We start from the raw sequence: 57,671 nt of genomic DNA, 5'->3' as shown, positions 1-57,671 counted from the left end.
TTGAAAAAGCAAAAGCTGAAGGTGGAAACGTATTGGTTGAAGGTGGTGTGTTAGAAGGCGAAGGCTATGAGTCTGGATGCTACGTAAAACCGGCTATTATTGAAGCTGAAAATCATTTTGAAATTGTTCAGCATGAAACATTTGCTCCAATTTTATATCTGATGAAATACTCAGGAGACGTTGAAAATGCTATTGAAAAACAAAATGGTGTAGCGCAAGGGTTATCCTCTGCAATTATGACAAATGAAATGAAAGAAGCAGAAAAATTCTTGTCTTATGCTGGTTCTGATTGTGGAATTGCTAATGTCAACATCGGAACATCTGGTGCTGAAATTGGTGGTGCTTTTGGTGGAGAAAAAGAAACTGGAGGAGGACGCGAGTCTGGTTCTGATGCTTGGAAAGTTTATATGCGTCGTCAAACAAATACAGTAAACTATTCTGATGAATTGCCTTTAGCACAAGGCATTAAATTTGATTTATAAATTTAAAAAGCAATACATAAAATACAAAAGCCGTTTCTGTTAGAAATGGCTTTTTTTATGAAGTACAAATACCCTTTATTATTACTGTTTGTCAGTTTTTTATTAACCAATATAATAGCGTTTTTAGATGAAGGCATTCGAACCTTTGAGTATTTAAATCGTGCAGGTGATTGGGTAGCACTGATCATTTACTCTATTTTGTTTTTGATCATTCCGTTATTGATATTTTTCCTGATGAAAAAAACTCTTAAAGAGAGGTTTTTGTTTTCTCTTTTAGGTTTTATACCAGCTGTTTTCCTGATTTTATTGCAATTAAGATAGCTTGCATAAAAACAAAAACCTCATTTCTGTTATCGGAAACCGATAGAAACAAGGTAGTTTGAAATTGATTAATAGCACTTCAAAAATCGTAAAAAAAGGAATTGCTTTACAAAAAAAACTATGAGTGGTAAAAAAAACTGTATGAATGGTATGTATTGCTATTGTCCTAGTTTGAAAAGAATTTTTTTTATAGAATTTCTGGTAAAAAATAATCCTGTAAAAAAACAAAAACCTTATTTCTCAATCGATAAGTCGACATTGAAATAAGGTTATATGTAATTGATTAATAGCAAGACAAATCTCGTTAAAAGTAAAGTTCAATTAGAATTAATTCTACAATTAGCACAAAAAAATGGTTGAATGACAATTAGTGCTAAATTTCTTCGATTAACTGTATTTAACTTTCCTTAAAATCCGCATGACTTCCTGATACGAAGTATAAACAGATTCACTATATCGTCTTAAATAAGGTTTAGCTTCAGTTAATTTATCTATAGCTTCATGAAATAAGTTGAGATAACAAATAAGGTATGTTGCGGGAAGATTTCTTAAATCTAACATGTCGTTTTTTGTTAAAGAAAGCCCTTTCTTAAGCTTTTCTACTAAAGCGTTATTAGAATTATAAATATGATGTAGAACTTTTTTATCAAACTGTGGAGGTTCAAACAAGAGTTTGGTTTCTATGTTATAATGTGCATTATCTTCAAAATGAATAATGGTTTCTTCTAATTCATAATATTTAAACGAGTTTTGAAGTCCGAGACTCACATACTCAACAATTTTAAACGAGTTCTCATTAAACATTATGGTGACTTCATCTAATGTTGAAAAAAACAAACGAACTTGTTCATTAATCAATTCAATATCTACTCTGGAGTAGTAAATTTTATTTTTAACTGTTTTTTTCTGCCCAGACCAGCATAACACAAAATATTCTTTAAATACTTTATACTGCGGATTAAAATCTTTACGCTTATTCATAAAATCAAAAACACCATCAAGCGTGTATTCAATGTTGTTTTGGGCGTGTGATTCAATTTCAGAAACAATTTTTGAGTTGACATCTTTAATTTCAATATCAAACACTTTAGGCATACTCATACTTCCATCTCTAAAAAAAACAGAGCCACCATAATATTTCCAAATATTTTTTCGAAGTGATGTAATTTTATCAATTGGTCTGATGGTCACAAGACCTACAACTTTATTGTCTGGTAAATGTGGAAATGGAATATTCTCATACTGAACAATTGGAGGATGCGTTAAATAAGCATTGATGAGATTTTGAATTTTACTATCATCAAAAAAGTTAACACCAATAATTTTGTTGTCTTCATCTTCAACACCAATGACAATATAAGAGTTGTTTTTTGGATTGCTGTTTGAAAGTGCACAGATGTGTTTTAAAAACTTCGCTTTACCTTCTTTATGTGTGATGTCAATCTTTCGTTTTTTATCATAAAAACTGTTCTCATCATTATGAGCAAGTAAGTTTTTAATTAAAAGACGTTTGTTAATCATTGTTTTATGTCTTGAAAACAGATTACTTTTTTAAAGTAATTCAATTTCCTTTTTTAAATTCTCTCTGGCTTGTTTTTCATATAAATTTCTAAAATATTCAGAAAAATATAAGGTGTCTCTTTGAAGAAAATGAGCTATTACTTTTTGTCTTCCAGGTTTATACATGAAATCGGGATAAATAGCATACTCTTTTCTTATATTATTAAGGTATTTTTTATAGGTTTCCCAATTTGAGCCCAGAATTGATAAGTCCAAATCGAGTATATAAGCATTATCATTATTTTTAGTTATAATCAATTCATGTTTTTTCGTTGATTTTATTAGTTTTTCAACTGTTTTTAATTGTTTTTCATCAAAATTGAATGCTTTTAATCGTTTTTTAGCAAATTCGGCACTTTTTTCTTCATTATTCTTTTTGGTAGATTTATAAATAATATCGTGATACCAAATAGCGAACTTACATAGGTCTAAATCTGTAATTAAACTTTTAACATCTTCAATTTGAATTAACATATTATAGAGATGTGACACATTATGATAATATCTGGATTTTGAATTATAATGCTTGTTAATTTCATTCCAGTAGGACGAAATGAGTTGCTTATCTTCAGAATATTTTGAAGCTAAAATATTCCATTCTGTCTTTAGCCAATCAATCATAAATCTTTATTCACAATAGTAGAATTTGCCTGAGCAGTACAAAACATCAACACATCAGCTATATTAACGTGAGCAGGCCGTGAGATAGCAAACTGAATCATTTCAGCAACATCTTCTGCCTGTAAGGCTTTGTAGCCCTTGTAAACAGTATCAGCAATAGCGTCGCCTTTAAAACGAATTTTTGAAAATTCAGTTTCTACCAAACCTGGATTAATGGCTGTAACTTTTATTCCGAAAGGATTTAAATCAATTCGCATACCTTCAGTAATTGCTAAAACAGCATGTTTGCTTCCGCAATACACATTACCTTTTGCATAGACTTCTTTTCCTGCCGAGGAACCAATGTTAATGATGTGTCCAGATTTGCGTTCGGTCATTTGAGGAATAATGGCTTTACTCACATAAAGTAATCCTTTTACATTTATATCCATCATGGCATCCCAGTCGTCTAAATCACCAGTTTGTATTGGGTCTAATCCATGAGCGTTTCCTGCATTATTGATTAATATGTCAATAGTTTTAAAAGTGTCTGGCAGAGATGCAATTGCATTTTGAGTTGCTACTTTATCTCTTACATCAAAATTAAGAGTATGAACGTCGATTTGTTTGCTTAAAGCTTTCTCAATAGTATCCAATCGCTCCTGACGTCTTCCGCAGAGTATTAATTGAATACCATGTTTTGCAAATTCATGAGCTGTTGCTCTACCAATTCCGCTTGTAGCTCCTGTGATTAGGGCTGTTTTTTTCATAGTTTTATCGTTTTTGAAATGGCAATAATATTTTTATGATGTGTTTAAGTAGACCACTGCAAACTTTTTTAAGGGACTTTATGGCCTTGTGAAGCTACTAATATTTTAAACCAGTCTTCAAGTGTTAGGTCAATATGTTCTGCGTTTTTAGCATCTGTAATTCTGTGTTTAGTTGTTGTGCCAATCACTGGATGAATATTGGCAGGATGTTTTAAAATCCATGCTAATAATAATTGATCTTCAGTAGCATTATAAACAGCCCTAAGTTCTCCAAGTTGTTTGTGGATGCGTCTTGTTTGTTCATTATCTTCTCTAAATACACTTCCTAATGGAGACCATGCCATTGGTGTGATATGTTTAAGCAGCATTTGATCCAGAGAGCCATTATGCATTGCTGAATCTTGCGTCAAAGAAAATTCAATTTGATTTACTGAAATATCGACCGCATTAGAAACTAATTCAACTTGTGAAGGCGTAAAGTTAGATACACCGAAATCTTTGATTTTTCCGTGTTGTTTTAAAGTTGTAATCGCTTCTGATATTTCATCAGGATGCATTAACGGACTGGGTCTGTGAAGCAATAAAAGATCTAAATAATCAGTTTTTAAGTGTTTTAAAGACGTTTCCGCAGACCATATAATGTAGTCTTTGCTATAATCGTAATGCTTGACACTGTTTTTTCTGGTATCACTTAGATATTGAATACCGCATTTTGAAATGAGTTGAATATGTTCTCTTTTGATACCACTTTCTGCAAATGCATTTCCGAAGTCGTTTTCTGTAGTGTAGCTCCCATAAATATCTGCATGATCAAATGTTGTAATAGAATTTTCTAGACAATGATGCATTAATGAAATCATGTCTTTTATTTTCAACTGCTTTCCCCAGCTTCCCCAAGTCATGGTACCTGCAATTAATCGAGAATATTTCACTTTTTTTTCAGTTTATATGGTTTTTTCTGCAATTCATGTATAAAAATAGTCAAATCTTAGGTAATGAGGTATCATTGTTTAGTAATTATTAAATGACCCAAATCATGACGTTTTTCAACAATTCGAAAACTTTATTTATTAGTTTATTAGCTGTAATACTACTTACTAGCTGTACCAAAGAAGAGGAGTCTACTCCACTTGAAAACAGTTTAGTTAATGTTAAACTCGCTGGCACACAAACACAATTAAACAGATTAAATCTTGAAATATTAGATGTACAATTAAGAGTTTTGGAAGACGAAACAGACCCAAAAGCTTGGATAAGTTTAAACACAATTAATACAGGTATTCATGATTTGACAGATTTTACTGGAAATCAAGTTATTACTTTGGTGGATTTTGAACAAGTGCCTGCTGAATTTATTTACAACATAAAATTAGTTTTAGGCGATGAGAATTCTGTGGTTAAAAACAATGTTGAATATATCGTTGATATAGAGTCTGAATATGGCAATGCTTCAGTTAATATCCTTGAAAAACAATTAGTTGAAAACAAACTTTATGAATTTACTATCGAATTGAATATTGATGAATCTGTGAATTTTTCTTCGAATAATGAAGTCCAATTCATTCCAAAGATGAATACATTAATGCGACTTTATAATTTGTTTTAAACAGCTTAAAAATCTCATATAAATAAAGAGCAGTGCTATTGGTACTGCTCTTTATTTTTTAACCAATTCTTAACAGCAAACAAAGAAAAATTTTAACAATTTGCGGTACTAAATAAGTTTGACATAATTATTCTTTTTAAAATATACAGATAATGGAAGAAACAGGTGCAATTGATATTAAATCGATTAATGAGAAAATTGAAAAAGAAAGTGCTTTTGTTGATTTGCTAATCATGGAAATGAATAAGGTAATTGTTGGTCAAAAACACATGGTCGAACGATTACTAATTGGCTTATTAGGGCAAGGTCATATTTTACTAGAAGGTGTTCCTGGACTTGCAAAAACATTAGCTATTAATACCTTGTCACAAGCCGTTGATGGTAGTTTTAGCAGAATTCAGTTCACACCAGATTTACTTCCTGCAGATGTTGTTGGAACCCTTATTTATAATATGAAACTCAATGATTTCTCTATTAAAAAAGGACCTATTTTTGCCAACTTTGTTTTAGCAGACGAAATCAACAGAGCACCTGCAAAAGTACAATCGGCTTTATTAGAAGCCATGCAAGAAAAACAAGTGACGATTGGTGATGAGACTTTTATTTTAGATAAGCCATTTTTAGTCATGGCAACTCAAAACCCAGTTGAGCAAGAAGGAACATATCCTTTACCAGAAGCTCAAGTAGACCGTTTTATGCTTAAAACGGTTATTGATTATCCAAAGCAAGATGAAGAGCAACTCATTATGAGAGCTAATCTTAAAGGAAGTTGGGAAAAGGTAAATCCTATAGTGTCTGTTACACAAATCCTGAATGCACAAAAAGCAGTTAGAGAGGTGTATATGGATGAGAAAATAGAAAAGTACATTCTTGATATTATTTTCGCAACCCGTTATCCTGAAAAGTACAGACTTGCCGATTTAAAACCATTAATTTCATTTGGAGCTTCACCACGTGGTAGTATCAATTTAGCTACTGCTGCAAAATGTTATGCTTTTATAAAACGTCGTGGTTATGTAATTCCAGAAGATGTTCGTGCCATTGTTCACGATGTATTACGTCATAGAATAGGAATCACTTACGAGGCTGAAGCTGAAAACATAACCTCAGAAGATATCATCAATAAAATTGTAAACGAAATCGAAGTACCATAGTAGATGCTAGGCATCAGTAAAAAGTGTAACGTGATTAGTGTCTTACTAATAACTTTATACTTTACACTAACTACTAATGAGCGAAAGCGAATATAAATGGATACTAAGGAATTACTAAAAAAAGTACGAAAAATAGAGATTAAGACAAGGCGATTGTCTGATCATATTTTTGGAGGCGAATACCATTCGACTTTCAAAGGTCGTGGGATGACGTTTTCTGAAGTGAGACAGTACCAGTTTGGTGATGATGTAAGAAATATAGACTGGAATGTTACAGCTCGCTATAATGAGCCTTATGTGAAAGTTTTTGAAGAGGAACGAGAACTCACTATGATGCTTATGGTAGATATTTCTGGATCAAAATTGTTTGGTACAGCAGAACAGTTTAAAAATGATGTCGCTACCGAAATAGCGGCAACTTTGGCGTTTTCAGCTACTCAAAACAATGACAAGATTGGATTAATTTTGTTTTCAGATGAGATTGAACTTTACATTCCACCCAAAAAAGGACGTTCTCATGTATTGCGCATCATTCGTGAACTTATAGAATTTGAACCTAAAAGTAAACTTACCAATATTTCTGAAGCGTTAAAGTTTTTATCTAATGTGATGAAAAAGAAAGCGATTGTTTTTGTGTTGAGTGATTTTATAGCAGATGACTATAAACAAACGCTCAAAATTGCCGCTAATAAACATGATATTACTGGAATTAGAATATATGACAAGCATGAAGAAAGTATTCCAAACTTAGGCATGGTTCAAATGGAAGATGAAGAAACAGGTGAGTTGCTTTTGGTTGACACGATGTCTAAAAAAGCACGAACTAATTACAGCAAATACTACTATGAAAAAGTAGAGTATTATAAAGATACTTTTACAAAATCTGGAGCAGGAACCATTGATTGCCGTGTTGACGAGAGTTACGTTAAAAAGTTATTAGGCTATTTTAAAAGAAGATAATATTTAAGCAATAAGTAAAAAGTGATTAGTAGAAAATTAGCATATATGATGAATTTCAAAACGAATAAGATGTCCATCTGTTTCGCTTATGTCTTATGCTTTATTTCGGCAACCTTATCTGCTCAAGTCACATCATCAATAGATTCTACTAAAATAAAAATTGGTCAGCAAATCACATTTAAAGTTGAGGTCGAAGCAGATACAACCGATTTAGTTGTATTTCCTGAAGGACAAACATTTTCGCCTTTAGAGATGATTGAATCTTACAAGGTAGATACCACTAAAAATAACGCCAAATACCAGTTAATAAAACGATACGGCTTAACGCAGTTTGATTCAGGTTCTTATACCATTCCTAAACAGAAAATCATCATTGGCACTAATACCTTTTTCACAGATTCGTTACAGGTAGAAGTCTCAAATATTGAAGTTGATACCACTAAACAAGGATTGTACGATATTAAACCTTTTATAGAAGTTGAAAAGAGCACGAGTAACCGATGGTTAATCATTTTAGGAATTATACTGGCTGTAGCACTTGTAGCATTTTTAGTGTATTGGTTCATTTGGAGAAAGAAGCCTTTAACTGAAGAAGCTAAAATTGCATTACTTCCACCTTATGACAGAGCCAAATTAGCGTTAAAACAATTAGATGAAAGTACTTATCTGGAGAACGCAGAATTAAAAGATTACTATTCAGAATTAACCTTTATCATCAGAAAATATCTCGATGAGAAAGTCTATGATAAAGCTTTAGAAAGCACTACAGATGAATTAATTTCAAGATTAAACCTTCTTAAAGATGCTAATCAGATTGAATTGAGTAAAGATGATATCCGAAACCTTGAAACCATTCTAAAACGTGCCGATTTAGTAAAATTTGCTAAATCTGCTCCAGATGTTGAAATAGACCACGTTAAAGAAGCTTTACCAGAACCAACAGAAGAAGAAAAACTATTAAACCAGCAATACAAAGACGAACAAGAACGTAAAAAGAAACGTAAAAAAATAGTCATTACAGTGTTTATATCTGCGTTTCTAATAATAGCAACCTTTGTTGGATTTGGGATTAAATACGGATTTGCTTACGTAAAAGATACTCTTGTTGGTCATGAAAGTAAAGAACTTTTAGAAGGTCAATGGGTAAGAAGTGAATATGGTGTGCCTCCTATAACCATAAGTACTCCTGAGGTTTTAAAACGGGAAAATGTAGAAGTACCTGAAGAGTTCAAAGACAAGTTAACCAATACAACATTTCGATATGCATCTGCTAATTCCGGAATTGACATTCAGGTAAGTACAACTGTATTTAACTATTCTGAAGAAGAGAAAAAACAACTCGCTACCGATGAAGGGAAAGCACAAGAGTTATTATCAGCTTCAGAAAAATTTATTGAACGATTAGAGTCTCAAGGCGCTAAAGATATTACTGTAAAAAGAGAGCAGTTTATTACACCAAATGCAGCAGAAGGGTTAAAAACTTATGGGACAATGAGTTTAGATATCGGAAATACTCTTGAACCAGCCCATTATATCATTATTTTGTTTAAAGCTGAAAATGTAAGGCAACAAATTATCTTACAATGGAGAGAAAATGACGATTATGCTAATGAAATGGTAGAACGTATTTTAAATTCAATAGAACTTAAAAAAGCGGAGGAGTAATGTTAGAAGGAATAGAATTTTTACATAAACAAATGTTCTGGTTGCTATTATTGCTACCATTAGCAATTGTCTGGTATTTGTTTACCATGAAAAAGCAAACAGCAGAACTTAAAATATCGAGTGTTAAAGGGTTTAAAATCACCAAGTCGTGGTTATCAAGTCTCAGACCAGTTTTATTTGTTTTCAGGCTGCTGGCATTAGGATTGTTAATCACAGCATTGGCAAGACCCAGAACAGTTGATGTGTCTTCAAAAACTAAAACTACCAGAGGTATCGATATTGTTATGGCTATCGATGTTTCGGCAAGTATGTTAGCAAAAGATTTATTGCCAAACAGATTAGAAGCCTTAAAAAAAGTAGCTTCTCAGTTTATTCAAGGCAGGCCTAATGATCGCATTGGACTCGTTGAGTATGCAGGAGAAAGTTATACAAAAACACCAATAACTAGTGATAAATCAATTGTTTTACGATCGCTAAGAGATATTAAATACAACACAATTATTGAAGGTGGTACTGCTATAGGAATGGGTTTAGCGACATCTGTAAATAGGCTAAAAGATAGCAAAGCAAAAAGTAAAGTCATTATTTTATTGACAGATGGTGTTAACAATTCTGGATTTATAGATCCTAAAATTGCTAGCGAACTCGCTGTTGAATATGGTATTAAAACTTATACCATAGGCCTGGGAACTAACGGAATGGCATTATCTCCAATTGCAATGAAATCTAATGGATCATTTCAATACGGAAGAGTTCAAGTTGAAATTGATGAAGAATTATTAAAAGAAATAGCAGAAGTCACTGGAGGAAAGTATTTTAGAGCAACGAATAATAAAAAGCTTGAAGAAATATATGGCGAAATTAACAAATTAGAAAAAACTGAAGTAGAAGAGTTTAAATTCTATAATTATGAAGAGAAATATCGTCCGCTAGTCTTGTTAGCAGGATTGTTATTGTTATTAGAATTGCTCTTGCGCTATACGATTTTTAGGAGTTTTATTTAAAGAATACTGAATACGAAACATGTATCAATTAGAAGAAAAAATATGGTTTTGGGTTTTAATGGTGATTCCAGTAATTATCATGCTTTTTGCTGTGCTTCAAATTTGGAAGTATAAGACGCAAAAACGTTTTGCTAGTGCTTCACTCCTTAAGCGTCTAAGTCCTAATCAATCCTTGTTTAAATCTGTTTTAAAGACCATTGTGTTGTGTTTAGCTTTTGCATGTTTGTCAATTGCCTTAGTCAACCCAAAAATTGGAACAAAACTAGAAACAGTAAAACGAGAAGGAGTTGATATTGTGTTTGCAGTAGATGTTTCAAAAAGTATGTTGGCAGAAGATATTGCGCCTAACCGATTAGAAAAATCAAAACAATTAGTCACCCAAATCATCAACAACCTAGCAAGTGATCGTGTAGGAATTATTGCGTATGCTGGCAAAGCATTTCCGCAGTTACCAATCACAACAGATTATGCATCTGCAAAAATGTTTTTACAAAACATGAATACAGACATGCTCTCTTCTCAAGGGACAGCAATTAGTGAAGCCATTGAGTTATCTAAAACCTATTTTGATAATGAAGAACAAACCAATAGAGTTCTAATTATTATTTCAGATGGTGAAGATCATACAGATGAAGCAGCAAGCGTGGCAGAAGAGGCTAGTAATGAAGGTATTCGAATTTTCACTATTGGTGTAGGAGATTTAAAAGGTGGACCAATTCCAATTAAACGAAACGGAATTGTTTTAAATTATAAAAAGGATAATAATGGCGAAACCGTTATTACCAGATTAAATGAAGATACACTAAAAGATATCGCTGAGGAAGCCAATGGATCTTACATCAATGGAAGTAATACAATAGAAGTGGTTGATACCATAAGAGATATTCTTAATAAAATGGATAAAACAGAATTTGAAGCTAAAGAATTTGCCGATTTTAAAGACCAGTTTCAATGGTTTTTAGCATTAGCCATCTTTTTCTTATTCATAGATATTTTCTTTTTAGAGCGAAAAACAGGATGGTTAAAACGATTGAACCTGTTCAACGAGAATTTTTAACCTTTAAAATAGTATTAAAATATTTTATAAAATCTTTAACTATAACAAGTCGTACAGTTTTTTATATTGCTGTTTGCATAACATGAAAGTCAACACGTTAACATATTATTCTAGTTTTAAACTAAATCAGAAAATGAAATATTTATATATCGTTTGTTTGATTTTGGGATCTACAGCTTCTTTTGCACAGGATAAAGAGAAGGAACGAGAACTTCAGCTTCAAAAGTCTAATAACTATGTTTATGAAGGCAATGAGCTTGTTGACTCTGAGGATTATATTTCAGCAGAAATGGAATATAGAAAAGCCATCTCAGAACAACCAACGAATGTTGCAGGAACCTACAACTTAGGAAATTCCTACTATCAAAAAGGACAATTTGATGAAGCTTTATTTCGTCATACACAAGCCGCAGAAAACGCAACGTCTAAAGTAGAAAAGCACAAGGCTTATCATAATATTGGTAATATTCTCATGCAACATAAAAAATGTAAAGAAGCTGTTGAAGCGTTTAAAAACGCATTGAGAAATGATCCTAGTGACGATGAAACACGTTATAATTTCGCTTTAGCAAAAGAATGTGCAGAACAGCAACAGGACGATCAGGACGAAAACGACCAACAGGAAAAAGAGCAAGAAAAAGAAGGCGATAACGAGGAAAAAGATAAAGGCGAAAACGAAGAAAAAGAAGACAATCAAGATCAAAAAGACGAAGGCGACCAAGATAAAAAAGAAGGTGACGATCAAAAGGATGATCAGGGAAAACCTAAAGATGACAAAGATGACAAAGAGAGTAAAGAAGGTGAAAACAAAGATCAAAAAGGCCAGCCTCAACCAAAACAAGGTCAGTTATCTCCTCAGCAAATAAAGAACCTGTTAGAAGCTATGAATAACCAAGAGCAAAAGGTTCAAGAAAAAATGAATGCAGAAAAACAAAAAGGAGCAAAAGTAAAAACTGAAAAAGACTGGTAGAGATTCAATGACAGTATTGAGTTTTAATTTGAACCTCTAAGGTCATACAAAGTGCAGTCAAAGCATCTTATAAAACAGAAATGAAGTTTATAAAACACATATCAATCTTATTCTTAGTGCTTACTACAAGCCTAGCTTCAGCACAAATTAAATTTGAAGCTAAAGTAAGTAAGACCAAATTAGGAATAAATGAACGTTTACGTATCGATTTTGAAATGAATAAAGATGGTGATAATTTCACTCCACCAGACTTTAATGGCTTCACTGTGGTTGGTGGACCAAATACTTCTGTAAGTCAATCTTGGTTAAACGGCAAGCGTTCTTACAAAAAAACCTACAGCTATTTTCTGGCTCCTAAAAAGAGAGGATCACTTAAAATCAATCAGGCAACTATAGAAATTGATGGCGAAGTTTATAAAACTCAAGTGGTTGCCGTTAATGTTACTGCTGCAGTAAAACGGCCAAATGATCCAGATAACGCTGAAAATGTAGCATCAGAAAACATTCATTTAGTCGCCGAAGTTTCAAAAGCAAATCCTTATCTAAATGAAGCCATAACCGTAGTTTATAAATTATATGTATCTCAAACGACAGGTGTCAGTAACTGGAGAGAAATAGACAATCCAAGGTACAATGATTTTTGGAGTCAGAACATTAACATAAAAGGTTTAAAAATTCAGAATGGGAGTTTTAATGGTGATGACAACTACAGATATGTTGTGCTTAGGAAAACAGTTTTATATCCTCAAAAAACAGGACAATTAGAAATTGAACCATTAAGTTTAGATGTTACTGTTGAAGTGCCAACCAATCGTAGAGATATTTTTGGTGGTCGATTAATGACACAAGTGAATAAACGTGTTTCGGCAGGTAGTAGAACGATAGATGTAAAACCCTTACCAGAAAACGGAAAACCAGACAACTTTTCAGGAGCTGTTGGTGATTTTAAATTCAATGTGATTACTTCTAAAACTGAACTAAATGCTTCTGAGTCGTTGCAAGCTAGAGTTGAGGTCACAGGAAATGGAAATTTAAAACTCTTTGAATTACCAAAATTAAGATTGCCAAACTCACTTGAAGTTTATGAGCCAGAACATAACGAAAATGTAAACACAAACCTTGGCGGAATGCAGGGTTCAATTTCAGATAGTTACACTATAGTTCCACAATATAAAGGCAAATATCCTGTACCAAGCATTTCGTTTTCTTATTTCGATCTTAAAACAGAAAGCTATAAAACAGTATCGTCAGGAGAGATTGTAATTAATGTACTTGAAGGTCCAGTAAATACTTCAAACTCAGACAATAATATAGCATCAACTAATTCTGGTAAACAAAATGTTGTGTTAAGTGGAGATCAATTTGCTTTTGTTAAAACAGATGCTAATTTAAAGCCAGTAAATACTAAAGATTTTTTTAAATCTACAGCATTTTGGACCTCTTTGTTGTTGCCTTTCTTAGCAATTCCTTTGGCATTGGTATATCATAAGAAAAAAGAAGAGCGCAATGCAGATGTCTTCGGAAATAAAATTAGAAAAGCAGATAGACTTGCAAAACGGTATTTAAGTGAAGCAAAAAAATCTTTAGGACAAAAAGAAGCATTTTATATCGCTTTAGAAAAAGCATTACATAATTACCTTAAGGCTAAGTTGCATATCGAAACTAGTGATTTTAGTAAAGATAAAATCCAGACCTTACTAAACGAAAGACAAGTAAATACTGATGCTATACAAGAATTTATAAGCATTCTTGAACATTGTGAACTGGCGAGATATACTCCAATTACCAATGTGGAAATGCAACAAGATTACGATAAAGCAGCCAAAACCATTTCTATAATTGATAAAGAATTGAGATAGAGAAAAAATGATATTCAGAGGATTCATAATATAATCGGAGTCGAAGAATCTATAAAATGAAAAAATTAAGTTACATATTAACCTTTTTATTAAGCACATTAGCATTTGCTCAAAACAATCAGCTTTTTGATGAAGCAAACACTTTGTACAATGATGCAAATTACACAGAAGCTTTAGAAAAATATAAAACGATTTTAGATTCTGGTGAACATTCTGCAGAATTGTATTTCAACATTGCTAATGCACATTACAAGTTAAATCATATAGCACCAAGCATCTATTATTATGAAAAAGCTTTATTGTTAAAGCCAAATGACAAAGACATCAAAAATAATATTGCTTTTGCCAGAAATATGACCGTTGATGCTATCGATTCTGTACCAGAAGTAGGAATAGCAAAACTCATTAAAAATGTAACCAATGTAATGAGTTATGACGCTTGGGCTAAAACAGCTGTCGTTTTTGTAATTCTTTTTGTAGTATTATTTATAGCTTATTATTTTACATATTCTACTTCCAAAAAAAGAATTGCGTTTTTAACAAGCAATGTATCTTTATTGCTTGCTATTGTGTCTTTGGTTTTTGCATTTCATAAGTTCAAGTTAGTTAGTAATGACCAACCAGCAATTGTTTTTGCTCAACAAACTACCATTAAAAGTGAACCAAATTTGAGAAGTACTGAAGCTTTTGTACTTCACGAAGGTACTAAGGTTCAGGTTCTGGATACAGTTAGTGATTGGAAAAAAATTAAATTATCTGACGGAAAAACAGGTTGGATAATGAATGATGATATTAAGATGTTAAAGAACTTTTAAATGTTCCTTAACACTTCTATCATCTTGTTATCTTATATTTGCATTTCAAGTTTATTTATATGCACAGAAAAACCATTGCAATTTTCTTTTCTATTTTATTTGTGGCCTTTATCACTGCGCCATCAATAATCATTGCTATGGATGATTCTTTTGATGTTTCTATCTTTTACAGTATTACTGAAGAAGAAGAAAAAGAAACCTTAAAAATATTTCCTATTAAAGAGCATGGTGATACCGAACATTTATTAACCACCAATGCTAATGATAATTTAGGTTATTTCTTTAAGAAGTACCCAAAGCCTCACTTAAACCTTATTTCTCCTCCTCCCGAACAACACATATTATAAGTCGGTTATTTGGCTATTGAGTTAGCCTTAAATTATTATTAAATCACTTTTAATCATCCCGATTAAAAGAACAACTTATTTATATATGTTTAAAACTATTAAGAGCGACTTACCAGCTAGTATAGTCGTGTTTTTTGTCGCATTACCTTTATGTTTAGGTATTGCATTAGCGAGTGGAGCACCTCTTTTTTCTGGCCTTATAGCAGGAATTGTAGGTGGTATTGTAGTAGGAGCCTTAAGTGGCTCTAAAATTGGAGTTAGTGGTCCTGCTGCAGGACTTGCAGCAATTGTACTAACAGCAATAGGTACTTTAGGGGGTTATGAAAACTTTTTGGTTGCTGTTGTTTTAGGTGGAATTATTCAATTAATTTTTGGTTTGCTTAAAGCAGGAATTATTGGATACTACTTTCCATCGTCTGTAATTAAAGGAATGTTAACAGGGATTGGTATCATCATTATCCTTAAACAAATCCCTCACTTTTTTGGTTATGATGCAGAACCAGAAGGTGCAGACAGTTTTATAGAGATGTCTGGTGAAAATACGTTTTCAGCAATTTGGAATATTTTTGATAACGTCATATTAGGATCCATGATTATTGGCTTTATAGCATTAGCTATTTTATTATTGTGGAGTAATGTTTTAGCTAAAAAAGCTAAAATTTTTCAAATTATTCAGGGACCTTTAGTAGCTGTTGTAGCAGGAATCATTTTTTTCGTAGTAACTCAATCTAATGAGACCTTTTCTATTGCAGAATCACATTTAGTGAGTGTACCTGTTCCAGATGATTTTGATTCTTTTATCGGACAGTTTAGTTTCCCTAATTTTTCAGCGATTACAAACCCTGAAATATGGGTCGTTGCTTTCACAATTGCTTTGGTGGCAAGTTTAGAAACACTACTTTGTGTAGAAGCAACAGATAAGCTAGATCCAAATAAAAATGTGACACCTACAAATAGAGAATTATTAGCTCAAGGAACAGGTAATATATTATCAGGATTAATTGGCGGACTTCCAATAACGCAAGTAATTGTTAGAAGTTCTGCTAATATTCAATCTGGTGGAAAAAGTAAAATGTCTGCTATTATTCACGGATTTTTATTATTAATATCTGTGATTTTAATTCCTACATTACTGAATAAAATTCCTTTGTCTGTACTAGCTGCAATTTTATTGATTGTTGGTTATAAACTAGCAAAACCAGCATTATTTATGAAAATGTATAAATTAGGATGGAAACAATCTGTTCCGTTTTTTGTAACGGTCGTAGGAATTGTGTTCACAGATTTATTAGTTGGTATTGGTTTAGGTCTATTAGTAGGAATTGTGGTGATACTATTAAAGAGTTACCAAAATTCTCATTTTCTTCATATAGAAGACAAGAGTAATGGAAAACATAGAATTAAAATGGAGCTTGCTGAAGAGGTAACATTCTTTAACAAAGGTGCAATTTTAAAGGAGTTAGATAGTTTGCCAAGAGATACCTATTTAGAATTTGATGTGACTAAAACAAGATATCTGGATTATGATATTGTTGAAATATTAGAAGATTTTGCTTTTAAAGCAAAAGAAAGAAATATTGACATCAAATTGATATCTAAACGTGGTGTTGTTGAAAATCCACCAAGTTTTATAGAATTCTTTCAGTTAAGACCTAAATCTAGTATCAGTTTAAGTTAAGACACTATGAAAGATCATACCTATAAAATATTAGTACTTTCAGATTTGAAAAAAACAACAGGTGCTATTTTAAAAAGTAGTGTGAGTTTAGCAAAGATGATTGACGCAGAAATAGCAGTATTTCATGTTAAAAATCACACTGAAATTGTAGATAGAGAGAATCAATTATCTGCAATTAGAACCCTGAATGAAGAACATAATAATACCAAAAAAGAAATTGAAGCATTGGTGAAAACAATTTCTAAAGATTACGATGTGACAATCCAAGGTAGTTATTCATTTGGAAAAGTGAAAGAAGAAATTCGTAATCAAATCGAACTTTATAATCCAGATATTATAGTTTTAGGACAGCGGAATTCAAATCCTCTTCAGCTTATAGGAGATAGTATAACACGATTTATCTTAAAAGAGTTTAAAGGAAGTATAATGATTTCAGGACATAAAAATGGTTTAATACCAGATGAAAAAATGACTTTGGGGATTTTTAATGGTTCTGATAAAATCTTTAACACGACATTTTCTAAAGATTTAATAACACATTCCAATACACCTTTAAAATCTTTCAAAATTGTTAGCAGTCAAGAAGAAATCATAAAAACAACAGCTCAACATAAAGAACAAGTCGTAGAGTATGTTTTTGAACAAAATGCTAATACGATGACAACACTTTCTTCCTATTTATTAAAAAATAATATTAACTTATTATGCGTAGATAGGAATGATGCCACAACAAAAAACACAATGAATATACCATTAAAAGAAGTGGTTAGCAAGTTGAACATTTCGTTATTAGTTTCAAAAGCCTAATAAAATAATTTTAATAAAACGTAAAACATAAGATATGAAAGCACACACGAGAGAAACACAAGCAACAATGACACCTCAAAAGTCATTACAATATTTAAAGGAAGGAAACGTAAGGTTCCAAAACAATTTAAAAGCAAACAGAAATTTGTTAGAACAAGTTAATGATACTAGTGAAGGACAGTTTCCTTTTGCAACTATTTTAAGCTGTATTGATTCTAGAGTATCAGCAGAATTGGTTTTTGACCAAGGATTAGGAGATATTTTTAGCGTTCGTATCGCAGGAAATTTTGTAAATGAAGACATTTTAGGGAGTATGGAATTTGCATCTAAACTGGCCGGAACAAAACTAATTGTGGTTTTAGGCCATACAAGTTGTGGTGCAGTTAAAGGTGCTTGTGATCACGCAGAAATGGGTAACCTAACAAAATTAATTCAAAAAATAGCACCAGCTGTAAATGCCGTAACTGAACCTAAAGATGAAAGCCTAAGAAACTCTAAAAATCTAGATTTTGTGGATGAAGTCTCTAAGAAAAATGTAGAATTGACTATTGACAGAATTCACGCAGAAAGCCCAATACTTTCAGAAATGGAAAAAAATAATGAAATCAAAATTATAGGCGCTATGTACGATGTAAACTCTGGTGTTGTTGATTTTTTTGAATAAAACATAATCAAATAAATACTATATTTAAAAAGCATTGTTAACAGCAATGCTTTTTAAGATTATAATTTACATTGTATCTTAATAATAGAGCATATTCTTGTAATTGTTAATTAAAGGTTATAAGTTAAGCAGGAACTTTATTTTAACATAAAAAGTCTTATTTTCATTATAAACTAAATTAAACATATGAAAAATTTATTTTCTAATATAAAAGGGGATGCTTTTGGAGGAATCACAGCTGGAATTGTTGCTTTGCCATTAGCCTTGGCGTTTGGTGTGTCGTCTGGTCTTGGTCCAAGTGCTGGATTATATGGCGCGATTTTTATAAGTTTCTTTGCTGCATTGTTTGGAGGTACACCAACTCAAATTTCTGGTCCTACAGCACCAATGACTGCTGTAAGCATGATTGTAATTGCAGGTATTATAGCTGCAAATGATGGTGATATAGACAAGGCTTTGCCTGCAATTCTTACCGTTTTTTTATTAGCAGGTTTAATGCAAATTGGGCTAGGAGCTATAGGTTTAGGAAAATACATAAGGTATATTCCATATCCAGTAGTTTCCGGATTTATGACAGCTATTGGACTAATTATCATTATCACTCAAATTTTACCTTCATTAGGATATTACCCAAAAGAAGATACGGTGTTTGTTGAACAATTTAAACCTCAAGCTGAGGAAGTTATTTTAGAAAATATATTGAAAGAAGAAGCAGGTGAAGGGATTTTAGTACTTGAAAATTTTAAAGAAACGATAAGACGCTCTAATGAAATCTCCCAAGATAACATATTAAAGGAGTCTCAAACACTTGCAGCAAAAGAAGCTTCTGGAGCCTTTGGTGCTTTAAAAGTTATACCTAGAGCCATAAAAAATATTAATTGGTTAGAAGTACTTCTTGCCTCAGGGACTATAATCATTGTTTTTGGGTTTAAACGAATCACAAAAAAAATACCAAGCTCATTAGTTGCACTAATTGTTATGTCTGGTATTGCTGTGGGCTTTGGGTTAAATTATAGACCTATCGAAGAAATCCCAACAGGAATCCCAATGCCAAGATTAGAAATGTTTTCTAATTTTAGTCTTGGAAGCGTCACACCTTATATTTTTACAGCTCTAACATTAGCATTGCTTGGAGCCATAGATTCCTTATTAACTAGTGTTGTAGCCGATAATATGACCAAAACAAAACACAAGCCTAATAAAGAATTAGTAGGTCAAGGTATTGGTAACAGTATTGCTGCAGTCTTTGGTGGGCTTCCTGGAGCAGGAGCTACCATTAGAACGGTTGTGAATATTAATGCAGGAGGTAAAACAAAACTCTCTGGAATGATTGCTGGTATTATGCTTTTAATTATTTTATTAGGCTTAGGACCAATTGCCTCTAAAATTCCTGCTGCAGTTTTAGCAGGAATATTAATTACTGTTGGCATTGGAGTAATGGACTACAAAGGTCTAAAAGCTATACCAAGTTTGCCAAAAGATATTAAGTTAGGTCCAATTAAATTAAGTTCAGAAGTGTTAATCATGATGACCGTTTTACTCCTATCTACATTTTGGGATTTAATCTATGCTGTAGGTATTGGTTTAGTGATTGCTTCTTTAATGTTTATGAAGAAAATTGGAGATATTACAGCAGAACGATCAGACGTTAAATCACTAAAAGAAGAAGCCTGGGATGACGAAGGTAGTTTCCCTTCAAATTTAAAAGAAGAAGTGTTTATCAAGCACTTAAAAGGACCACTGTTTTTTGGTTCGACTAGCGATTTTCAAGCATTAACACTTCAAATTCCTCCAACCGCAACAACTGTAATTCTACGATTAGGACGTATGCAATATATGGATCAATCGGGTTTATATGCTATGGAAGACATGCTTCTGGAATTACAAAAATATAAAATCAATGTTCTGTTTGTAGGATTACTAAAACAACCTCGATATATGATGGAACGTATTGATATTATTCCAGATCTCATACCTAATGAACATATTTTTAAAGATTTTAAAACATGTTTGAAGTGGGTTAAAGACAATGTAAAAGATAAATACTAATAAAATTCATAGGGTTTAAAATTAAAATTATGAATATAGAAAATGTATTTGAAAATAATAAAAAATGGATCAAAGCTAAATTAGCTGTTGATTTCAATTATTTTGAGAATCTGGGAAAAGGTCAGACACCCGAATTATTATACATAGGTTGTTCAGATAGTAGAGTAACTGCTGAAGATTTAATGGGACTTGGTCCTGGAGATGTTTTTGTTCACAGAAATATAGCAAACATGGTTATAGGTACAGATTTAAATGCTATGTCTGTAGTTGATTACGCTGTAACACACTTAAAAGTTAATCATGTTGTGGTGTGTGGACATTATGCTTGTGGAGGCGTAAAAGCGGCAATGCAGTCAGCAGACTTAGGAGTGCTTAATGGTTGGTTGCGCAATATTAGAGATGTGTATAGAATCCATCGTGACGAACTTAATGCTATTAACGATGAAGATAAAAAATATGATCGTTTAGTCGAACTCAATGTTCAAGAACAATGTGTTAATTTAATCAAAACGGCTGCGGTACAAAAAGCATATAGAGATAGAGGTTTAAAAGTGCATGGTTGGGTTTTCGATGTTCATACAGGAAAACTCATCGATTTGAAAATAGATTTTGAAAAATATCTAACAGATATCATGGAAATTTATCACTTAGATTAAGAATTTATGACCTGAGAAGTTTTTAAAACCTTGTAAATCTTTAGTGTTAAATAGCTTCCTCATTAGAAGTGGTAGCTGAGTCTTCTTTTCCTTTATTTAAAATACTTGGAAATAACATTGGTGCCAACCCTTTAACAGGCTCATATAATACAGAATCTTTCAAGCCTTTCTCATCTGCAAACGGAATACTATCATTCATCGTATTAAAAACAATCAATAATACACTTAAAATCAAACCAATTTTTAAAACGCCAAAAACACCACCTAGAAGCTTGTTTAAAATACCTAAGGCAGCAAAGTTTGCTAATTTGGTGAGTGCTTTACCAGCGAGAGCAATAACTAAAACGATAATCACAAACGTAATTGCAAAAGCTACAATATTGATGTATTTTTCATCCCAATCTAATTTGCTGTTTAAGAATTCTGCAGCAAAATCACTAAAATGGATGGCACCATAAACACCAGCAATCAAAGCTACCAGAGATGCAACTTCAACAAAAAGCCCTTTTATAAAACCTCTTACGAGTCCGAAAAGTAAAGCTGAACCTAGAATGATATCAATTAAAGCCATCGTGTTTCAATTTTGACAAACGTACATAAATTTTCTCATTTTAAACTAATAACGCTTTACAAGAGCTTATAGTTTACTAACTTTGCAAATTGGAATTTAAAACGTTTCAATTGAAGGAAAAGGAAATACTATGGCAAGAGACGAACAATTAAAAGAACGATGGGATTTGGTAGTAAAAAAATTATCAACTCAATTTTCAGATGGAGACCTGTTAGATTTAGACGCTATTATATATTTAATTGGAGTTCAGGAATTAGGACAGTTTGATCGTAAATTCAAAAAAGACCATAAAATTGATTTGATGCATATTGCCATCTGCAAATTATTATCTCCTTATGGCTATTATGAATTCGATTTTGTAGACGAAGATGGTTGGCCACATTACAAAGTTAAAGCCCAATTACCTACTTTAAAAGCAGGCGAGCAAAGTGTTTTAATGAAAGATGCTATCGTTAACTATTTTGTAGAGACAAAGTTTATTGATTAAGTTTTGGGCGTTACCACAAGGGTCGCGCTTTTCAATACAATCTTTTGCTAAAAAGCAAAAGGATTTCCATTACAATCGCTAACGCAAATCTCGATAAAATTCATAAATTTGCCATTCATTTTTAGTAGTCATGATAGATAAGATAAAAGAACTCATAGCAGAAGCCGAAGCTTTTAAAGCACAATCTAAAGAAGAGGTTGAGGCATTTCGTATCAAGTATTTGGGTAAAAAAGGATTGCTTAACGACTATTTTGCTGAGTTTAAAAATGTAGCTAACGAACAAAAGAAAGAGTTTGGACAAACCATCAATCAGCTTAAAAAAACAGCTGAAGAAAAGGTAAATACTTTAAAAGAAGAACTCGAAAGTAAAGAGGAAACAGCTGGCATTTATGGTGATTTATCTCGTCCAGGTGAGCCAATTGAAATTGGTGCGCGCCATCCAATTTCTATTGTAAAAAACCAAATTATAGATATCTTTTCCCGTATCGGATTTAATGTGAGTGAAGGTCCAGAAATCGAAGATGATTGGCATAATTTTACAGCTTTAAATTTGCCAGAATATCATCCAGCTCGCGACATGCAGGATACGTTTTTCATTCAAACAAATCCTGATGTGTTGTTACGTACACATACCAGTTCTGTGCAGGTTCGTTATATGGAAAACAACAAGCCACCTATAAGAACCATATCACCTGGTCGCGTGTTTCGTAATGAAGCAATTTCAGCACGTTCACACTGCTTTTTTCATCAGGTAGAAGGCTTATACATAGATAAAGATGTGAGTTTTGCCGATTTAAAACAAACTCTCCAATACTTCACAACCGAAATGTTTGGGAAATCTAAAATTCGCTTACGTCCTTCCTACTTTCCATTTACCGAACCAAGTGCTGAGGTAGATGTGTATTGGGGTTTAGAGACCGAAACAGATTATAAAATGACCAAAGGAACAGGTTGGTTAGAAATAATGGGTTGCGGTATGGTAGATCCAAATGTTTTAGAAAATTGTGGTATTGATTCTAAAGAATATTCAGGTTTCGCATTCGGAATGGGAATTGACCGTATTGCTTTACTGCTTCACCAGATTAGCGATATTCGCTTATTAAGTGAAAACGATGTACGGTTCTTAGAGCAGTTTAAATCTGCTTTATAAACCTAAAAAAAGGCGCTATTGTAATAACGCCTTTGTTGTTTGTTAGTTTAGAGTTTCTTGAAACAATTTAAAAATTCTTCGGTATTCGTCAGACCAGCTTGAAGCTTCGACAAAGCCATGACCTTCTAATGGAAAAACGGCTAATTCCCAATTTTCTTTTTTTAATTCTATCAAACGTTGTGAAAGTCGAACCACATCTTGAAAATGGACGTTTGTATCAATCATTCCGTGGAGCATCAGTAAATGACCTTTTAGACCTTCAGCAAAATAAATCGGAGAACTACGTTGATATGCTTTTGGGTCTTCAACAGGTGTGTTTAAAATAGGAGAGGTATAACCATGATTGTAATGCGCCCAATCTGTAACCGAGCGTAATGCAGCACCACTTTTAAAGGTGTCTGGTGAAGTAAACATAGCCATTAGCGTAATAAATCCACCATAAGAGCCACCATAAATTCCTAATCTGTCTTTATCTATATTATGATTTTCAACCAAATATTGAGCACCATCGACTTGGTCATCTAAATCTTGCCCTCCCATATGACGATAGATGGCTGTTCGCCAATCACGACCGTAACCTTCACTGGCTCTAAAATCTATCGCTAAAACGGTATAGCCATTATCAGCTAGAAAGTTATGAAACATGTATTCTCTGTAGTAATCTGGCCACCATTGATGAACATTTTGTTTATAACCTGCGCCATGAACAAATATAATAGCAGCATTATTTTTTTTGTCTGGATTTGGTTTATATAAGGTTGCCGGAACTTGTACACCATCTCTTGCAGTAAAATTAATAATCTCTGAATCTGTCCAATTGTAGGCTTTAAAAGCTTCAGTTGTCGACTCAGTCAATTGTGTCATTTCTGCTCCTGCTTTGTTTGGCATCACATACAACTCCCAAGGTTTATTAGAATAGGAGTACCTTACAGCCAAATGTTTTTCATCTGGTGAAACAGTAACTTCATGACCACCAGTTTTAGACGTTATTTGCTTCATTGTTCCGCCTTTAGATGGTAAGTGATAAAAATGATGTTGATGTGGACTTACTTTATTACTGGTAATGAAGAATGTTTTGTTGTCTTTAGATAAGTTCACACCTAAAATTTCAAAATCACCTTGAGTTAATGCTTTAATTTTTCCGTTATTTATGTTAGCACTGTATAAATGCGCGTAACCCGTTTTTTCAGATTTAAACCATATATTGTTTTGGTCGATCCAACCCATTTCAGGACGGGAAAACCAGCCAATTCCTGGTCCGCCAATCCAGGCATCGTCATGCTGTCTGTCTATTAAATTCAAACTACCATCAGATAGATCAATCATCATAATCCAACGGTCTTTATGGTCTATGGAGGTGATGTTTATTATCGCTTTTCCATCTTCAGAAAAAATAGGATTGCCTATTTCAACTTCTCTTGGGTTTTCGTAGGTGTCTTGATACTCTGAAGCATTTTCAGCATAATCTTTTAAATATGCTGGTTTATCTTTAATGCCTTCAATAGTATCTGTTTTAATCTGATAGTGTTTACCTGTTTCCAGGTTTAAAACCCATGACTCATATGTGTATTGATCATCTCCCACTTTTGGTCGTGCATTTAAGTCATTGGTATAACCGCTTTCTGTCACATAATCGGGAACGATTGTGTTTTTGTCATTAGGAGCCTTATAGAGTCGGTAAATAACATATTTTAAATCTGGAGAAATTTGTATTCCAAATAGGTTTTTATCACCTAAATAAACAGGTTCTGGACGATCAAATTGAATTTGTTCTTGTCTGTAGGATTGAGCATCATTAGAATTTTTACGTTTTTCCAGAATGTTAAAATATTGTAATTGATCATCTTCGAGCCATTGGTCTTGTGCATCAAGTTTAGATTCAGATTTTTTGTTGCCCGATTTAAAATCAGTGAGCTGTTTTAAAGTACCTTCTGAAATATGCCATTGAAATAAATTACTATCCTGCTGAAATATTATAGATTTTTCATCTCCTGAGAACTGTGGATTAGATTCTCGCTTATTCGTATGTGTGAGACGTTTAATCTCAGAGCTATTAGTGTTCAGTAAAAATAAATCTCCATTTTTTTCATATACTTTTTGTGTGTGATCTTTTGAATATACACCAGAAGCAGTCTTTGCTTTCAAATCTTCAAAGGATAATTTTTCGATAGTTTTGGTGTTGATATTGACCCGATATGTTGAACGAATGGTATCATTATCTGGATTCCAGCTAAAATAAATGGTTTTACTCGTATCTGACCATTGAATATCTGTAGGTAAATAACCGACAAAATCTTCGCCTTGCATGATTTGGTCTATAGTAAGTTGAGATTGGTTTTCAGTTTGAGCAATAACCAAACTGAAGCTGAAAAGCGAAAAAAATAAAAAAAGATGTTTCATGAATTAAAGGGATCGTATTTAAAAAATTATTTTTGCTTCGAAATTAAAGTATTTCGAAGTAAACACGAAATGAGATGAGAAAAGATATTGAAATTCCTAAAGTAGAAGATGTTTTTGTGACAGTAGTTAAAGAACAGCACCCAGAATATAAAACCGAAGATTGGAACGCTTATATCATCAATAATAAAGATGTTGATCTGGAAACCGTTTTAATTGTGTCAAAAGGCTATTCTGAAGAGAAAATTACACCAGTAATGCGTCATACCATTAAGTTATTGCCCGCAAGAAGCTATGCTAAGATAGAATTTATGCAAAATGATGTTTTAAAGCTCAATAATGAGTTTAAGGTCACCTTTTTTGAGGGTAATCAGATGTTGGATAAAACGTATTTGTTTAGAAAAAACACCATCAATACAAAAGCCCTTCAAACCGTTCCTTTGATGCAGTTAAAAGGTATTTTGGTTAAGTAGTAGAATATGTCAATATGAGGAACGTGATGATACGGTAATCTTTTTAGATCATTATGATGTTGCTACAGGTAACATAAAAATTAACGTCTTAATAACCCTTAAATCAATCTAATTTATCAGTTAGTTTTTTAAACACTTTTTTAGGATCTTTATTCTCATATAAAATCTCATAAACAGCATTAATTATAGGTAATTGCGTTTTTTTCTTGTTTTTAATATTAAGTTCGTGCGCACTTTTTGTAGCATAATACCCTTCGGCAACCATACTCATTTCCATTTGAGCTGATTTTACAGTATAGCCTTTACCAATCATGTTGCCAAACATACGATTACGGGAAAATGTAGAATAACCAGTCACCAATAAATCACCTAAATAAGCCGAATTATTAATGTTTCGTTTCATCTTGTGCATTTTTTTGATAAAACGCTTCATTTCACGAATGGCATTACTCATCAATACGCTTTGAAAATTATCACCATAACCTAATCCGTGAGCGATACCAGCAGCAATAGCATAAATATTTTTCAGCATGACCGCGTATTCAGTGCCAATAATATCATCGCTAATTTTGGTTTTGATGTAATCACTCGATAATACATCAGCAATGGATTGTGCTTTTTTAGCATCTGCGCAGGAAATCGTTAAATACGATAATCGCTCTAATGCCACTTCTTCAGCGTGACAAGGTCCTGCAATCACTGCAATGTTTTCGAATGGAATGTTATAGATGTCATGAAAATGCTCTCCAACTAATAATCCTGACTGAGGCATTATGCCTTTTACCGCAGAGACAATTGTTTTTTCAGAAATATCTACAGTTAATTTTTCTAATTCAGAATGTATAAAAGCTGAGGGTATTACAAAAATTAAAACGTCTGCCCAATCAGCTATTTCATTAATGTCATTACTTAATTTAAGTTGTTCAATTTTAAACTCTACAGAACTTAAATAACTTGGATTATGCTGTTCTTTTAGTAAATGCTCCTTAGTATACACGCTTCGCATGTACCAACCAACTTGGTCTAAATTTTCACAAAGCATCTTTACAATTGCTGTTGCCCAACTTCCTGCTCCAAAAACCGCATATTTTAAAGGTTGACTCATAAATATATCCTCAAATTTTAGTTATTCAAAAATAATGAAAATATTACTTTATTCAGTGTTATAATAACAGTCACATGAAGTTTGGTAGAAATGCATTCTGAAAACTAATTTCAATGTTCTGAATCATACCTTATTTGAGAATCGTAATTATTAACAATTAGCACATCATTTAATTTTGGCACGTGTTTTGGATTATACACAATAGTAACCCAAAAAAAACTAAAGATTATGAAGACCATAAAACTATTTTTCGGTTTTGCTTTATCAACATTGCTTTTAACGTCTTGTTATACTGAAGAAGTGATTGTTAATGATTTTGACAATCAATCAGCTATTTCTTTAAATCAGCTATTGGGTAGTTATGAATTATGGTATGTTGATATCAATCAAACCTTAGGTCCTGGTGAAACACCTTTCCTTCAAATTGCATTTACAGTGTCGTTTAGAAACGGAGTTGTTTACGCAAATAATAATCTGGTTGGTTTTGGAAATCAAGGTAACGGATTTGGGGTTGATGTAGGTACTTACGATGCATACAATATGATTCTAGACATCTATCATGACATTGACGGTTACGAAACCTTTGATGTCTATCAAATAGATAATAATACCATCGAATTGTATAACCCATTTAACGATACTTCATATTTTTTAAATGGATACCAGAGACAAAATTTTGATTATGATTATGTCTTTTACGATAACATTCATTATTTCCTGCAGGAATATGAAGCATGGGAAAAAACATATACCAGTGAAATGGGAGTTTTAAATGAATTTGATAGTGAAAACTATTTACAGTTTTTAGCAGGAGGCAATGACTCTGAATTTAGAAGCTCTCAAGATGTAAACATCGGAAATCCATATAACATTTACTGGGATTATTCAGGAGTTTATGGTGTTGGAAATATGAGTAATAATATGTACTTAAAAACATTAACATTAGATTATGATTTTTTCGACAATGAATTCTTTGAATTGAGCGTTATAAATGACCAAAGAATCCAACTGTATCATCCAACATCTGATACTATATATGAATTTACAGGAAGAGGATACATACAGTTTTTACGTGAGACTGATGCCCAAGGCAGAAACTTAAAAGGCACAAATGAACTTAAAAAAAGGAAGCAGAAAACTGCTAAAAAAGATAACCCAAGGGTAAATACAAGGAGCTAAATTTTGGTTGGTTATTTAGTTTCTAAAAACGTCCACCTCATTTATTTGAGTTGGGCGTTTTCTTCTATAGTGACTTTTTAAAATATAAGGTGTCTAAAGGCATAGATGTCATAGATATTTTTTATCTTCAACCTAAACAAGAAATTATTAACACTAAAACTAAAATATAGTATGGGATTATTTTCATTTATCAAAGATGCAGGTGCAAAAGTTTTCGGAATTGGAAAAACAAGCGCTGAAGAGGCTGCCGAAGCAAAAGCAGCAGCAAATGCAAAAGCAGCAGCTGACGAATTAAGAATTGAGGAAGCAGCAGCACGAAATTTGGAAGAAACAATCAACGATTTACAATTACAAGTTGAAAATTTAAAGGTGTTTGTAGATGATGATATGGCTAGAATCTCTGGAATGGCTTATGACCAAGCAACACGAGAGAAAGTTATCTTAGTGGTTGGGAATACATCTGGAATAGCAACAGTTGATGACCAAATGACAGTTGAACACACAGAGCCTGAAGCACAATTTCACACTGTTGTGAGTGGTGATACTTTAGGTAAAATAGCAAAAAAATATTACGGCAACGCAATGAAATATCCTGTAATTTTTGAAGCTAATAAGCCAATGCTGAAAGATCCTGATAAGATTTATCCAGGTCAGGTATTACGTATTCCTCATATGGATTAAACAATATTAAATCATAAAAAAGCGTAACTTAATGTTGCGCTTTTTTTGTCATTTCGAGTTTGTCGAGAAATCTATATTAATTTAAGTAAAAAGTTTTTGTATTTAAGATTCCTCCACTTCGGTCGTATTGATAAACTCACAATATTTTGAAATGCACATCATTTTGAGTGTAGTCAAGAAATCTATAGTTATCTGAGACATAACTACTTCAAAACATCTTCTAAAGCTTCATAATCATAAGGTTTAGCTGTAATAATCTTGTCTGCATTTAATAGCACATAAGTTGGTGTTGCGGTAACGCCATAAGCATTTGCTATTGGATTATTCCATTTACCTAAACCTAGCACATGTATAAAATCTGTATACTCAGTAATGGATTGTTCCCAGACCTCTGACTCCTCTTCAAGTCCAATAGCAATGACTTGTATATTCGGTTTTGAAGCGAGCATCTTTTTTACTTTTGGTAATTCATCAAAACAATGTCCGCAAGTACTGCTCCAAAAAATCACTAAGTATTGCTCAGCAAGATTTAAATCATGAAGCGTAGTGGTTGCTGGTGTTCCATTTTTGGTAATCGCTATGTCAAAATTTTGAGCTTTATCACCAATTTGATTGTTTTGATAAGTTTTAAGTTCTTCAATTAAACTTAAATAATTACCTTCTTTGCTAAGAGCCATCAAATAGGTGTCAGAAATATAGTTTGCCAATTCTTGATTATCCATAACTCTAAAACGACTCCAAACCATTTCCAGGAGCATTGTTTTCGTATCGAGATCAACATCACTAATCTTATTTACCACGTGATCTACATCTCGTTTGTAGGTTTCGTTAGAAGTATTTTCACTCATTCCGAAGATATAAGCTAATACACGATCAATTAAAAAATCAGAACTTTGTAGTAAGGCATTATTAAAATCAACATTAGATAAAAACGTACGTTTCAGGTTTGAAGAGTAGGTTGTTATATCTTCGTAAGACTCAGGGATATAAGGTGTATTTGCTTTAATAAATATAGAAGCCATAGTGCCTTTTGAGGCGTCTTCAAACGCAAGTTGTGTGTTTTTCAGGGTTTTAAAAATGTCTTGAAATGCCTTTTTATCTGTACTTTCTTGAGTGTAATAATTGCTAATGGTTCTGTTTACCATTTCCATGCTATTGGTATAAGATGACCACAATTTATTCTCATTACTATCTGTAAATTCTAAACCTTTATCTGAGCTAAAAATCAGGGAAACACTTTCTTTACCGTTATAAATGAGGTTGAAATTATTGTCTTCAGGAGGAAGCGCATAAACAATTTTATATATGCCTGCAGTTGCTGAAGCATCTAAGGGAATTGTAAAATTGCCTTCATCATCAATTTTGGCTCTGTCTATGTAATCAGAACTGGTAGGTGTTGCCTGATATAAAAACGCATAGGTGTATTCTGAACTCGGTGTAAATGTACCATTGATACTATGTTGCGAGAACAGGCTCAATGGAATAAAAAACAAGGTAAAATATAAATATTTCATGAGTTTGATTTAATAATTGTTGTTTATGTATTCGGCTTCAAATATTGAGCCACTAAATAATAATAGTACTCATTTTTAGTTAACAATAGATTCTAAAACAGCTAAAGCTTGCTTAACCGATTTAATGTGTTCAAAGGTTAAGAGCAAACGCAGACCATTTCTGGTTTGTTTTTCTTTCATTTTACAGTCTTTAGGTCTTGTTTGAACATATTGTAACACTTTTGTAAAGTTATTACTTTGATAAAATGCACTTTGTTGATCGTTTATAAAATAACCAACAAAACGCCCTTTTTTCATGATGATTTTTTCTAAGCCTATTTTTGTTGCTATCCATTTCACACGAACACTATTGAATAAATCAACAACCTGAACTGGTAATTCTCCAAAGCGATCTATAATTTCCGTTTCAAAGGTTTTGAGTTCTTCTTCGGTTTTAAGTGTGTTGAGTTTCGTGTACAAATTCAGGCGTTCAGTGATGTTATTAACATAATCATCTGGAAATAACAATTCAAAATCAGTATCAATAGTAATGTCTTTAACGTAGTCTTTCTCTTTTCCGTCGTCTTGATACAAGTCTTTAAACTCATTTTCTTTGAGTTCCTCAATGGCTTCATTTAATATTTTCTGATAGGTATCAAAACCAATATCGTTTATAAATCCGCTTTGTTCGCCACCTAATAAATCACCTGCACCACGAATTTCCAGATCTTTCATGGCAATGTTGAAACCGCTTCCAAGCTCTGTAAACTGTTCTAAAGCCGTAATACGTTTTCTAGCATCAGTTGTCATTGCTGAATATTCAGGCGTGATGAAATAACAAAAAGCTTTTTTATTACTTCGACCCACACGACCACGCATTTGGTGTAAATCGCTTAATCCGAAATTATTCGCATTATTAATAAAAATCGTATTCGCATTTGGAACATCTAAACCACTTTCTACAATGGTTGTGCTGACTAAAACATCAAATTCACCATTCATAAATGCCAGCATCAATTGTTCTAGCTTTTTACCATCAAGTTGTCCATGACCAATTCCAATTTTTGCATCAGGAACCAAACGCTGAATCATACCAGCAACTTCTTTAATGTTTTCAATTCGATTATGAATAAAGAAAATTTGTCCACCACGTTGAATCTCATAAGTAACCGCATCTCTTATGGTTTCTTCGTTGAAACGAATGACATGACTTTCAATAGGATAACGGTTTGGAGGAGCAGTTGTAATCACAGATAAATCACGAGCAGCCATTAAACTAAACTGAAGCGTTCTCGGAATTGGCGTTGCCGTAAGTGTCAAGACATCTACATTATCTTTGAGTGTTTTGAGTTTTTCTTTTACAGCCACACCAAACTTTTGTTCCTCATCAACAATCAGCAATCCTAAATCTTTAAATGTTACATTTTTATTAACTAGTTGATGGGTTCCAATAATAATATCAACATGTCCTTTTTCTAGTTTCTCTAATGTTTCTCGTTTTTCTTTAGCAGTTCTAAAACGATTCAAATAATCTACAGTAACCGGAAAATCTTTAAGACGTTCGGTTATCGTTTTATGATGTTGATAAGCAAGAATTGTTGTAGGTACTAAGATAGCGACTTGCTTTCCGTTATCAACGGCTTTAAAAGCAGCTCGAATAGCCACTTCAGTTTTGCCAAACCCGACATCACCACAAACAAGACGATCCATTGGACGCTCACTTTCCATATCTGCTTTTATGTCTGCTGTAGATGTGATTTGATCTGGTGTATCTTCATAAATAAATGATGCCTCTAATTCATGTTGGAGATAGCTGTCAGGCTTGTATTGATAGCCCTTTTCGAGTTTGCGTTTTGCATAGACTTTAATAAGGTTGAATGCAATTTCCTTAACACGAGATTTTGTTTTTTGCTTAAGCGTTTTCCAAGCCTTACTTCCAAGCTTATATACTTTTGGTGGCTTCCCATCTTTACCATTAAACTTAGTGATTTTATGAAGAGAATGAATGCTTAAATACAACACATCACGTTCACCATACACCAATTTGATAGCTTCTTGTTTTTTGCCTTCAACATCAATTTTTTGGAGTCCGCCAAATTTCCCAATCCCATGATCAATATGGGTCACATAATCTCCAATATCTAAATTGGTGAGTTCTTTAAGTGTAATGGCTTGTTTTTTGGCGTAGCCGTTTTTAAGATGGAATTTATGATAACGCTCAAAAATTTGATGATCTGTATAACAAGTGATTTTTTGATCGTGATCTATAAACCCTTGATATAAAGATAAAACTATGGTTTTATAATGTACATCTTGTTCGACATCTTCAAAAATATCATGAAATCGTTTAGCTTGTTGCTCACTTACACAAGCGATGTAATTTGTATAACCTTTATCATGATGATTGTTTAAGTCTTCAATCAATAAGTTGAATTGTTTATTAAAAGAAGGTTGAGGTGTGGTATTAAATGGTATGTGTTCTTCGGAATAAACACTTGTAGTTCCAAACTCAACCAATCTAAAATCAAGAAGTTGGTGTTTTAGTAATTTTGAATTACAGAACAATTCTTCAGGCTCTAAATGTTTTAATTCAGAAGACAAGGTTTTGAAAGTGTCTTCTGCTTTTGCGAAGAATTCATCAATTCTTGAGAAAAGAAAGTCTGTGTTTTTTGAAAATACCACTGTTTTTTGCGCAATGTATTTTAGGAAACTCTGTCTGCTTTCCTCTAAAAATTTATTGGCGACATTAGGTATGATGCCTATTTTTTTAATTTGCTCAGTTGAGAGTTGTGTTTCAACATCAAATGTTCTGATGCTATCCACTTCATCACCAAAAAACTCAATACGATAGGGTTCGTCATGAGAAAAAGAGAAGACATCTACAATACCACCACGAACTGAAAACTCACCTGGTTCGGTTACAAAATCGACTCGTTTAAATTTATATTCAAACAAGACTTCATTAACAAAATCAAGAGATAATTCATCACCAACTGAAATTTTTAAAGTGTTTTTTTCAAGTTCGCGACGCGTTACTACTTTTTCGAACAAAGCATCAGGATAAGTAACGATGATTGCAGGCTTTTTTCGAGAATTGATACGGTTTAAAACTTCTGCTCTTAATAATACATTAGCATTATCTGTTTCTTCAATTTGATATGGTCTTCGGTAGCTGCCAGGATAAAAAAGGACATCCTTATCATTGAGTAGGACTTCTAAATCGTTCAGGTAAAAAGCCGCCTCTTCTTTGTCATTAAAGATGAGTAAAAATGGTAATTCAGAAGCTGTAAAAGCTTCACTAATCACAATAGACAATGAGGATCCAACTAACCCTTTTAAGTGTAATTTTACTTCATTTTGAGCAATAGCAGTCTGTAGATTTTGCATTTGCAAAGCCTGTGCATACATTTGCGAGAGAATGGTTTTACTCAAGACATTATATTTTATGCAAATATAAAATATTTGTGCTTTAGCATATTGTTAAAATGTATTAATAAAACTATCTTTGTGCCACATAAAAATTAAAATATATGTCATTTTCAGAATTATTCGAAAGCGGATTTAAAAAACGTAATGAAGATCATTTTGCAGCCATAGTAAGAGTTGCAATGAGCGATGGTGTTATAACTGATGCTGAAAGAGCTTTTTTAGATCGTTTAGCAACACGTTTAGACATTACAGAAACCGATTATAAAGAGATACTTAAGGATTACCAGAGCCATCCAATAAATGCACCACATTCTTACGATAATCGTTTGGAGCGTTTATATGATTTAGTACGAATGGTTTGGGCAGATGATATTGAAGGACCAAATCAACATTGGTTATTAGAAAAACTTTGTGTTGGTTTAGGATTTCATACTCAAAATGTAAAGTATATAGCAGATAAAGCTTTGGCTCTTGCTTATGAAAAAGTAGATGCTGATACGTTTATTGAAGAAATGAAGAACATGAATAAGTAATACAATTGCTCATTTATTAATAATTTAAAAGCAATCTATTTTTAGGTTGCTTTTTTTATGCATTACGCATAAATTCTTCAGCTTTTTCTACCATGTTTTTACTGCCACAAATAAAAGGGACGCGTTGGTGTAATTCAGTGGGTTGGATGTCCATAATTCTTGTAAACCCATCGCTAGCTTTACCTTCGGCTTGTTCAGCTAAAAAAGCCATAGGATTACATTCATAAAGTAAACGTAATTTACCATTGGAATTTTGAGAGCTTTTTGGATACATGTAAATACCACCTTTAATCATGTTTCTATGAAAATCTGAAACCAAAGAACCGATATATCGGCTCGTATATGGTCTGTCTCCTTCTTCTTGTTGGCAGTATTTAATATAGTTTTTTATGCCTTGTGGAAAGTGAATGTAATTGCCTTCATTTACAGAATATATTTTTCCGTTCTCTGGAAATTTCATGTTAGGATGTGATAAATAAAATGTCCCAATTGCTGGGTTTAACGTAAATCCGTTTACACCATCTCCTGTTGTATAAACAAGCATTGTTGAGGTTCCATATACCACATATCCAGCTGCCACTTGCTGATTTCCTTTTTGAAGAAAGTCGTCAATAGTAACAGGAGTTCCAACTGGAGTTACCCGTCTAAAGATTGAAAAAATAGTTCCTACAGACACGTTCACATCGATATTTGAAGAACCATCTAAAGGATCAATTAAAACGACATACTTATTCTGGTGGTTTTCATCCTGACTATTTATACAAATAAAATCATCCTCTTCCTCGCTGGCTATGCCACAAACAATGTTTCGTTTAGTCATGGTTTGAATGAACTTGTCATTAGCATAAACGTCCAGTTTTTGTTGGTCTTCACCTTGAATATTAGTGTCTCCTGCAGCACCAATAATATCAACTAATCCAGCTTTATTTACTTCATGATTAACAACTTTGGCTGCTAATCGGATTGAGTTTATAAGCCTAGATAATTCTCCTGAAGTATATTTAAAAGACGACTGGTTTTCGATGATAAACTCACCAAGAGTTTGATTCTTTTGAGACATTTATTCTGAATGATTAGTTTCTACAAATATCGTATTTTTTAATAAACTAGAACGTTTTCGTTATGTTTTAATGTTTTATTAAACTTAACTTTTAAACTATCTTTACCTAAATTAATATAGAATGAAATTTAGCATTAGAGAGGCTGTTAAAAATGACATGTCAAGAGTTTTCGAACTAATCACAGAGTTGGCTATTTTTGAGAAAGCACCTGATGCTGTTAAAATAACCGTTGAAGACTTAGAACATTTCGGGTTTGGGAATGATCCAAAATTTCATTGTTTTGTAGCTGAAATTGATGGTAAAATTGAAGGGATAGCGCTTGTGTATACTCGTTTTTCAACATGGATAGGAGACGTGTTGCACCTTGAAGATTTGATTGTGAGCCAACTTAAAAGAGGTCATGGTTTAGGAACAGCACTTTTAGATACCGTTGTTAAATATGCTGATGAATTAGGTGTTAAGCGTGTAAGTTGGGAAGTGTTGGATTGGAATGAATCTGCGATTACATTTTATCATAAAAAAGGAGCTAATGTTATGAGAGATTGGAATGTTGTACAATTAAACGAAGTGGGAATTAAAAATTATTTATCAAACATATAGTATGCAAGTATTCAAATTTGGAGGTGCTTCAGTAAAAGATGCTAATGGTGTAAAAAATTTGGCTTCTGTTTTAAAACAAGTTGGTTTTAAACACACACTAGTTGTTGTTTCAGCAATGGGAAAAACAACCAATGCACTAGAAATTGTTGTCAAGAATTATTTTGAAAAGAAAAGTGAATTACAAAGCTCTATCCAAGATGTAAAAAAATATCACAACGAAATTCTCTTAGACCTTTTTGAAAATACGCAGCATTCAGTTTTTAAAAAAGTGAGTTTTATTTTTGATGAATTAGACCATTTCTTAAATCGCAATAAATCGCCAGATTATAACTTTGTATATGATCAAATTATCGGTTATGGTGAGCTAACGTCTACGACAATTATTAGTGAGTACTTAAATGATCTTGGCATTCACAATAATTGGATTGATGTTCGTAACTTTATAAAAACAGACAATTATTACAGAAGAGCAAACGTCAATTGGGAAGAAACACAAACAGCTATAAAAGAACATTTTGATAAAAATTTATTAAACATTACTCAAGGATTTTTAGGTAGTGATGCTAATAATTTTACAACGACTTTAGGAAGAGAAGGAAGTGATTACACGGCCGCAATTTTTGCCTATTGTTTAAACGCTCAAAGTGTGACGATATGGAAAGATGTGCCAGGTGTCTTAAATGCAGATCCACGTTATTTTAAAAATCCACAACTTCTTCAAAGCATCTCTTACAGAGAGGCCATTGAACTAGCGTTTTATGGAGCCTCAGTCATTCACCCAAAAACATTACAGCCTTTGCAACAAAAGGAAATTCCGTTATTTGTAAAATCATTCTTAAATCCTAAAGATAAGGGAACAAAAGTTGCTAAAGGTGTTGGAATCACACCACATATTCCATGTTATATCGTGAAAAAAAACCAGGTTTTAGTGTCACTTTCGTCTTTAGATTTTAGTTATATCGTAGAAGAGAATATTAGTGAAATTTTCAAGTTATTACACTATTACAAGATGAAGGTTGACGTGATTCAAAATTCTGCGATTAGTTTTTCAGTGTGTTTCGAGAACACTTATAATAATCTTGAGCAATTGCTTCAGCATTTAAAAGCAAAATTTAAAGTAACATGTCACGAAAATGTGAGTCTTTATACTGTAAGACATTATAATGAACAAGCAATAGTGTCTGTAGAAAAAGGTAAAACTCTGTTATTAAAACAGTTAACACAAGAAACAATTCAAATCGTAACTAAGTAACAATTTAGTACTTTTACAGACATGACCAAACCACCAGATATAGGATTAGTTACCGCAAAAGAAGTTGCCAAAGCCATTAAAGTAGACAAGTATGGTTTTATTGGAACTTTTATTGGTTGGATATTGATGAAACTTCTTAAAATATCTACACTTAACAGAATTTATAAGCGTAATAAACATTTGAGCGACGGAGCTTTTTTGGATGCTATTTTAGACGATTTCCAAATTAGATTTGAAATCCCAGAAGAAGATTTAAAACGTTTACCCAAAGAAGGTGCTTATATTACAGTTTCTAATCATCCTTTAGGAGGAATTGATGGGATTCTATTATTAAAATTAATGATAGAACAACGTAAAGATTTTAAAATTATCGCTAATTTTTTGTTGCATAGAATTGAGCCGCTAAAACCGTATATCATGCCAGTGAATCCTTTTGAAGATCGAAAGGATGTGAGGTCTAGTGTTGCAGGTTTTAAAAATTCATTGCTACATTTAAGGGAAGGTCATCCTCTAGGTATTTTTCCTGCAGGAGAAGTGTCAACTTACAGAGACGGAAAGCTTGTCGTAGACAGGCCATGGGAAGAAGCTGCAATCAAACTTATAAATAAAGCAGAAGTACCAGTGGTTCCCATTTATTTTCATGCTAAAAACAGCAAACTGTTTTATAAACTCTCAAAAATCAGTGACACGTTCCGAACCGCAAAATTACCATCAGAACTTTTGACTCAGAAACACAGAGTCATTAAGGTTAGAATAGGAAGATCGATTTCAGTAAGCGATCAAAAAGAACACACGACACTTGCTAGTTTTTCAGAATTTTTAAGACGTAAAACCTATATTTTGTCTAATGCTTTTGAAGATAAGCCCAAAATATTAGACAACCTTTCTAACACATTAAAGAATCCTCCAAAACCTCCAAAGCGAATTGTAGGAGGTGTGAGTCAGGACAAAATGATTTCTGAAGTTGAAGCACTGCGCAAAGGAGATTTTAGATTGCTTGAAAGTAAGAACTATGAAGTGTATTTATGTAGCGCAAATCACATACCTAATATTTTACATGAAATTGGACGGTTACGGGAAATTACGTTTAGAGCGATTGGAGAAGGTACAAATGAAGCTATAGATCTCGACAGTTTTGATACCTATTACCATCATATGTTTTTATGGGACACAGATACAAATCAATTAGCAGGAGCTTACAGAATGGGATTAGGTTCTCAGATTTTTGCTAAATATGGTATTGACGGATTTTATCTTCAGGACTTATTTCGATTTGAGCCAGAATTATATAAAATGATGAGCCAGTCTATCGAAATGGGACGTGCTTTTATAATTAAAGATTACCAACAAAAACCAATGCCTTTATTTTTACTTTGGAAAGGTATTGTGCATACAACTTTACGTTATCCGGAACATAAATACCTTATTGGTGGTGTGAGTATCAGTAACCAGTTTTCAAACTTCTCAAAATCGCTGATGATTGAATTTATGAAGTCGCATTATTACGATCCATATGTTGCACAATATGTGCATCCTAAAAAGGAATTTAAAGTCAAGCTTAAAGACGCAGATAAAGATTTTGTGTTTGATGAAACCGAAGCAGATTTGAATAAGTTTGATAAAATCATTGATGAGGTCGAACCTGGAGCTTTGCGTTTACCTGTGTTATTAAAGAAATACATCAAGCAGAATGCACGCTTGGTGGCTTTTAATGTGGATCCTTTATTCAATAATTCGGTAGATGGATTGATGTATATTAAAATTGCAGATTTACCTGAAAGTACTGTTAAGCCTGTTATGGAAGAATTTCAAGCGGAGTTAGAACGTAAGTTTTCAAATGGTGGAAATGATGAAGTATAAGCATTTTTAAATAATAAAACGATATTATAAGTTTTGATTAAAATCAAAAAAAGCCAGAATTATTATTCTGGCTTTTTTTATACGTTATATGCTCTATATTAGAACCAAGGCTTTCTACCGATTTGATATGTGTTATAAAACTCCTCGTCAGATTTAGTTAGGTAGATAATCCCTTCAATTAATCCGATAATTCCCGAGATTGCTGATGTGATTCCACATGTTAAGAACCCTAAAATCCCTAGCACTAACAGAATTATTCCTTCTTTATTGTAGCCTAAGATGAATTTATGAATCCCAAGCCATCCTAATAAAATACCTAAGATTCCAGCTAATAGCTTTTTGTTGTCACCAGAGGTTCTATTAAAAGTTTCTTTTGCACTATCTGAGAATTCCTTAGCAGAGTTCTTTGCCTCTCCAGCAAATTCATTTGCTTTTTCTTTGGCTTCATCCGCTGCTTTCTTAGCACCTTCTTTTGCGTCACCTAACATATCGTTAAGATCGTCGCTTAAATTTTTGTTGTCGTCAGACATAGTTTTGTGATATTTAATTGGTTAGGATATAAATTTAATAAATTTGTTCAAATTATTAGTCTATAAGTGACACCAAATGTTACATAAAGGCTTTGTCTATAGGTTCCCACAATTCAATTTTATTACCATCATTGTCAAGAATCCAACCAAATTTACCATAATCGTATTCTTCAATATCTCCAACAACAGTAACACCTTCCTCTTTTAAAACTTTAATTAATTCGTGTAAGTTTTCAACGCGATAATTGAACATAAAGTCTTTTTTTGAAGGTTCATAATATTTAGTGTCTTCTGGAAACGGGCTCCATTGCGTAGAACAATCGTTACCTTGTTTGTCTTTCCACCAAAAGGTACAACCATAATCGTCTGTATCAAAACCTAAATGTTTTTTATACCAGTCTTTTGATGCTTTAGGATCTTTACTTTTAAAAAATAAGCCACCTATTCCTGTTACTCTTTTTTTCATTTTATGTTTTCTTTAATGCAGTTTCATATACTTCAATCCATTCGTTAGGAGTTAATTTTTTACAAAGTTCGGCAATCAAATCAAAAGGGATTTCATCTACTTTTTTAAACCGAATACAACTTTTTCCCATATCAAGTTTGCGTTTACAATGCTTTGGGTATTCATTTACAAACCAATCATGAATTTTTGGAATGGCATAAATGCCACTATGATAAAGGTTTACCGAATTTTTTTGTGAGGCAAAACTCATAAAGGGCAATGGTGTTTTAGGGTCACAATGGTAACCATCTGGATATGTCGAATGTGGAACATAGTATCCAATCATACCATATTGAATGCCTTCTTCAAAACCTTTTGGTAAATTAGCATTGATGACTTTTCGGAGTTTTTTGAGAGCCTCTTGACGTTCTTCCGGAACTTGGTTAATATAGTCTTCTGGAGACGTAGCTTTATATTGCATAAGTATGGTCTTTATTTACGTTGAAGAATTAATGCAGAAATTAAAGATATGATAAATCCTATAATTAGTACAGTAGAAAACATGATAAATGCTAAAAACTCTGAACTTCCATAATTGTTCATATAAGTTATTAATTCTTTCTTTTTAGATTCCAGTTCTTTACCTGAAACAGTCGTTTCTAAATTAGAGATGGAGGTTTCTAAAAATTCCTGTGAGAAATTTGGGTTAATAACTTTGGTGTAAATGTAATCAGCTATTCCTATCCCTAACCCGACTAAAACAGATATTAAAACACCTATAAGTAAGGCTTTTCCAAAAGTTACAAGTCCGTTGTTGACATTATCACGATAATGCTTAATTCCAAAGAACACAAATGATAATGATGCTACCATTGTGGCATAACCAATAATTTCCTGTGACGAATAGTTTAGTTCTTTCCCAAAGACTAAAGCCACTAGGAAAAGAAGAATTGCTATTATAAAACCGTAAAGACCGTATTTAAGAACTGTTTGTTTCATGATATGATGATTTCGTTTTGTGAGAATTGGTTATACATGTTGATCAATAAGAATGGTATTTCCATCAGGATCGTAAAGTACAATACTTGCAGGACCAGATGAGCTTTCATCGGTTTCTCTTTCTAATTTTATAGCATTCGATTTAAGATGTTTTTGAATCGCTCTTACATCGTCATACGAATCCTGTGTATTTGCATTTTGATCCCAACCAGGATTAAATGTCAAAATATTTTGTTCAAACATACCTTGAAAAAGTCCGATAATTGCATCACCATTTTTCATAATTAAATAGTTGTGATCAATATCTCCACCAAATACTGAAAAGCCTAAAGTTTCATAAAATGTTTTTGAAGCATGAATGTCTTTTACATTCAAACTCACTGAAAATGCACCTAATGTCATAAGAATTGATTTTTAAATTAATTTTAATACAAAACTATGAGAAGTCAGGGAGAAACAGTTCATACTAAAGTACCAAACCACTCATACTTTAGTTTAAAAGTAGCATTTTTAAATAATATTGAAGCCTTTTGCTATTTGTAAAGCCTGAGTACGACGTTTAGCATTAAGTTTTGTAAGAAGACTTGAAACATGTGTTTTTATAGTGCTTTCTGATACAAAAAGTTTCTCACCAATTTCTTTATTTGAAAGCCCTTCGGCAATACCAATAAGGACTTCATATTCTCGTTTGCTTATGTCGAGAGCTTCAATTTTTTTATAATTGATAGTTTTAGAAACGACATGTCGTTTGTGCAGGCTTTTTTTGTTTAAGTACACACCAACGAAAAAGAAAACAATAGCGACGATGGCAATGGCAAATTCTGAATCTAAATCGCCAGAAATAATAGCATACTTACTAAACTGAAATAAAATTAGCAAGGCTAAAATGAGCAATCCAAATACAAGAATGGTTTTTCGCATGCTTTAAATTTAGCAAAATTCTGCTATAATTTTATCTACGATGGTTTGCGCCAATTTCTCTTTGCTTTCTATAGTCCATCCAGCAACATGAGGAGAAAGTAATACATTTTCAGCTGAAATAAGGTATTTAAAAGCTTCTGGCATTTCTGAAGAAAATAAGTTTTCAAACGATGACTTTTCATATTCCAGAACATCTAATCCTGCACCTAAGATTTTACCATTGAGTAAGGCTGAAACTAAATCTTTAGTCACCACACTTTTGCCACGAGCTGTATTGATAAGCCAGAAATTATGTTGAAAGGCATTGATAAATGCTGAGTTTACCATGTTGATTGTTAATGGTGTTTCAGGAGTATGAAGACTTAATACATTTGCTTTAGCTTGCAGTTCACTCAAAGGAACTTGTGTTGCATTTTGATCACCAACATTTGGCTTGATATCGTGGCATAAAACATTGACGTTAAACCCTCTAAGTTTTTTAGCAAAAGCTTTACCCATATTTCCATAGCCAATGAGGCCAACAGTTTTTCCGTCGAGTTCTAATCCACGATTATCTTCACGTAGCCATTTGCCATTACGAACTTCACGATCTGCTTTATTGAGTTTATTAAACAAGGAGAGTAACATGGCTAAACTATGTTCGCCAACAGCATTGCGATTACCTTCTGGAGCAGCAATGAGTTTGATGTTTTTTTGTTCAGCATAATTACAATCGATATTTTCTAATCCTGCACCAACACGGCCTATAAATTTTAAATTTGTAGCTGCATCGAGGAATGGTTTATCAATTTTAAATCGGCTACGAATGATAACACCATCATAGTTGTGAATGATACTTTCTATATATTCTTTAGATGAAGTGTACTCTTCATCATTAGTGAATCCTAGAGCGTTGAGTTGCTCAATGAGGAGTTTGTGATTGGTGTCTAGGTGGAGTATTTTCATGCTTATTTTCTGTAAAGACAGGAGTCTTATGAATCAATTTATAAAGGTAAAAACAATGAGACACTTCTATTGCGCTCAATGTGACAGTTGAACTACTTTTTAAATGTCAGGATATATGGTTTGTGTTAATTTTGCTTGTACTTTGCCAGTATGTGCTGTACTTGATTTTTCAAATAATAAGAGGTGGACTTCTTCATCATTTTTGGTACACGGATTGTGTTCAACACCTTTTGGAACCACAATAAATTCACCTTCTTTAACCACTTCTGTTCGGTCTCTAAATTGCATGTATAATGTACCCTTAATGACTTGAAATAACTCGTCTTCATCCTCATGACTATGCCAGACAAATTCGCCTTTTACTTTAGCTAAGAGGATTTGCATGTTATCTACAGTAGCAATACGATGTGGGTGCCACTGTTTGGTGAATAGCGCATGCTTATCTTTGATGTTAATTGCTTTCATAGGCTAAAAGTAATAAATAATGGGATGCTGAACCAAGTCCAGCATGACGAATTCGTATTTGCGTTAGTGATTGAACGATCTGTTTGAGCTCTTTTCTGTTTTAGAAAAAGCGAGTAGTGAAAGCACGACCTGAAAGGGAACGCCCAAACTATTAAATACCTAAAATTAATCTGGCAATCCAGAAATAAATTAAAATTCCGAAAATATCGTTACTGGTTGTAATGAAAGGACCCGTTGCAATTGCTGGATCGATACCTCGTTTATCAAGGAAAAGCGGAACAAAAGTACCAATTAAACCTGCGATGATGATTACCGCAATTAATGAGACAGAAATGGCTAATGCTGTCGTGAAATCTCCTTTAGTTGCCCACACAAATAAAAACAGAAATATGGCTAAAATGGTTCCGTTTAATGCTGCCAGTAGCATCTCTTTTATAAGTCGGCTATTAATACTCCCTTTCACATCGTCATTGGCTAAACCTTGAACTATGATAGCACTTGATTGTACACCAACATTTCCAGCCATAGCAGCAATAAGTGGTGTAAAAAAGAATAATACAAAAGCTTTGCCTTTAAAGGCTTCTTCAAAACCTTCCATAATTAAAAAGGCACCAACACCTCCAACTAGCCCTAAAAATAACCATGGTAAACGTGCTCTTGTCAACTCTAAAATACTGTCATCGGCTTCTACATCACCTGTAATACCTGCAGCCATCTGGTAATCTTTATCGGCTTCTTCTTTTAAAACATCTACAATATCGTCAATAGTAATTCTACCCAATAGAGTTTGGTTTTTATCTACAACAGGAATGGCTTCTAAATCGTATTTTGCCATGACTCTTGCGACGTCTTCAACATCATCATTGACATATACCCAATCTACAGTGTCTTTAGAAATATCTGCAATTTTTTGTTCACTTTTTGCTACAATTAAATCTTTGAGAGACAAACGGCCAATGAGTTTTTCTTTTTTGTCAACCACATAAATGGAATGTACTCTTGTGACATCTTTAGCTTGTCCTCTAATACGTCGTAAGCATCCTGCAACAGTCCAAGTTTCATAAACTTTAACAAGTTCTTTAGCCATAAGGCTACCAGCTGTATCTTCCTCGTACGCTAAAAGTTCAGTGATTTCATCTCGATGGTCATTGTCTTCAATTTGAGAAATCACTTCGGCCTGACGTTCTTCTGGTAATTCAGCAATGATATCGGCAGCATCATCTGTATCGAGCTCTTCAATTTCTTCTGCTATTTCTTTAGCTGAAAGATTTTCAAGTACTTTTTCTCTGGTATCTTCATCAAGTTCGGTAAGAATGTCAGAAGTTGTTTCAGAATCTAATAATTTGATGACGTATACTGAATCTTCCAGATTTAATTCATCCAGAATTTCGGCAACATCGGCATAGTGAAACTCATTTAGAAGCGTTTTTAACGCCTTGTCGTTTTTATTGGCGACAAGAAGTTCGACCTGCTCAATGAGTTCATCGGTAAGTTCAAATTGAATATTTTCTTTTTCTTCTACCATAAGATTTAGCTTTGCTGAATCTAAAAGATGTCTTTTTATTTCACTTTTTTGATAAGATAATTATAATGCTTTGTCGTCGTTTTCAATGTGTTGTGTCAATTCTATAAATGAAGCCACACTAAGTTGTTCAGGACGTTTGTCAAATATAACATATGCTTTTAAATTATCTGAAAGATTGAATGTTTTTAAACTGTTACGAAGTGTTTTTCTGCGTTGTTGAAATGCGGTTTTTACAATTCTAAAAAATAATTTTTCGTCGCAATTTAAGCTAAAGTTTTCCTTTCGCTTTAAAAGCAATACACCAGACTCTACTTTTGGAGGCGGATTAAAAACCGTTGGAGGTACAGTAAATAAATAGTCAGCATCATAAAACGCCTGAGTTAACACGGAAAGAATACCATAGACTTTACTGCCTTCTTTAGAACAAATTCTTTGAGCGACTTCTTTTTGAAACATCCCTGAGAACTCGGGAATTTGTTCACGCATTTCCAAAGTTTTAAATACAATTTGTGTAGAAATATTATAAGGAAAATTACCAATAATGGCAAAAGGCTCATCATTAAAGATCTCAGTCAAATCGTATTTTAAAAAATCCTGTTCATGAACACGATTTGCCAAGTTGAGGTAATTGGCTTTAAGGTATTCTACAGATTCAGTATCAATTTCTATAACATGCGTGTTCGTGTCTTTTTTTAGCAAATATTTAGTGAGCACACCCATTCCTGGACCAATTTCTAAAACATGTTTATAGCCATTTAAACTTAAGCTATCTGCTATGCGTTCGGCAATGGATTCGTCGGTTAAAAAGTGCTGGCCTAAATGTTTTTTTGCTCTTACAGACATCGTCTTTATTTAAATTTTACGGAATATTCATCCACGATTTGAAGTTCGGTTCTAAAGGACAACATTTTATCTGCGAATTTTTTCAAGCCTTCCGTTCTAAGTCGATCAGCATCATCTTTGTAATACGCATCAAGTGCTTCCCTTGAATACGAACGATATTGAATAGAATAGGTTTGTCCTCCCATATTTTCTTCAACTAACACTTTGGTTAAGGTTGCCTTTTCAAACTTGCCTGTAGATAGCACTTGAGGAATATGTTCTTTAATCCAGAGGAGCCATTCGTCATGAATACTATCATCAATATTGACAGTTACGTTATAAATGTACATGTGTATCTATTTTAAAGGTTTTGAATTATTACACTGAGCGCAGTTGAAGTGCTACACAGAATAGTTTTTATAAATCTTTTGCAAATAACAGAAGTTCTTTGTCGTCTTCAAAGGGTTTTACTGTTTTTTGGTAAGATAAGCCTAATTTTTCCAAAAGATGAATAGAAGGTTGGTTTATTGGAAGCGTAATAGCACAAAGTGTTTTTATGTTGAATTTATTTTTGGCAAGGTTCATAATTTCTGAAGCCGCTTCATAACCGTAACCTTTACCATGATAATCAGGTAATAGAGAAAAGCCAATGTCTACATGATCTAAGTTGTCGCGTTGAAGTAAACCACTTGTACCTATAGTTTTAAGATTTTCAGCCTTAACCTGAAGTTTGTAATACCCAAACTCATGAGTTTCATAGCACTTCAGTTGGTTGTTTTTAATGTGATTTACAGCTTGTTCAAGAGTTTTTACATTACGATCACCATTGTATTTTAACCAACCAGGCGTGTTCATTAATTCCAAAAGAAAAGAAGCATCATCTAATGTGATTTTTGAAAGTAGAAGGCGTTCCGTTTCGGCGATTATCATTTTTAAGAATTCAGCATAAATTGAAAATTAGTGTATAAAAAACAAATATTCTAACAATTAACAACTAATTGATTGTATCACCTCGTAGCATTCTGAAGCGTTTTCGGGCTTCAATAAAATAAATACTGTCTTCGTGATTGAAAATAATATTTTCGTATAATGGTTTAGCTTTTTCAGGTTCGCCTAGTTGTGTTTGATACAATTGGGCTAAATAAAAATAGGCATCATCAGCCAGAATTTCATCTCTATAGTTGGCAATAATGTATTCGTAGTTAGCTAAAGCTTTATCGTATTGTTTTGTCTTTTCAAATAATTTGGCTTGCATAAACAACGCTTGGTCTTCAATGGTTTCGCCTTTATGTTCAGTTAAAATTGTATCTAATAACGAAATGGCTTCTTCATTTTTGTTCTGAAATGCCAGCAAATCGGCCTTAGAATATAAACGCAAAGCCGTATGTAGTGAGTCTTCCTGAATGTTATCTGAAATCAATAGTTTTAAATCTAAAGCGTCATTGGCAATAAGTTGCGAAGTAGATGCTTTTAAAATTTTAAGTTGAGATTCTGCCCATTTAAAATCACCTTTATAATAACTTGTTTTGGCTACCTTATATCTGGCTTGTTGTGATATTGTACTATTTTTAAGATTCGCCTGTATTTGCGAATAATAAATGAGAGCTTCATTAAATTTTTCTTGAAATACTAATATGTCTCCCAACTTTAATTTAACGGTTGCTTCCTGAAATAGAGATAATTCTAATTCGAGACTTTTCTTTAAAAAGGCACTGGCTTCTTTAGGCTGATGAAGATTAAAAGCCAGAAAATCACCATAGGCAATTTGAAGTGAAATGGTTTGTTCGTAAGTTCCATATTGTTTAAAAAGCTCAAGATATTTATCTTGAATAGCCTTGAGTTCTTTTTTACTGGCATTAGTGATTTCAATGTCTAAAAGATACTGATGCGCTGTAAGTCTGGTTTCTATATCTTGGGAATTTTCTAATATATAATTGAAAATAGCATTTGCTGTATCGTATTCTTTTTCATTGATTGCTGTAAGTGCTAAATCTGTAATGCGTGATAAGCTTTCAGGATTTCTTTTGTATAAAGCCTTTTCCTGAATAAAGGCTTTGTTGTATGCTTTTTCCTGAATGTAGAGCCAGCTTAGCATATCATACCACATTTCATCTGGCTGTGCTTGAATTTTTTTTAGTAGTAATTTTCTTAGAGCGATATTATTTTCATTGTCACTGCTTTCTGAAACGAAATCACTAAATGCACGTTTCCCATTATTAAGAAATGTGGGCTTTGATTCAATATAATCAATATAATTAGAGAACATTTCTTCAATATTTCCAAGTTCTCCATAAATACGAGCAAGTTGAACGTTATAATTTTGATTTGGATTGAGAACCATTCCTTTTTTATAAACGACAATAGCTTTTTCTAAAAGGCTGCGATCTTGAAATTGTTTGGCTACACTATATGTAAATGCTGGATGCTCATCAATTGCAATTATAGCATCAGAATAATAGGTTTCTGACATTTCTGTATTCCCTTTTAGTTGATAATTATAGCCTAACTCAACCAATAGTGACGGATTGTTACTTTTAGAAATACGTTCTAATAGCAAAATCTGAGCTTCATCATATTGTTCTAATTGCTGGTGTGTTTCAACAAGCTTGTACAGGAATTTATAGTTGCCTTTGTTTTTTTCATATAATTTTTGATACGAGAGAAGTGCTTTTTCAAATTCACCACGTTTGAAATAATTATCTGCCAGTTGTTCGTTTTGTGAAAAACCAAAAAGATAACTAAAAAGACATATGACAAGTAAAAATTGCTTCATGCTACTAATTTATGTAAATATAACTTATGGTGCGCTTACATATTGTGAATGTTTTTATAAAAAAAATGCCTAAACGCAAGTTTAGGCATTACCAATCAAAATAAATGTGCTATTAATCACTAAATAAAAATGATTCAATTATTCTGCTGTGGCTATTTTTGGGGATTATCTAAAAAATAAATAGGTCTATTATAGTAATACTTTGCTTGCCATAACAATTAACGTTACTAGAAGTACGATGCGTTTGATGTTTTTCATAATAAGTAGGTTATTTGTGATTTGGAATGCTAACTTCTTTAATATTATCGAAATAACAAAAGAATTTGTTAAAAAATCGTTGAACAACGTCTTTTTTTAGCATTTAAACGGTTGTAAATAAGAATACTCTTACAAATTAGATTTTATCGAATCCTGTGTAAGGAATCAAAACTTCAGGAATTTGGATGCCGTCTTCGGTTTGATAATTTTCTAAAATACCTGCCAATACTCTAGGTAAAGCCAATGAACTTCCATTAAGAGTGTGGCAAAGTTCTGTTTTACCATTGCTATTTTTAAAACGAAGCTTTAGTCTGTTAGCCTGAAAAGTTTCGAAATTAGATACTGAAGAAATTTCCAACCATCGATCTTGAGCTGTTGAAAACACTTCAAAATCATAGGTCAGTGCAGACGTAAATCCTAAGTCTCCTCCACATAAACGTAAAATTCTGTAAGGTAATTTAAGTTCCTGTAAGATGGTTTTTACGTGTTCTACCATTTCGGTTAAAGCATCGTAAGAACGATTTGGATGTTCTACGCGTAAAATTTCAACTTTATCAAATTGATGCAAACGATTTAATCCTCTCACATGTGCTCCATAACTTCCAGCTTCTCTTCGAAAACATGGTGTGTAGCCAGTAATTGAAATTGGCATATCGCTTTCAGACAATAAATTATCTCTAAATAAATTGGTTGCAGGAACTTCGGCAGTTGGAATCAAGTATAAATTATCTTCGGTCACGTGATACATTTGACCTTCCTTATCAGGCAATTGTCCAGTACCAAATCCTGAAGCTTCATTAACTAAATGAGGTAATTGGTATTCGGTGTAACCTGCAGCAGTATTTTTATCTAAAAAGTAAGCAATTAATGCACGTTGTAATCTGGCTCCTTTTCCTTTGTATACAGGAAAGCCTGCACCAGTGATTTTATTTCCTAATTCAAAATCTATAATATCATATTGTTTTGCTAATTCCCAATGTGGTAAAGCTTTACTGTGTAATACAGGAATATCTCCTTCTCTGTATACCTCTTCATTGTCTTCATCGGTATTTCCAGAAGGCACAATTTTATTAGGAACATTTGGAATTTTATAGAGCATGTTATTAAGTGCATCAGCTTTCACACTTAGTTGCTCGCCCAGAGTTTTAGAATCCTCTTTTAATTGCGTTGTTTTTTCTTTTAGCACATTGGCTTCAGTAGCTTTTCCAGATTTAAAGAGGTTACCAATTTCTTTCGAAATGGCATTAGATTCGGCAAGAGTATTATCTAATTGAGTTTGTATTGCTCGTCTGTCTTCATCTAATTGAAGCACTTGTTCGATCATTTCAGTGGCATCAATATTTCGTTTAGCCAGTCTTTTAATGACATCTTCTTTGTGTTCTCTAATAAAAGCAACTTGTAACATGAGTAAAAATTTAAGCTGCAAATTTAAGGAATTGTCAGTTATTCTCGTCTTGTTTTGAAAGTAAAATCCACTCTTGATGTTTAAACGCATTCCATTCTACACTTGTCAGGTCCACTTCTGGATCAATCAATCGTTTTACTGGTTTACCATTTACACTTACAAAGGCACTAACATAGACCTTTATATCGATACCTTTTTTTGCATATTCCTTTTTTAAACGCTGAGCAAATTGCCACATCACGTCTGGTTTGGAGCTTACTGTTTTTTGTTGTTTTTTGGAAAGGTAATCGTCAAAATTGATACGTGTCGAATTGTTTGTAGCCTTATCGACAACTGTAAATATTGTGTTGCCTCTTTTTGTACGCAACATCATCCGCCAAGACATTCGATGCCCTTCTTCTGTCCAAAGCACATCACCTTCAATAAAATGATGTCTCAAAGGAAGTGCAATTTGCACTATAAAATATGTGATAAAAATAGTTTTAAAGGTGGTTGCATAATTTGGAGTTTTAACTTCATATGCATCATAAAACGGTTTTTTCTTGAGAAATAAATTATGGATGTATTTAGCTTCAAAAAAGAACAGACTGAAAGCTAATGATAAGTATGGAAATATACCAACTTGAAAAATAATCGAATTAAAAAGATGAAAAAAGACAGATGCAAAAAATGCAATTTTACGAGTCGGTTTCCAAAGCAATAACGGAATTATAAGTCCGTCAAATAAAATCCCACCATAAGCAACAAAATAATGTACAATTTTATATTGAAGAAGATCTCCAACCAAAACATAGTCTTGTTTACTTTGCATTAAGAGTTTAGGTACAGTGAGGTCTATCCAATCTGGATACATTTTAGCAATAGACGCGTAGGTGTATAAAATAAATAACTGAAAAAAGAAATAGAGCCTGCACCAATTAGGCATTGAAATACGTTTTATATTCGGATTCAGTTTTGAGTCAACAGAAGCAAATTTATGAGCAGGCATGACAGTCATAACCGCACTTAATAGCATTAAAAAATAATAGTGATTGTTATAAGATGATTTTTGCATGAAATAAACACCAGCCCAGAGTAGTGTAAAGCTGAGCATGCTCAATCTATATTTGTAACCTATCATTACAAAGATTCCAAAGATTCCCATGATGGCATAATAGACGTACATCCATGAACCAGGTAAAGGTTGAAGCCAATCCAAACCAATGAAGTTAAATGTAAATTGAGGTTCAACGAGCGTACGGGTAATCCATCCAGTGGCAATGGCACCAAAACTTTCTAAGGTAATTAAAGCGCCAAAAACAATTCTAAAGACAATTAAAGCACTATTATCAATATGTTTGAATAAGAGTTTATTCATAGTCACTGATAAAATTTAGCGCTTGTTTCTGGTCTAACTTAAGTTGTTCTTTAAGCAATGCTATAGATTCAAACTTATATTCGTCTCTAAGACGGTTCAAAATAGTGATTTTAAGATTTTTACCATAAAGGTCTTTATCCAAATTGAAAAAATGAACTTCGATAGATTGTTTAGTACCATTCACAGTAGGATTTATTCCAACATTCATCATTCCGTAAACAGTAGAATCATCGATGCTTGATTTTACAGTATAGACTCCGTTTTTTGGGATGAGTTTATAATCTTCCTCAATATGAATGTTTGCAGTTGGAAATTGAATTTGTTTCCCAAGCCCTTTTCCTTTAATGACTTCTCCAGTTAAAAAATATGGAGCGCCTAAATATGAATTGGCAGTTTTGATATCGCCATCATTTATAGCATTTCTAATTTTTGTAGAGCTTACAGCAACATCTTTGATGTCTTGAGCAGAAATTTCCTCTACTTTAAAACCAAATTCTTTTCCGAATGAGATCAAATCATCAATATTAGCACCTCTGTTTTTTCCAAAACGATGGTCATAACCAATAATGATATGCTTAGCATTAAGCTCATCTACTAAAATAGTTTTTACATAGTCTCTTGCAGAAAGATCAGCAAACTCCTTATTAAATGTCTTTATAACAAGGGCTTCTAAGTTTAGTTTAGAAAGTAATTCTTTTCGTTCCTCAATAGTATTTAAAAGTTTAATGTTTGCTTCTTTCTGTAGTACCATTCTTGGGTGCGGAAAGAAAGTCAAAACAACAGATTCAAGTGTTTTAGCCTGACCTACTTTAACTAATTTTTCAATAATCTTTTGATGACCAATGTGAACACCATCAAATGTTCCAATTGTAATCACAGAAGGGTTTTTAGAATAGGTGTTTTGAGAATTATAAAGTTTCAAAATCGGATATTGTTTTGGTAAAAATACTCATAAACCTAAAACGAATGAAATATAAATTTTAGCATTTATGGTTTAATATTCAAGATGCGTAAGATGAGACCTAAATGCAAAGTATCATAATACCAGAATATTGAAATTCATTAAAATGTATTTAATAGTGTTAAAACATGAATTTTTGTTAAAAAAATTATAATAAAATCATATGATTTCACTAGATTTGGAGTCACTATTTACATAAAAAATAAGTGATTTAAACATTTTTAACTAATATACATACACATGAAGAACTTTACTTTTAAATCAATTTTTGCTGTTTTAGCATTTATGTTTGCTATGACCAGTTATTCCCAAGACCGTACTTGTGGAATGGTTGAGTACATGGAAGAGATGCTAAAAGATCCAGTTTTAGCCAAAGAATATGAAGAGAATCAAAGAAAATTCAAGGCCGAAGTTGCTAAACGATTAAGTACGGACTTCCAGGCAAGAGGAGGAGCAACAATAGAAATTCCTGTTGCTGTACATTTTCCAACAGGAAATGTAAACGACAGAGCTTGTTTAGAAGCATTAGCTCAAAATCAAATAGATATTTTAAATGCAGATTACACAGCTACTAACTCAGATATTTCTACATGGAATAATTCAGCTAGTGCATTCTATCCTGGTTTAAATCCTGGATCGGCTAATATTGTATTTTGTTTAGCAACATCAAATCATCCTGCTGCTGTATCTCAACTAGTGGAAGGTCAACCTGCTGTTACCATTGGATACAATTTTGCAAATGGCGCAGGTTTTCCAGAAATGGATGCCAACTTTCAAGGCTATTTAAATTTTTTGGTAAAACCTATTGGAGGCACTGCTTTAGGGTATTCACCTCTAGGAGGTAGTGTGGCTAATGGAATGGCCGTTGTAATTAATACTAATACTTTTGGATCTGGAACTGGTTGTCCTAGTTCAGGAATCGTTCCTTCATTTCCATTTAACCAAGGGAGAACTACAACCCATGAATTAGGTCATTTTTTTAATTTAAATCACACCTTTATTGCTGATGGAGGTGGTAATTGTTCACAACCAGATGCAGATGGTATTGCAGATACGCCTAAGGTAGCCAACAGTACTTACGGTTGTCCAAGCAACCCGACACCATTTGCTTGTAATGTTCCAGAAAGACGACTTACCATGAATTATATGGATTATGTTAATGATGCATGTATGTATATGTTTACTCCTGGGCAAATGAATGTCGCTGAAGCATATATTTCGGCTAATTTGGCACCAGCATTTAAACCAAATACATGTCTTGCACCTAATCCAGGGTTTGCTTTAGCAGCAGACAATAGTCCTGTTTCAAGTTGTCCAAATACTGATACACAAGTTACGTTTGACTTAACATATACTACCATTTTAGATTTTAATGAAACGACTACATTTTCGGCAATAGGACAGCCAGCAGGATCAACAGTTAGTTTTAGTCCAACATCTTTAAATAATGATGGAAGTTTTACTATGACTGTTGGAAACTTAGGAGCAACTGTTGAAGGAGAATATACTATTACCGTTACAGGTACTTCTAATTCTGTTACCGAAACTGTTGATGTACTGTTAAAAAACACATGTACTGAGATTGTTTGTGCTCCTTATGCATCTGGAGATTTAAATATTACAACATTAGACCCATCTGGTACAAATCCAGGAGTAGTGAGTGGTGATGTTGTGGTTCCTGATTCTCAGATTATTGAAAGTATGACTGTAACTGTAGATATTGATCATACATATGTTCAAGATTTAATTTTACAATTGGTTCACCCAAGTAGTACGCAAGCCAACCCTGTTTTTGTTAATTTATGGGATAGAGATTGTGTAAGTGAGAATGATTTAACGGTTACTTTTGATGATGAAGCTGGAGCAATAGCTTGTAGTAATCCAACTAGTACAACAGCAACCATTTCTGGTACTTTTGCACCTAATGGACCATTGAGTACATTTGATGGTTTAGAAGCACAAGGTACCTGGACATTATTAGTTGCTGATTTTGCAAATGGAGACACAGGTACGTTTAACAACTGGTCTATGACTATTTGTAGTGAACAAGGTTTGAGTATCAATGAATTTTCTTCAGATAGTTTTGCAATTTTTCCAAATCCTAACAATGGAGAATTTACAATTAAGTTAAATTCTAATTCAGGAAGTGATATTAAAGTTGATGTATTAGATATTAGAGGAAGAAGAATCTTTAACAATGTTTATACAAATACAGGTGATTTTAATGAGACGGTTAATCTTAGCAACGTCCAATCTGGAATGTACTTAGTTACTGTTAATGATGGTAATAATAAAGTTACTAAGAGAATTATTGTTGAATAATTTAAAAGCAATTATTGTTTTAAAAGAGAGAGGCATAATGCCTCTCTTTTTTTGAAACTAGTTTTTTAAAAATTGTACTATCTTTAAAAAAAAATTATATGAAAATTACTCTTTACTTAACAAGAATTATCATCTTCTTTTTAACTGCATTTTCGATGTTCGCTCAAGAGAAGACCTGGGAAATTTCTCAATTTAGAAACGGAACAGGTGATGTTACATTAGAATATTTAGATTCAAAAAACTATAGCACATTTCAATTAAACATCGATAATTTAAAACAACAACTACTTAATGCGCCACACAGAAAGGAATCTAACGGACAGTCAAATACAATTGTAGAGTTTCCCAATGTTAAAGGTGAGTTTGAAGCTTATAATGTTGTTGAAACCGCTATATTTTATTCAGAAAATGGGGCAAATACCTATCCAAACATCAAAACCTATTTAGGATCTAGAACAGATGGTTCAGGAACTCGTATACGATTTAGTATTACTCCTTTAGGCTTGAAAGCAATGATTTCTGAACCAGGCAAAGCCTTATTTTATATCCAGCCTGTGACAAAAGTATCTAATGGTCAGTATTTAGTTTATAACAAAAATGCTGTTGTTGATTCTTCTGAAACCTTTGAGTGCTTAACCGAAGATTTAGAAGTGCTTTCAAGAACTGAAGCTCCTTCGTTAAGCAGAGACGCTAATGACCAGCTTTTAAGAACCTATCGTATAGCAATTTCTACAACATCACAATACACAGGTTTTTGGAATGATGGCATTGCTGGTAATGGTGGACCTCAGGAAGACGCTTTGGCTCAAATGGTATCAACATTGAACAGAATGAATGAAATTTTCGAAGTTGACATGGCAATTACATTTCTATTGGTTAATACAGTTGATGACCCAGCCATAGATTTAGTATATTCTGGGACTGATCCCTATGGAGGTAACTTAAATGGAGATTTACAGAGTAATTTAACAGCTACAGTTGGTGAATCTGATTATGATATTGGGCATTTATTTCATTATGATGATAATAATGGAAATGCTGGTTGTATAGGTTGTGTTTGTGAAAGTGGGAAAGGTAGCGGATTTTCTGCTCATTTATTTGTTGATAATGACGGAGGACCATACATGTCTGATTTTTTCGATATAGATTATGTACCACATGAAGTAGGTCATCAAATGGGAGCAAACCATACGTTTTCTCATAATAGTGAAGGATCAGGTGTAAATGCTGAACCTGGAAGTGGGACTACCATAATGGGTTACGCTGGAATAACTGGAGGAAACAACGTTCAAAATCATAGTGATCCTTACTTTCATTATTATTCAATAAGTCAAATTTTAACTAATGTCTCTTCAGCTCCAAATGATTGTGCAACGACGACGACAATTACTAATAGTCCACCAGTAGCCAATGCAGGAACTGATTATACAATTCCTAACGGAACAGCCTTTGTCTTAAAAGGAAACGCTACTGATCCTGACGGTACAGATACACTAACGTATTGTTGGGAACAAATAGACAGTGGTACAACAACTACTAATAATTTTGGACCTACAAAAACAAGTGGAGCACTTTGGAGATCAAGACCTCCTAGTACATCACCAGACAGATATATGCCAATTTTTGAACGTGTTTTGGATGGAGAACTTACAGAAACAAATCCAGGAATAACTACTAATAATACCTCTTGGGAAACCGTATCGACTGTTGGTAGAGATTTAAATTTTGCTTTAACAGTTAGAGATCGATCAGAAGCAGGTGGAGTTGGGCAGACGCCTCAATCAGATTTTGATACTATGACAGTTACTGTTGACAATGCAAGTGGACCTTTTCTAGTGACCTCTCAAAACTCAAATGAAACTTGGGATGCAGGATCTATGCAAACCATAAGTTGGGATGTAGCTGGAACCGATAGTGGAAATGTAAATACGCCTACTGTAAATATATTATTGTCGGTAGATGGAGGACAAACATTTCCGTTTACTTTAGCATCAGATGTTCCAAACGATGGTTTATACGATGTAACAGTACCAGTTACTGGAAATGGTGATACATCAATGGCAAGAATTATAGTTGAAGGACATAATAATATATTCTATGCTGTTAATGCTTCAAATTTTACTATCCAAGAATCTGAATTTGTAATGACTGTTGATTCAACAGAATTAGATGTTTGCCAACCTAATAGTTTGGTTTATAACTTCACCTACAACACTTTTCTTGGGTTTAATGGCACTACAAATTTTTCTGTTTCAGGACTACCATCAGGTGCTTCAGCCGTTATAAATCCAACATCTGCTATAAACGATGGAACAACAGGAACGATTACTATAAATGGAATAGATGGTTTAGCGGTAGGAAGTTATCCGTTTGTGTTTGAAGGCAGTTCAGGAGGTATAACTCAAAGCGTAGATTTAACAATGAACGTTTATAATGATTCAGTTAATGCAGCTGTTTTAGCATCACCTGCTGATGGTGCTATAGACCAAAGTGCAGAAGCGGAATTAACTTGGACAGGGAGTGATAATGCTCAAGATTACGTTATAGAAATTGCTTCAGATATGGGCTTTACAAATATTGTAGACAACGAAACTGTTCAAACAACATCTTACACAGCTAGTAATTTAAATACTAGCACATTGTATTAT

At 33.0% G+C, this 57,671-nt stretch carries 53 protein-coding genes (2 of these 53 running past the window's edge); 27 read left to right on the top strand and 26 right to left on the bottom strand.

Annotation, left to right across the window (positions count from 1 at the left end; translation table 11 throughout):
- Positions 1-482, top strand: the final stretch of a protein-coding gene (gene amaB / locus ACRHNM_RS00975) for an L-piperidine-6-carboxylate dehydrogenase (RefSeq protein ID WP_431132744.1). 1,072 nt of this gene lie to the left of the window's left edge; the window shows 482 of its 1,554 coding nt (coding positions 1,073-1,554); the start codon falls outside the window, past its left edge; it ends in the stop codon at positions 480-482.
- Between the two features lie 708 nt (positions 483-1,190).
- Here the strand turns inward: amaB and ACRHNM_RS00970 are convergent.
- The 4 genes from ACRHNM_RS00970 to ACRHNM_RS00955 all read right to left on the bottom strand — a co-directional run bounded on the left by ACRHNM_RS00970 (position 1,191) and on the right by ACRHNM_RS00955 (position 4,665).
- Positions 1,191-2,324, bottom strand: coding sequence for an ATP-binding protein (locus tag ACRHNM_RS00970; RefSeq protein WP_431132742.1), 1,134 nt, complete (start codon positions 2,322-2,324; stop codon positions 1,191-1,193).
- A gap of 30 nt (positions 2,325-2,354) precedes the next feature.
- Entirely contained in the window at positions 2,355-2,984 is a 630-nt protein-coding gene (locus ACRHNM_RS00965) for an HD domain-containing protein (RefSeq protein WP_431132740.1), read from the bottom strand.
- Positions 2,981-3,733 carry an SDR family NAD(P)-dependent oxidoreductase gene (locus ACRHNM_RS00960; RefSeq protein ID WP_431132738.1) on the bottom strand — a complete coding sequence of 251 codons (753 nt, stop codon included), beginning with the start codon at positions 3,731-3,733 and terminating at the stop codon, positions 2,981-2,983. Before ACRHNM_RS00960 ends, ACRHNM_RS00965 begins: the two co-directional genes overlap by 4 nt.
- 68 nt (positions 3,734-3,801) lie before the next feature.
- A complete protein-coding gene (locus tag ACRHNM_RS00955; RefSeq protein WP_431132736.1) occupies positions 3,802-4,665 on the bottom strand; it encodes an aldo/keto reductase in 864 nt (287 codons plus the stop codon).
- A 104-nt stretch (positions 4,666-4,769) separates the two neighbouring features.
- Between ACRHNM_RS00955 and ACRHNM_RS00950 the strand changes: the two genes are divergently transcribed.
- From ACRHNM_RS00950 to ACRHNM_RS00880, 15 genes are all read left to right on the top strand, one after another.
- On the top strand, positions 4,770-5,339 hold the full coding sequence (locus ACRHNM_RS00950; protein WP_431132734.1) for a DUF4382 domain-containing protein: 570 nt from the start codon (positions 4,770-4,772) through the stop codon (positions 5,337-5,339).
- A gap of 152 nt (positions 5,340-5,491) precedes the next feature.
- A complete protein-coding gene (locus tag ACRHNM_RS00945; protein WP_431132733.1) occupies positions 5,492-6,493 on the top strand; it encodes an AAA family ATPase in 1,002 nt (333 codons plus the stop codon).
- Between the two features lie 96 nt (positions 6,494-6,589).
- Positions 6,590-7,453 (top strand): DUF58 domain-containing protein, encoded by an 864-nt coding sequence (locus ACRHNM_RS00940; RefSeq protein WP_431132731.1) that lies wholly within the window; start codon positions 6,590-6,592, stop codon positions 7,451-7,453.
- A 69-nt stretch (positions 7,454-7,522) separates the two neighbouring features.
- Positions 7,523-9,118 carry a hypothetical protein gene (locus tag ACRHNM_RS00935; protein ID WP_431132729.1) on the top strand — a complete coding sequence of 532 codons (1,596 nt, stop codon included), beginning with the start codon at positions 7,523-7,525 and terminating at the stop codon, positions 9,116-9,118.
- On the top strand, positions 9,118-10,122 hold the full coding sequence (locus tag ACRHNM_RS00930) for a vWA domain-containing protein (RefSeq protein ID WP_431132727.1): 1,005 nt from the start codon (positions 9,118-9,120) through the stop codon (positions 10,120-10,122). Before ACRHNM_RS00935 ends, ACRHNM_RS00930 begins: the two co-directional genes overlap by 1 nt.
- Before the next feature lie 19 nt (positions 10,123-10,141).
- Entirely contained in the window at positions 10,142-11,179 is a 1,038-nt protein-coding gene (locus tag ACRHNM_RS00925) for a vWA domain-containing protein (RefSeq protein WP_431132725.1), read from the top strand.
- Between the two features lie 133 nt (positions 11,180-11,312).
- Positions 11,313-12,149, top strand: coding sequence for a tetratricopeptide repeat protein (locus ACRHNM_RS00920; RefSeq protein WP_431132723.1), 837 nt, complete (start codon positions 11,313-11,315; stop codon positions 12,147-12,149).
- A gap of 80 nt (positions 12,150-12,229) precedes the next feature.
- Complete coding sequence (locus tag ACRHNM_RS00915) at positions 12,230-14,008, top strand: BatD family protein (RefSeq protein ID WP_431132721.1); 1,779 nt, start codon at positions 12,230-12,232, stop codon at positions 14,006-14,008.
- A 56-nt stretch (positions 14,009-14,064) separates the two neighbouring features.
- Entirely contained in the window at positions 14,065-14,823 is a 759-nt protein-coding gene (locus ACRHNM_RS00910) for a tetratricopeptide repeat protein (protein ID WP_431132719.1), read from the top strand.
- A 59-nt stretch (positions 14,824-14,882) separates the two neighbouring features.
- Positions 14,883-15,170 (top strand): hypothetical protein, encoded by a 288-nt coding sequence (locus tag ACRHNM_RS00905; RefSeq protein WP_431132717.1) that lies wholly within the window; start codon positions 14,883-14,885, stop codon positions 15,168-15,170.
- Positions 15,171-15,255: 85 nt separating this feature from the next.
- Positions 15,256-16,848 (top strand): SulP family inorganic anion transporter, encoded by a 1,593-nt coding sequence (locus ACRHNM_RS00900; RefSeq protein ID WP_431132715.1) that lies wholly within the window; start codon positions 15,256-15,258, stop codon positions 16,846-16,848.
- Between the two features lie 6 nt (positions 16,849-16,854).
- Entirely contained in the window at positions 16,855-17,655 is an 801-nt protein-coding gene (locus ACRHNM_RS00895; protein ID WP_431132713.1) for a universal stress protein, read from the top strand.
- A gap of 34 nt (positions 17,656-17,689) precedes the next feature.
- Entirely contained in the window at positions 17,690-18,319 is a 630-nt protein-coding gene (locus ACRHNM_RS00890; RefSeq protein WP_431132711.1) for a carbonic anhydrase family protein, read from the top strand.
- A 186-nt stretch (positions 18,320-18,505) separates the two neighbouring features.
- Positions 18,506-20,368 (top strand): SulP family inorganic anion transporter, encoded by a 1,863-nt coding sequence (locus ACRHNM_RS00885; protein ID WP_431132709.1) that lies wholly within the window; start codon positions 18,506-18,508, stop codon positions 20,366-20,368.
- A gap of 29 nt (positions 20,369-20,397) precedes the next feature.
- On the top strand, positions 20,398-21,024 hold the full coding sequence (locus ACRHNM_RS00880) for a carbonic anhydrase (protein WP_431132707.1): 627 nt from the start codon (positions 20,398-20,400) through the stop codon (positions 21,022-21,024).
- Positions 21,025-21,070: 46 nt separating this feature from the next.
- Here ACRHNM_RS00880 and ACRHNM_RS00875 read toward each other — a convergent pair whose 3' ends face one another.
- Positions 21,071-21,595 (bottom strand): CvpA family protein, encoded by a 525-nt coding sequence (locus ACRHNM_RS00875; protein ID WP_431132705.1) that lies wholly within the window; start codon positions 21,593-21,595, stop codon positions 21,071-21,073.
- A 130-nt stretch (positions 21,596-21,725) separates the two neighbouring features.
- Here ACRHNM_RS00875 and ACRHNM_RS00870 point away from each other — a divergent pair, with 130 nt between their 5' ends.
- Both ACRHNM_RS00870 and pheS read left to right on the top strand, forming a co-directional pair.
- Positions 21,726-22,082 (top strand): hypothetical protein, encoded by a 357-nt coding sequence (locus ACRHNM_RS00870; protein WP_431132703.1) that lies wholly within the window; start codon positions 21,726-21,728, stop codon positions 22,080-22,082.
- A 130-nt stretch (positions 22,083-22,212) separates the two neighbouring features.
- On the top strand, positions 22,213-23,232 hold the full coding sequence (gene pheS, locus ACRHNM_RS00865; RefSeq protein WP_431132702.1) for a phenylalanine--tRNA ligase subunit alpha: 1,020 nt from the start codon (positions 22,213-22,215) through the stop codon (positions 23,230-23,232).
- Between the two features lie 42 nt (positions 23,233-23,274).
- Here the strand turns inward: pheS and ACRHNM_RS00860 are convergent, their stop codons facing one another.
- Complete coding sequence (locus tag ACRHNM_RS00860) at positions 23,275-25,632, bottom strand: alpha/beta fold hydrolase (protein WP_431132700.1); 2,358 nt, start codon at positions 25,630-25,632, stop codon at positions 23,275-23,277.
- Positions 25,633-25,706: 74 nt separating this feature from the next.
- On the opposite strand from ACRHNM_RS00860, the gene ACRHNM_RS00855 reads away from it, so the two are divergent.
- Entirely contained in the window at positions 25,707-26,102 is a 396-nt protein-coding gene (locus ACRHNM_RS00855; protein WP_431132698.1) for a hypothetical protein, read from the top strand.
- 103 nt (positions 26,103-26,205) lie between these two features.
- Here ACRHNM_RS00855 and ACRHNM_RS00850 read toward each other — a convergent pair whose 3' ends face one another.
- Complete coding sequence (locus ACRHNM_RS00850) at positions 26,206-27,207, bottom strand: NAD(P)H-dependent glycerol-3-phosphate dehydrogenase (protein WP_431132696.1); 1,002 nt, start codon at positions 27,205-27,207, stop codon at positions 26,206-26,208.
- Between the two features lie 228 nt (positions 27,208-27,435).
- Here ACRHNM_RS00850 and ACRHNM_RS00845 point away from each other — a divergent pair, with 228 nt between their 5' ends.
- Together ACRHNM_RS00845 and lysM are read left to right on the top strand one after the other, a co-directional pair.
- Positions 27,436-28,386: a nicotinic acid mononucleotide adenyltransferase gene (locus ACRHNM_RS00845; RefSeq protein ID WP_431132694.1), complete on the top strand. Its 951-nt coding sequence runs from the start codon at positions 27,436-27,438 to the stop codon at positions 28,384-28,386.
- A 171-nt stretch (positions 28,387-28,557) separates the two neighbouring features.
- The gene (gene lysM / locus ACRHNM_RS00840) at positions 28,558-29,067 is read left to right on the top strand and encodes a peptidoglycan-binding protein LysM (protein ID WP_431132692.1); all 510 of its coding nucleotides are present in this window, start codon (positions 28,558-28,560) and stop codon (positions 29,065-29,067) included.
- A gap of 203 nt (positions 29,068-29,270) precedes the next feature.
- Here lysM and ACRHNM_RS00835 read toward each other — a convergent pair whose 3' ends face one another.
- Together ACRHNM_RS00835 and mfd are read right to left on the bottom strand one after the other, a co-directional pair.
- Positions 29,271-30,581 (bottom strand): TlpA family protein disulfide reductase, encoded by a 1,311-nt coding sequence (locus tag ACRHNM_RS00835; RefSeq protein ID WP_431132690.1) that lies wholly within the window; start codon positions 30,579-30,581, stop codon positions 29,271-29,273.
- A 75-nt stretch (positions 30,582-30,656) separates the two neighbouring features.
- Positions 30,657-33,968, bottom strand: coding sequence for a transcription-repair coupling factor (gene mfd / locus ACRHNM_RS00830; protein WP_431133993.1), 3,312 nt, complete (start codon positions 33,966-33,968; stop codon positions 30,657-30,659).
- Between the two features lie 122 nt (positions 33,969-34,090).
- Here mfd and ACRHNM_RS00825 point away from each other — a divergent pair, with 122 nt between their 5' ends.
- Complete coding sequence (locus tag ACRHNM_RS00825; protein ID WP_431132688.1) at positions 34,091-34,522, top strand: TerB family tellurite resistance protein; 432 nt, start codon at positions 34,091-34,093, stop codon at positions 34,520-34,522.
- A 55-nt stretch (positions 34,523-34,577) separates the two neighbouring features.
- On the opposite strand, the gene fbp is transcribed toward ACRHNM_RS00825, so the two are convergent.
- Positions 34,578-35,582, bottom strand: coding sequence for a class 1 fructose-bisphosphatase (gene fbp / locus ACRHNM_RS00820; protein ID WP_431132686.1), 1,005 nt, complete (start codon positions 35,580-35,582; stop codon positions 34,578-34,580).
- Between the two features lie 121 nt (positions 35,583-35,703).
- Between fbp and ACRHNM_RS00815 the strand changes: the two genes are divergently transcribed.
- From ACRHNM_RS00815 to ACRHNM_RS00805, 3 genes are read left to right on the top strand one after another with little or no spacing between them, the layout of a single operon-like run.
- Positions 35,704-36,183, top strand: a complete 480-nt coding sequence (locus tag ACRHNM_RS00815) for a GNAT family N-acetyltransferase (protein ID WP_431132684.1) — start codon at positions 35,704-35,706, stop codon at positions 36,181-36,183.
- A 1-nt stretch (position 36,184) separates the two neighbouring features.
- Entirely contained in the window at positions 36,185-37,435 is a 1,251-nt protein-coding gene (locus ACRHNM_RS00810) for an aspartate kinase (protein ID WP_431132682.1), read from the top strand.
- Between the two features lie 21 nt (positions 37,436-37,456).
- Positions 37,457-39,295 (top strand): GNAT family N-acyltransferase, encoded by a 1,839-nt coding sequence (locus tag ACRHNM_RS00805; protein ID WP_431132680.1) that lies wholly within the window; start codon positions 37,457-37,459, stop codon positions 39,293-39,295.
- Between the two features lie 98 nt (positions 39,296-39,393).
- Here the strand turns inward: ACRHNM_RS00805 and ACRHNM_RS00800 are convergent, their stop codons facing one another.
- The 16 genes from ACRHNM_RS00800 to ACRHNM_RS00725 form a co-directional block, all read right to left on the bottom strand.
- Complete coding sequence (locus ACRHNM_RS00800; RefSeq protein ID WP_431132678.1) at positions 39,394-39,825, bottom strand: NINE protein; 432 nt, start codon at positions 39,823-39,825, stop codon at positions 39,394-39,396.
- Positions 39,826-39,904: 79 nt separating this feature from the next.
- Positions 39,905-40,291, bottom strand: a complete 387-nt coding sequence (locus ACRHNM_RS00795; protein ID WP_431132676.1) for a VOC family protein — start codon at positions 40,289-40,291, stop codon at positions 39,905-39,907.
- Between the two features lies 1 nt (position 40,292).
- Positions 40,293-40,751, bottom strand: coding sequence for a DUF1801 domain-containing protein (locus ACRHNM_RS00790; RefSeq protein ID WP_431132675.1), 459 nt, complete (start codon positions 40,749-40,751; stop codon positions 40,293-40,295).
- An 11-nt stretch (positions 40,752-40,762) separates the two neighbouring features.
- The gene (locus tag ACRHNM_RS00785; RefSeq protein ID WP_431132673.1) at positions 40,763-41,269 is read right to left on the bottom strand and encodes a DUF4199 domain-containing protein; all 507 of its coding nucleotides are present in this window, start codon (positions 41,267-41,269) and stop codon (positions 40,763-40,765) included.
- A 30-nt stretch (positions 41,270-41,299) separates the two neighbouring features.
- Positions 41,300-41,671 (bottom strand): VOC family protein, encoded by a 372-nt coding sequence (locus ACRHNM_RS00780; RefSeq protein ID WP_431132671.1) that lies wholly within the window; start codon positions 41,669-41,671, stop codon positions 41,300-41,302.
- A 108-nt stretch (positions 41,672-41,779) separates the two neighbouring features.
- Positions 41,780-42,190 (bottom strand): response regulator transcription factor, encoded by a 411-nt coding sequence (locus ACRHNM_RS00775; RefSeq protein ID WP_431132669.1) that lies wholly within the window; start codon positions 42,188-42,190, stop codon positions 41,780-41,782.
- A gap of 9 nt (positions 42,191-42,199) precedes the next feature.
- Positions 42,200-43,135 (bottom strand): 2-hydroxyacid dehydrogenase, encoded by a 936-nt coding sequence (locus ACRHNM_RS00770; protein WP_431132667.1) that lies wholly within the window; start codon positions 43,133-43,135, stop codon positions 42,200-42,202.
- Between the two features lie 99 nt (positions 43,136-43,234).
- Positions 43,235-43,600 carry a cupin domain-containing protein gene (locus tag ACRHNM_RS00765; protein ID WP_431132665.1) on the bottom strand — a complete coding sequence of 122 codons (366 nt, stop codon included), beginning with the start codon at positions 43,598-43,600 and terminating at the stop codon, positions 43,235-43,237.
- A 151-nt stretch (positions 43,601-43,751) separates the two neighbouring features.
- Complete coding sequence (mgtE, locus tag ACRHNM_RS00760) at positions 43,752-45,125, bottom strand: magnesium transporter (protein WP_431132664.1); 1,374 nt, start codon at positions 45,123-45,125, stop codon at positions 43,752-43,754.
- A 60-nt stretch (positions 45,126-45,185) separates the two neighbouring features.
- Entirely contained in the window at positions 45,186-45,968 is a 783-nt protein-coding gene (gene rsmA / locus ACRHNM_RS00755) for a 16S rRNA (adenine(1518)-N(6)/adenine(1519)-N(6))-dimethyltransferase RsmA (RefSeq protein WP_431132662.1), read from the bottom strand.
- Positions 45,969-45,973: 5 nt separating this feature from the next.
- Positions 45,974-46,297, bottom strand: coding sequence for a DUF4286 family protein (locus tag ACRHNM_RS00750; RefSeq protein ID WP_431132660.1), 324 nt, complete (start codon positions 46,295-46,297; stop codon positions 45,974-45,976).
- 67 nt (positions 46,298-46,364) lie between these two features.
- The gene (locus ACRHNM_RS00745) at positions 46,365-46,877 is read right to left on the bottom strand and encodes a GNAT family N-acetyltransferase (protein WP_431132658.1); all 513 of its coding nucleotides are present in this window, start codon (positions 46,875-46,877) and stop codon (positions 46,365-46,367) included.
- 64 nt (positions 46,878-46,941) lie between these two features.
- Positions 46,942-48,720, bottom strand: coding sequence for a tetratricopeptide repeat protein (locus tag ACRHNM_RS00740; protein WP_431132657.1), 1,779 nt, complete (start codon positions 48,718-48,720; stop codon positions 46,942-46,944).
- A gap of 394 nt (positions 48,721-49,114) precedes the next feature.
- Positions 49,115-50,383, bottom strand: coding sequence for a serine--tRNA ligase (gene serS / locus ACRHNM_RS00735; RefSeq protein WP_431132655.1), 1,269 nt, complete (start codon positions 50,381-50,383; stop codon positions 49,115-49,117).
- A 34-nt stretch (positions 50,384-50,417) separates the two neighbouring features.
- Positions 50,418-51,740 carry an HTTM domain-containing protein gene (locus tag ACRHNM_RS00730; protein ID WP_431132653.1) on the bottom strand — a complete coding sequence of 441 codons (1,323 nt, stop codon included), beginning with the start codon at positions 51,738-51,740 and terminating at the stop codon, positions 50,418-50,420.
- On the bottom strand, positions 51,733-52,662 hold the full coding sequence (locus tag ACRHNM_RS00725) for a bifunctional riboflavin kinase/FAD synthetase (protein WP_431132651.1): 930 nt from the start codon (positions 52,660-52,662) through the stop codon (positions 51,733-51,735). Before ACRHNM_RS00725 ends, ACRHNM_RS00730 begins: the two co-directional genes overlap by 8 nt.
- 279 nt (positions 52,663-52,941) lie before the next feature.
- On the opposite strand from ACRHNM_RS00725, the gene ACRHNM_RS00720 reads away from it, so the two are divergent.
- A complete protein-coding gene (locus tag ACRHNM_RS00720; protein ID WP_431132649.1) occupies positions 52,942-55,023 on the top strand; it encodes a T9SS type A sorting domain-containing protein in 2,082 nt (693 codons plus the stop codon).
- 98 nt (positions 55,024-55,121) lie between these two features.
- Positions 55,122-57,671 carry the 5' portion of a reprolysin-like metallopeptidase gene (locus tag ACRHNM_RS00715; RefSeq protein ID WP_431132647.1) on the top strand. The gene runs 786 nt beyond the window's last position, so the window shows 2,550 of its 3,336 coding nt (coding positions 1-2,550); the start codon lies at positions 55,122-55,124; the stop codon falls past the right edge of the window.

It is taken from the genome of Psychroserpens mesophilus, assembly GCF_050617655.1.
GTDB classification, from domain to species: Bacteria; Bacteroidota; Bacteroidia; order Flavobacteriales; family Flavobacteriaceae; genus Psychroserpens; species Psychroserpens mesophilus_A.
This window is presented reverse-complemented; position numbering and strand designations above follow the sequence as displayed.

Excerpts from the sequence above, each read along its gene's own strand:
- ACRHNM_RS00960 (WP_431132738.1), bottom strand. The coding sequence starts at position 3,733 with ATGAAAAAAACAGCCCTAATCACAGGAGCTACAAGCGGAATTGGTAGA.
- ACRHNM_RS00800 (WP_431132678.1), bottom strand. The coding sequence starts at position 39,825 with ATGTCTGACGACAACAAAAATTTAAGCGACGATCTTAACGATATGTTA.
- rsmA (WP_431132662.1), bottom strand. The coding sequence starts at position 45,968 with ATGTCTGTAAGAGCAAAAAAACATTTAGGCCAGCACTTTTTAACCGAC.
- ACRHNM_RS00780 (WP_431132671.1), bottom strand. The coding sequence starts at position 41,671 with ATGACATTAGGTGCATTTTCAGTGAGTTTGAATGTAAAAGACATTCAT.
- ACRHNM_RS00805 (WP_431132680.1), top strand. The coding sequence starts at position 37,457 with ATGACCAAACCACCAGATATAGGATTAGTTACCGCAAAAGAAGTTGCC.
- ACRHNM_RS00730 (WP_431132653.1), bottom strand. The coding sequence starts at position 51,740 with ATGAATAAACTCTTATTCAAACATATTGATAATAGTGCTTTAATTGTC.
- ACRHNM_RS00835 (WP_431132690.1), bottom strand. The coding sequence starts at position 30,581 with ATGAAATATTTATATTTTACCTTGTTTTTTATTCCATTGAGCCTGTTC.
- ACRHNM_RS00920 (WP_431132723.1), top strand. The coding sequence starts at position 11,313 with ATGAAATATTTATATATCGTTTGTTTGATTTTGGGATCTACAGCTTCT.
- ACRHNM_RS00890 (WP_431132711.1), top strand. The coding sequence starts at position 17,690 with ATGAAAGCACACACGAGAGAAACACAAGCAACAATGACACCTCAAAAG.
- serS (WP_431132655.1), bottom strand. The coding sequence starts at position 50,383 with ATGTTACAAGTTGCTTTTATTAGAGAACACAAAGAAGATGTCATTAAA.
- ACRHNM_RS00860 (WP_431132700.1), bottom strand. The coding sequence starts at position 25,632 with ATGAAACATCTTTTTTTATTTTTTTCGCTTTTCAGCTTCAGTTTGGTT.
- ACRHNM_RS00895 (WP_431132713.1), top strand. The coding sequence starts at position 16,855 with ATGAAAGATCATACCTATAAAATATTAGTACTTTCAGATTTGAAAAAA.
- ACRHNM_RS00870 (WP_431132703.1), top strand. The coding sequence starts at position 21,726 with ATGGCAAGAGACGAACAATTAAAAGAACGATGGGATTTGGTAGTAAAA.
- ACRHNM_RS00795 (WP_431132676.1), bottom strand. The coding sequence starts at position 40,291 with ATGAAAAAAAGAGTAACAGGAATAGGTGGCTTATTTTTTAAAAGTAAA.
- ACRHNM_RS00940 (WP_431132731.1), top strand. The coding sequence starts at position 6,590 with ATGGATACTAAGGAATTACTAAAAAAAGTACGAAAAATAGAGATTAAG.
- lysM (WP_431132692.1), top strand. The coding sequence starts at position 28,558 with ATGGGATTATTTTCATTTATCAAAGATGCAGGTGCAAAAGTTTTCGGA.
- ACRHNM_RS00970 (WP_431132742.1), bottom strand. The coding sequence starts at position 2,324 with ATGATTAACAAACGTCTTTTAATTAAAAACTTACTTGCTCATAATGAT.
- mgtE (WP_431132664.1), bottom strand. The coding sequence starts at position 45,125 with ATGGTAGAAGAAAAAGAAAATATTCAATTTGAACTTACCGATGAACTC.
- ACRHNM_RS00845 (WP_431132694.1), top strand. The coding sequence starts at position 27,436 with ATGAAGACCATAAAACTATTTTTCGGTTTTGCTTTATCAACATTGCTT.
- ACRHNM_RS00925 (WP_431132725.1), top strand. The coding sequence starts at position 10,142 with ATGTATCAATTAGAAGAAAAAATATGGTTTTGGGTTTTAATGGTGATT.
- ACRHNM_RS00905 (WP_431132717.1), top strand. The coding sequence starts at position 14,883 with ATGCACAGAAAAACCATTGCAATTTTCTTTTCTATTTTATTTGTGGCC.
- mfd (WP_431133993.1), bottom strand. The coding sequence starts at position 33,968 with ATGTATGCACAGGCTTTGCAAATGCAAAATCTACAGACTGCTATTGCT.
- pheS (WP_431132702.1), top strand. The coding sequence starts at position 22,213 with ATGATAGATAAGATAAAAGAACTCATAGCAGAAGCCGAAGCTTTTAAA.
- ACRHNM_RS00745 (WP_431132658.1), bottom strand. The coding sequence starts at position 46,877 with ATGATAATCGCCGAAACGGAACGCCTTCTACTTTCAAAAATCACATTA.
- ACRHNM_RS00740 (WP_431132657.1), bottom strand. The coding sequence starts at position 48,720 with ATGAAGCAATTTTTACTTGTCATATGTCTTTTTAGTTATCTTTTTGGT.
- ACRHNM_RS00900 (WP_431132715.1), top strand. The coding sequence starts at position 15,256 with ATGTTTAAAACTATTAAGAGCGACTTACCAGCTAGTATAGTCGTGTTT.
- ACRHNM_RS00765 (WP_431132665.1), bottom strand. The coding sequence starts at position 43,600 with ATGAAAGCAATTAACATCAAAGATAAGCATGCGCTATTCACCAAACAG.
- ACRHNM_RS00885 (WP_431132709.1), top strand. The coding sequence starts at position 18,506 with ATGAAAAATTTATTTTCTAATATAAAAGGGGATGCTTTTGGAGGAATC.
- ACRHNM_RS00785 (WP_431132673.1), bottom strand. The coding sequence starts at position 41,269 with ATGAAACAAACAGTTCTTAAATACGGTCTTTACGGTTTTATAATAGCA.
- fbp (WP_431132686.1), bottom strand. The coding sequence starts at position 35,582 with ATGTCTCAAAAGAATCAAACTCTTGGTGAGTTTATCATCGAAAACCAG.
- ACRHNM_RS00930 (WP_431132727.1), top strand. The coding sequence starts at position 9,118 with ATGTTAGAAGGAATAGAATTTTTACATAAACAAATGTTCTGGTTGCTA.
- ACRHNM_RS00910 (WP_431132719.1), top strand. The coding sequence starts at position 14,065 with ATGAAAAAATTAAGTTACATATTAACCTTTTTATTAAGCACATTAGCA.
- ACRHNM_RS00950 (WP_431132734.1), top strand. The coding sequence starts at position 4,770 with ATGACGTTTTTCAACAATTCGAAAACTTTATTTATTAGTTTATTAGCT.
- ACRHNM_RS00965 (WP_431132740.1), bottom strand. The coding sequence starts at position 2,984 with ATGATTGATTGGCTAAAGACAGAATGGAATATTTTAGCTTCAAAATAT.
- ACRHNM_RS00720 (WP_431132649.1), top strand. The coding sequence starts at position 52,942 with ATGAAGAACTTTACTTTTAAATCAATTTTTGCTGTTTTAGCATTTATG.
- ACRHNM_RS00770 (WP_431132667.1), bottom strand. The coding sequence starts at position 43,135 with ATGAAAATACTCCACCTAGACACCAATCACAAACTCCTCATTGAGCAA.
- ACRHNM_RS00775 (WP_431132669.1), bottom strand. The coding sequence starts at position 42,190 with ATGCGAAAAACCATTCTTGTATTTGGATTGCTCATTTTAGCCTTGCTA.
- ACRHNM_RS00815 (WP_431132684.1), top strand. The coding sequence starts at position 35,704 with ATGAAATTTAGCATTAGAGAGGCTGTTAAAAATGACATGTCAAGAGTT.
- ACRHNM_RS00855 (WP_431132698.1), top strand. The coding sequence starts at position 25,707 with ATGAGAAAAGATATTGAAATTCCTAAAGTAGAAGATGTTTTTGTGACA.
- ACRHNM_RS00935 (WP_431132729.1), top strand. The coding sequence starts at position 7,523 with ATGTCCATCTGTTTCGCTTATGTCTTATGCTTTATTTCGGCAACCTTA.
- ACRHNM_RS00915 (WP_431132721.1), top strand. The coding sequence starts at position 12,230 with ATGAAGTTTATAAAACACATATCAATCTTATTCTTAGTGCTTACTACA.
- ACRHNM_RS00850 (WP_431132696.1), bottom strand. The coding sequence starts at position 27,207 with ATGAGTCAACCTTTAAAATATGCGGTTTTTGGAGCAGGAAGTTGGGCA.
- ACRHNM_RS00875 (WP_431132705.1), bottom strand. The coding sequence starts at position 21,595 with ATGGCTTTAATTGATATCATTCTAGGTTCAGCTTTACTTTTCGGACTC.
- ACRHNM_RS00810 (WP_431132682.1), top strand. The coding sequence starts at position 36,185 with ATGCAAGTATTCAAATTTGGAGGTGCTTCAGTAAAAGATGCTAATGGT.
- ACRHNM_RS00880 (WP_431132707.1), top strand. The coding sequence starts at position 20,398 with ATGAATATAGAAAATGTATTTGAAAATAATAAAAAATGGATCAAAGCT.
- ACRHNM_RS00825 (WP_431132688.1), top strand. The coding sequence starts at position 34,091 with ATGTCATTTTCAGAATTATTCGAAAGCGGATTTAAAAAACGTAATGAA.
- ACRHNM_RS00790 (WP_431132675.1), bottom strand. The coding sequence starts at position 40,751 with ATGCAATATAAAGCTACGTCTCCAGAAGACTATATTAACCAAGTTCCG.
- ACRHNM_RS00945 (WP_431132733.1), top strand. The coding sequence starts at position 5,492 with ATGGAAGAAACAGGTGCAATTGATATTAAATCGATTAATGAGAAAATT.
- ACRHNM_RS00750 (WP_431132660.1), bottom strand. The coding sequence starts at position 46,297 with ATGTACATTTATAACGTAACTGTCAATATTGATGATAGTATTCATGAC.